64 protein-coding genes (2 of these 64 running past the window's edge) are annotated in these 53,291 nt (G+C 67.3%); 37 read left to right on the top strand and 27 right to left on the bottom strand.

The window, feature by feature from the left end; genetic code table 11:
* Together ACERIM_RS05575 and ACERIM_RS05580 are read right to left on the bottom strand one after the other, a co-directional pair.
* Positions 1–1,016, bottom strand: partial view of an acyl-CoA dehydrogenase family protein gene (locus ACERIM_RS05575; RefSeq protein ID WP_373631664.1) — the 5' portion only. It extends 154 nt beyond the left edge of the window; only the first 1,016 of its 1,170 coding nucleotides appear in the window; its start codon is at positions 1,014–1,016; its stop codon lies off the left edge, out of view.
* The gene (locus ACERIM_RS05580; protein ID WP_373631665.1) at positions 1,016–2,389 is read right to left on the bottom strand and encodes an aspartate aminotransferase family protein; all 1,374 of its coding nucleotides are present in this window, start codon (positions 2,387–2,389) and stop codon (positions 1,016–1,018) included. Before ACERIM_RS05580 ends, ACERIM_RS05575 begins: the two co-directional genes overlap by 1 nt.
* A gap of 341 nt (positions 2,390–2,730) precedes the next feature.
* Between ACERIM_RS05580 and ACERIM_RS05585 the strand changes: the two genes are divergently transcribed.
* Complete coding sequence (locus ACERIM_RS05585) at positions 2,731–4,137, top strand: APC family permease (RefSeq protein WP_373631666.1); 1,407 nt, start codon at positions 2,731–2,733, stop codon at positions 4,135–4,137.
* Positions 4,138–4,161: 24 nt separating this feature from the next.
* Here the strand turns inward: ACERIM_RS05585 and ACERIM_RS05590 are convergent, their stop codons facing one another.
* From ACERIM_RS05590 to ACERIM_RS05600, 3 genes are all read right to left on the bottom strand, one after another.
* On the bottom strand, positions 4,162–4,566 hold the full coding sequence (locus ACERIM_RS05590; protein ID WP_373631667.1) for an SHOCT domain-containing protein: 405 nt from the start codon (positions 4,564–4,566) through the stop codon (positions 4,162–4,164).
* Between the two features lie 69 nt (positions 4,567–4,635).
* Entirely contained in the window at positions 4,636–4,980 is a 345-nt protein-coding gene (locus ACERIM_RS05595; protein WP_006647868.1) for a hypothetical protein, read from the bottom strand.
* 53 nt (positions 4,981–5,033) lie between these two features.
* Positions 5,034–5,312, bottom strand: coding sequence for a hypothetical protein (locus ACERIM_RS05600; protein ID WP_006647867.1), 279 nt, complete (start codon positions 5,310–5,312; stop codon positions 5,034–5,036).
* A 492-nt stretch (positions 5,313–5,804) separates the two neighbouring features.
* Between ACERIM_RS05600 and ACERIM_RS05605 the strand changes: the two genes are divergently transcribed.
* From ACERIM_RS05605 to ACERIM_RS05620, 4 genes are all read left to right on the top strand, one after another.
* A complete protein-coding gene (locus ACERIM_RS05605) occupies positions 5,805–6,200 on the top strand; it encodes a 30S ribosomal protein S6e (protein ID WP_006647866.1) in 396 nt (131 codons plus the stop codon).
* Positions 6,201–6,221: 21 nt separating this feature from the next.
* Positions 6,222–6,659: a hypothetical protein gene (locus ACERIM_RS05610; RefSeq protein ID WP_049905343.1), complete on the top strand. Its 438-nt coding sequence runs from the start codon at positions 6,222–6,224 to the stop codon at positions 6,657–6,659.
* 95 nt (positions 6,660–6,754) lie between these two features.
* Complete coding sequence (locus ACERIM_RS05615; protein ID WP_373631668.1) at positions 6,755–7,183, top strand: DUF5807 family protein; 429 nt, start codon at positions 6,755–6,757, stop codon at positions 7,181–7,183.
* 75 nt (positions 7,184–7,258) lie between these two features.
* A complete protein-coding gene (locus ACERIM_RS05620; RefSeq protein WP_373631669.1) occupies positions 7,259–7,954 on the top strand; it encodes a hypothetical protein in 696 nt (231 codons plus the stop codon).
* A 310-nt stretch (positions 7,955–8,264) separates the two neighbouring features.
* On the opposite strand, the gene ACERIM_RS05625 is transcribed toward ACERIM_RS05620, so the two are convergent.
* Both ACERIM_RS05625 and ACERIM_RS05630 read right to left on the bottom strand, forming a co-directional pair.
* Positions 8,265–9,530: a DHH family phosphoesterase gene (locus tag ACERIM_RS05625; RefSeq protein ID WP_373631670.1), complete on the bottom strand. Its 1,266-nt coding sequence runs from the start codon at positions 9,528–9,530 to the stop codon at positions 8,265–8,267.
* Positions 9,531–9,610: 80 nt separating this feature from the next.
* Positions 9,611–10,072 (bottom strand): universal stress protein, encoded by a 462-nt coding sequence (locus ACERIM_RS05630; RefSeq protein ID WP_373631671.1) that lies wholly within the window; start codon positions 10,070–10,072, stop codon positions 9,611–9,613.
* Between the two features lie 113 nt (positions 10,073–10,185).
* Between ACERIM_RS05630 and ACERIM_RS05635 the strand changes: the two genes are divergently transcribed.
* Positions 10,186–10,644 (top strand): universal stress protein, encoded by a 459-nt coding sequence (locus ACERIM_RS05635; protein ID WP_006647860.1) that lies wholly within the window; start codon positions 10,186–10,188, stop codon positions 10,642–10,644.
* A 96-nt stretch (positions 10,645–10,740) separates the two neighbouring features.
* Here the strand turns inward: ACERIM_RS05635 and ACERIM_RS05640 are convergent, their stop codons facing one another.
* Together ACERIM_RS05640 and ACERIM_RS05645 are read right to left on the bottom strand one after the other, a co-directional pair.
* A complete protein-coding gene (locus ACERIM_RS05640; RefSeq protein ID WP_006647859.1) occupies positions 10,741–11,316 on the bottom strand; it encodes an N-acetyltransferase in 576 nt (191 codons plus the stop codon).
* Between the two features lie 2 nt (positions 11,317–11,318).
* Positions 11,319–11,690 carry a universal stress protein gene (locus ACERIM_RS05645; RefSeq protein WP_006180139.1) on the bottom strand — a complete coding sequence of 124 codons (372 nt, stop codon included), beginning with the start codon at positions 11,688–11,690 and terminating at the stop codon, positions 11,319–11,321.
* Between the two features lie 142 nt (positions 11,691–11,832).
* Here ACERIM_RS05645 and ACERIM_RS05650 point away from each other — a divergent pair, with 142 nt between their 5' ends.
* From ACERIM_RS05650 to ACERIM_RS05660, 3 genes are all read left to right on the top strand, one after another.
* Positions 11,833–13,284: an ATP-binding protein gene (locus tag ACERIM_RS05650; RefSeq protein WP_006647858.1), complete on the top strand. Its 1,452-nt coding sequence runs from the start codon at positions 11,833–11,835 to the stop codon at positions 13,282–13,284.
* 174 nt (positions 13,285–13,458) lie between these two features.
* On the top strand, positions 13,459–13,788 hold the full coding sequence (locus ACERIM_RS05655; protein ID WP_373631672.1) for a hypothetical protein: 330 nt from the start codon (positions 13,459–13,461) through the stop codon (positions 13,786–13,788).
* A gap of 69 nt (positions 13,789–13,857) precedes the next feature.
* Positions 13,858–14,682, top strand: coding sequence for an MBL fold metallo-hydrolase (locus ACERIM_RS05660; protein WP_373631673.1), 825 nt, complete (start codon positions 13,858–13,860; stop codon positions 14,680–14,682).
* Between the two features lie 49 nt (positions 14,683–14,731).
* Here the strand turns inward: ACERIM_RS05660 and ACERIM_RS05665 are convergent, their stop codons facing one another.
* Entirely contained in the window at positions 14,732–15,736 is a 1,005-nt protein-coding gene (locus tag ACERIM_RS05665) for a DUF5787 family protein (RefSeq protein ID WP_373631674.1), read from the bottom strand.
* 165 nt (positions 15,737–15,901) lie between these two features.
* Between ACERIM_RS05665 and ACERIM_RS05670 the strand changes: the two genes are divergently transcribed.
* Genes ACERIM_RS05670 through ACERIM_RS05690 form a run of 5 tightly spaced genes read left to right on the top strand, consistent with a single transcriptional unit; the run spans position 15,902 to position 18,871 of the window.
* Positions 15,902–17,134, top strand: coding sequence for a translation initiation factor IF-2 subunit gamma (locus ACERIM_RS05670; protein WP_373631675.1), 1,233 nt, complete (start codon positions 15,902–15,904; stop codon positions 17,132–17,134).
* 1 nt (position 17,135) lies between these two features.
* Positions 17,136–17,528: a PIN domain-containing protein gene (locus tag ACERIM_RS05675; RefSeq protein ID WP_006180731.1), complete on the top strand. Its 393-nt coding sequence runs from the start codon at positions 17,136–17,138 to the stop codon at positions 17,526–17,528.
* Positions 17,529–18,098, top strand: coding sequence for a DNA-directed RNA polymerase (locus tag ACERIM_RS05680; protein WP_006180732.1), 570 nt, complete (start codon positions 17,529–17,531; stop codon positions 18,096–18,098).
* Between the two features lie 2 nt (positions 18,099–18,100).
* Positions 18,101–18,298, top strand: coding sequence for a transcription elongation factor subunit Spt4 (spt4, locus tag ACERIM_RS05685; RefSeq protein ID WP_006180733.1), 198 nt, complete (start codon positions 18,101–18,103; stop codon positions 18,296–18,298).
* 3 nt (positions 18,299–18,301) lie between these two features.
* Positions 18,302–18,871 (top strand): GTP-dependent dephospho-CoA kinase family protein, encoded by a 570-nt coding sequence (locus ACERIM_RS05690; RefSeq protein ID WP_006647853.1) that lies wholly within the window; start codon positions 18,302–18,304, stop codon positions 18,869–18,871.
* A 1-nt stretch (position 18,872) separates the two neighbouring features.
* On the opposite strand, the gene ACERIM_RS05695 is transcribed toward ACERIM_RS05690, so the two are convergent.
* Entirely contained in the window at positions 18,873–20,264 is a 1,392-nt protein-coding gene (locus ACERIM_RS05695) for a deoxyribodipyrimidine photo-lyase (protein ID WP_373631676.1), read from the bottom strand.
* A gap of 110 nt (positions 20,265–20,374) precedes the next feature.
* On the opposite strand from ACERIM_RS05695, the gene ACERIM_RS05700 reads away from it, so the two are divergent.
* A complete protein-coding gene (locus tag ACERIM_RS05700; RefSeq protein ID WP_373631677.1) occupies positions 20,375–22,906 on the top strand; it encodes an RND family transporter in 2,532 nt (843 codons plus the stop codon).
* 43 nt (positions 22,907–22,949) lie between these two features.
* Positions 22,950–23,312 carry a hypothetical protein gene (locus tag ACERIM_RS05705; protein WP_006647851.1) on the top strand — a complete coding sequence of 121 codons (363 nt, stop codon included), beginning with the start codon at positions 22,950–22,952 and terminating at the stop codon, positions 23,310–23,312.
* 15 nt (positions 23,313–23,327) lie between these two features.
* Here the strand turns inward: ACERIM_RS05705 and ACERIM_RS05710 are convergent, their stop codons facing one another.
* A complete protein-coding gene (locus ACERIM_RS05710; RefSeq protein ID WP_373631678.1) occupies positions 23,328–24,314 on the bottom strand; it encodes a fumarylacetoacetate hydrolase family protein in 987 nt (328 codons plus the stop codon).
* Positions 24,311–25,162: a cyclase family protein gene (locus tag ACERIM_RS05715; protein ID WP_373631679.1), complete on the bottom strand. Its 852-nt coding sequence runs from the start codon at positions 25,160–25,162 to the stop codon at positions 24,311–24,313. The genes ACERIM_RS05710 and ACERIM_RS05715 overlap by 4 nt, the downstream gene beginning before the upstream one ends.
* 123 nt (positions 25,163–25,285) lie before the next feature.
* Here ACERIM_RS05715 and ACERIM_RS05720 point away from each other — a divergent pair, with 123 nt between their 5' ends.
* Positions 25,286–26,377, top strand: coding sequence for a geranylgeranyl reductase family protein (locus ACERIM_RS05720; RefSeq protein WP_373631680.1), 1,092 nt, complete (start codon positions 25,286–25,288; stop codon positions 26,375–26,377).
* Positions 26,378–26,466: 89 nt separating this feature from the next.
* Positions 26,467–27,903 (top strand): MATE family efflux transporter, encoded by a 1,437-nt coding sequence (locus ACERIM_RS05725; protein ID WP_373631681.1) that lies wholly within the window; start codon positions 26,467–26,469, stop codon positions 27,901–27,903.
* A 54-nt stretch (positions 27,904–27,957) separates the two neighbouring features.
* Here ACERIM_RS05725 and ACERIM_RS05730 read toward each other — a convergent pair whose 3' ends face one another.
* Both ACERIM_RS05730 and ACERIM_RS05735 read right to left on the bottom strand, forming a co-directional pair.
* Positions 27,958–29,319: a TIGR00341 family protein gene (locus ACERIM_RS05730; RefSeq protein WP_373631682.1), complete on the bottom strand. Its 1,362-nt coding sequence runs from the start codon at positions 29,317–29,319 to the stop codon at positions 27,958–27,960.
* 57 nt (positions 29,320–29,376) lie between these two features.
* A complete protein-coding gene (locus ACERIM_RS05735; protein WP_373631683.1) occupies positions 29,377–29,793 on the bottom strand; it encodes a hypothetical protein in 417 nt (138 codons plus the stop codon).
* Positions 29,794–29,960: 167 nt separating this feature from the next.
* Here ACERIM_RS05735 and ACERIM_RS05740 point away from each other — a divergent pair, with 167 nt between their 5' ends.
* From ACERIM_RS05740 to ACERIM_RS05760, 5 genes are all read left to right on the top strand, one after another.
* Positions 29,961–30,620, top strand: a complete 660-nt coding sequence (locus ACERIM_RS05740) for a helix-turn-helix domain-containing protein (protein WP_373631684.1) — start codon at positions 29,961–29,963, stop codon at positions 30,618–30,620.
* Positions 30,621–30,691: 71 nt separating this feature from the next.
* Complete coding sequence (locus tag ACERIM_RS05745) at positions 30,692–30,973, top strand: 4a-hydroxytetrahydrobiopterin dehydratase (RefSeq protein WP_373631685.1); 282 nt, start codon at positions 30,692–30,694, stop codon at positions 30,971–30,973.
* 7 nt (positions 30,974–30,980) lie between these two features.
* The gene (gene lwrS / locus ACERIM_RS05750; protein ID WP_373631686.1) at positions 30,981–31,373 is read left to right on the top strand and encodes an LWR-salt protein; all 393 of its coding nucleotides are present in this window, start codon (positions 30,981–30,983) and stop codon (positions 31,371–31,373) included.
* 294 nt (positions 31,374–31,667) lie between these two features.
* Positions 31,668–32,228 carry an HTH domain-containing protein gene (locus tag ACERIM_RS05755; RefSeq protein ID WP_373631687.1) on the top strand — a complete coding sequence of 187 codons (561 nt, stop codon included), beginning with the start codon at positions 31,668–31,670 and terminating at the stop codon, positions 32,226–32,228.
* A gap of 305 nt (positions 32,229–32,533) precedes the next feature.
* A complete protein-coding gene (locus ACERIM_RS05760) occupies positions 32,534–33,814 on the top strand; it encodes an RNA-guided endonuclease InsQ/TnpB family protein (protein ID WP_373631688.1) in 1,281 nt (426 codons plus the stop codon).
* 49 nt (positions 33,815–33,863) lie between these two features.
* Here the strand turns inward: ACERIM_RS05760 and ACERIM_RS05765 are convergent, their stop codons facing one another.
* Complete coding sequence (locus ACERIM_RS05765) at positions 33,864–34,292, bottom strand: VOC family protein (RefSeq protein ID WP_373631689.1); 429 nt, start codon at positions 34,290–34,292, stop codon at positions 33,864–33,866.
* A gap of 1 nt (position 34,293) precedes the next feature.
* Positions 34,294–34,665 (bottom strand): cupin domain-containing protein, encoded by a 372-nt coding sequence (locus ACERIM_RS05770; RefSeq protein WP_373631690.1) that lies wholly within the window; start codon positions 34,663–34,665, stop codon positions 34,294–34,296.
* An 83-nt stretch (positions 34,666–34,748) separates the two neighbouring features.
* Here ACERIM_RS05770 and ACERIM_RS05775 point away from each other — a divergent pair, with 83 nt between their 5' ends.
* The 5 genes from ACERIM_RS05775 to ACERIM_RS05795 all read left to right on the top strand — a co-directional run bounded on the left by ACERIM_RS05775 (position 34,749) and on the right by ACERIM_RS05795 (position 38,723).
* A complete protein-coding gene (locus ACERIM_RS05775) occupies positions 34,749–35,642 on the top strand; it encodes an ABC transporter substrate-binding protein (RefSeq protein ID WP_373631691.1) in 894 nt (297 codons plus the stop codon).
* A 9-nt stretch (positions 35,643–35,651) separates the two neighbouring features.
* Complete coding sequence (locus ACERIM_RS05780; RefSeq protein ID WP_373631692.1) at positions 35,652–36,671, top strand: ABC transporter substrate-binding protein; 1,020 nt, start codon at positions 35,652–35,654, stop codon at positions 36,669–36,671.
* The gene (locus tag ACERIM_RS05785; RefSeq protein ID WP_006647834.1) at positions 36,668–37,651 is read left to right on the top strand and encodes an ABC transporter substrate-binding protein; all 984 of its coding nucleotides are present in this window, start codon (positions 36,668–36,670) and stop codon (positions 37,649–37,651) included. Before ACERIM_RS05780 ends, ACERIM_RS05785 begins: the two co-directional genes overlap by 4 nt.
* A 147-nt stretch (positions 37,652–37,798) precedes the next feature.
* Positions 37,799–38,434 (top strand): HAD family hydrolase, encoded by a 636-nt coding sequence (locus tag ACERIM_RS05790; protein WP_006647833.1) that lies wholly within the window; start codon positions 37,799–37,801, stop codon positions 38,432–38,434.
* A 91-nt stretch (positions 38,435–38,525) separates the two neighbouring features.
* On the top strand, positions 38,526–38,723 hold the full coding sequence (locus ACERIM_RS05795) for a hypothetical protein (protein WP_049965823.1): 198 nt from the start codon (positions 38,526–38,528) through the stop codon (positions 38,721–38,723).
* Positions 38,724–38,745: 22 nt separating this feature from the next.
* Here the strand turns inward: ACERIM_RS05795 and ACERIM_RS05800 are convergent, their stop codons facing one another.
* The gene (locus tag ACERIM_RS05800; protein ID WP_006647831.1) at positions 38,746–39,006 is read right to left on the bottom strand and encodes a glutathione S-transferase N-terminal domain-containing protein; all 261 of its coding nucleotides are present in this window, start codon (positions 39,004–39,006) and stop codon (positions 38,746–38,748) included.
* Between the two features lie 142 nt (positions 39,007–39,148).
* Between ACERIM_RS05800 and ACERIM_RS05805 the strand changes: the two genes are divergently transcribed.
* Positions 39,149–39,478, top strand: coding sequence for a hypothetical protein (locus ACERIM_RS05805; RefSeq protein WP_006647830.1), 330 nt, complete (start codon positions 39,149–39,151; stop codon positions 39,476–39,478).
* A gap of 108 nt (positions 39,479–39,586) precedes the next feature.
* Here the strand turns inward: ACERIM_RS05805 and hemA are convergent, their stop codons facing one another.
* From hemA to ACERIM_RS05830, 5 genes are all read right to left on the bottom strand, one after another.
* Positions 39,587–40,909, bottom strand: a complete 1,323-nt coding sequence (hemA, locus tag ACERIM_RS05810) for a glutamyl-tRNA reductase (protein WP_373631693.1) — start codon at positions 40,907–40,909, stop codon at positions 39,587–39,589.
* The gene (locus tag ACERIM_RS05815; protein WP_049905338.1) at positions 40,909–41,562 is read right to left on the bottom strand and encodes a bifunctional precorrin-2 dehydrogenase/sirohydrochlorin ferrochelatase; all 654 of its coding nucleotides are present in this window, start codon (positions 41,560–41,562) and stop codon (positions 40,909–40,911) included. The genes hemA and ACERIM_RS05815 overlap by 1 nt, the downstream gene beginning before the upstream one ends.
* A 29-nt stretch (positions 41,563–41,591) precedes the next feature.
* Complete coding sequence (locus ACERIM_RS05820) at positions 41,592–42,674, bottom strand: Lrp/AsnC family transcriptional regulator (protein WP_373631694.1); 1,083 nt, start codon at positions 42,672–42,674, stop codon at positions 41,592–41,594.
* 86 nt (positions 42,675–42,760) lie between these two features.
* Positions 42,761–42,913: a hypothetical protein gene (locus ACERIM_RS05825; protein WP_373631695.1), complete on the bottom strand. Its 153-nt coding sequence runs from the start codon at positions 42,911–42,913 to the stop codon at positions 42,761–42,763.
* An 11-nt stretch (positions 42,914–42,924) separates the two neighbouring features.
* A complete protein-coding gene (locus tag ACERIM_RS05830) occupies positions 42,925–43,341 on the bottom strand; it encodes a DUF5778 family protein (protein ID WP_373631696.1) in 417 nt (138 codons plus the stop codon).
* A gap of 166 nt (positions 43,342–43,507) precedes the next feature.
* Here ACERIM_RS05830 and uppS point away from each other — a divergent pair, with 166 nt between their 5' ends.
* Both uppS and ACERIM_RS05840 read left to right on the top strand, forming a co-directional pair.
* Positions 43,508–44,440: a polyprenyl diphosphate synthase gene (uppS, locus tag ACERIM_RS05835; protein ID WP_373631697.1), complete on the top strand. Its 933-nt coding sequence runs from the start codon at positions 43,508–43,510 to the stop codon at positions 44,438–44,440.
* A gap of 84 nt (positions 44,441–44,524) precedes the next feature.
* Positions 44,525–44,899, top strand: a complete 375-nt coding sequence (locus ACERIM_RS05840; RefSeq protein WP_006647824.1) for a hypothetical protein — start codon at positions 44,525–44,527, stop codon at positions 44,897–44,899.
* Between the two features lie 7 nt (positions 44,900–44,906).
* On the opposite strand, the gene ACERIM_RS05845 is transcribed toward ACERIM_RS05840, so the two are convergent.
* Positions 44,907–45,512 carry an undecaprenyl diphosphate synthase family protein gene (locus ACERIM_RS05845; protein ID WP_006647823.1) on the bottom strand — a complete coding sequence of 202 codons (606 nt, stop codon included), beginning with the start codon at positions 45,510–45,512 and terminating at the stop codon, positions 44,907–44,909.
* Positions 45,513–45,671: 159 nt separating this feature from the next.
* Between ACERIM_RS05845 and ACERIM_RS05850 the strand changes: the two genes are divergently transcribed.
* The gene (locus ACERIM_RS05850; protein WP_049965830.1) at positions 45,672–46,997 is read left to right on the top strand and encodes a DUF92 domain-containing protein; all 1,326 of its coding nucleotides are present in this window, start codon (positions 45,672–45,674) and stop codon (positions 46,995–46,997) included.
* Positions 46,998–47,027: 30 nt separating this feature from the next.
* Here the strand turns inward: ACERIM_RS05850 and ACERIM_RS05855 are convergent, their stop codons facing one another.
* From ACERIM_RS05855 to ACERIM_RS05865, 3 genes are all read right to left on the bottom strand, one after another.
* Entirely contained in the window at positions 47,028–47,201 is a 174-nt protein-coding gene (locus ACERIM_RS05855) for a hypothetical protein (RefSeq protein WP_172704490.1), read from the bottom strand.
* 130 nt (positions 47,202–47,331) lie between these two features.
* Positions 47,332–48,768 (bottom strand): DNA primase DnaG, encoded by a 1,437-nt coding sequence (gene dnaG, locus ACERIM_RS05860; RefSeq protein ID WP_373631698.1) that lies wholly within the window; start codon positions 48,766–48,768, stop codon positions 47,332–47,334.
* 397 nt (positions 48,769–49,165) lie between these two features.
* A complete protein-coding gene (locus ACERIM_RS05865) occupies positions 49,166–49,987 on the bottom strand; it encodes an ArsR/SmtB family transcription factor (protein WP_373631699.1) in 822 nt (273 codons plus the stop codon).
* Between the two features lie 176 nt (positions 49,988–50,163).
* Between ACERIM_RS05865 and ACERIM_RS05870 the strand changes: the two genes are divergently transcribed.
* The 5 genes in view from ACERIM_RS05870 to ACERIM_RS05890 are tightly spaced (at most 50 nt apart) and all read left to right on the top strand, a layout consistent with a single transcriptional unit that may run on beyond the window.
* Entirely contained in the window at positions 50,164–50,415 is a 252-nt protein-coding gene (locus ACERIM_RS05870; protein ID WP_373631700.1) for a DUF3311 domain-containing protein, read from the top strand.
* Positions 50,412–51,890 carry a sodium:solute symporter gene (locus ACERIM_RS05875; protein WP_373631701.1) on the top strand — a complete coding sequence of 493 codons (1,479 nt, stop codon included), beginning with the start codon at positions 50,412–50,414 and terminating at the stop codon, positions 51,888–51,890. Before ACERIM_RS05870 ends, ACERIM_RS05875 begins: the two co-directional genes overlap by 4 nt.
* 47 nt (positions 51,891–51,937) lie before the next feature.
* Positions 51,938–52,576, top strand: coding sequence for a hypothetical protein (locus tag ACERIM_RS05880; protein WP_373631702.1), 639 nt, complete (start codon positions 51,938–51,940; stop codon positions 52,574–52,576).
* Between the two features lie 49 nt (positions 52,577–52,625).
* Positions 52,626–52,853, top strand: coding sequence for a hypothetical protein (locus tag ACERIM_RS05885; protein ID WP_049965836.1), 228 nt, complete (start codon positions 52,626–52,628; stop codon positions 52,851–52,853).
* 50 nt (positions 52,854–52,903) lie between these two features.
* A protein-coding gene (locus ACERIM_RS05890) for a DUF6293 family protein (protein ID WP_049965837.1) crosses the window boundary here: on the top strand, positions 52,904–53,291 show its beginning. 515 nt of this gene lie beyond the right edge of the window; only the first 388 of its 903 coding nucleotides appear in the window; it begins with the start codon at positions 52,904–52,906; its stop codon lies beyond the right edge, outside the window.

A 53,291-nucleotide genomic window follows, 5' to 3' on the forward strand; every position in this document is an offset into this window, starting at 1 on the left:
TCGCGGGCGATCCGCGACTGGTTGCGCGCCATCCGCACGTTGTTGCGTTTGGCCATCGAGACGTGCTGGGGACGCATCTCGCCGCGTGTTTTCAGCTCGGTGAGACGGGTGACGAGCAACTGGGCGAGCGTGATCTGGGTGCCCATCTCCGCGAGCTTGCGCTGCTGGAGTTGGAATCGACCGATCGGACCGCCGAACTGGTCGCGATCTTTCGCGTACGCCCGCGCTGTCTCGAAGCAGTCCCGAGCGGCACCGACGGCACCCCAGGCGATGCCGAAGCGAGCCTGTGTGAGACAGGACAGTGGCCCTTTCATTCCGGAAACGCCCGGGAGGACGTTCTCTTCGGGCACGTAGACGTCGTTCAGGCCGATCTCGCCCGTGATCGAGGCCCGCAGCGAGAGCTTGTCGTCGATCTTGTTGGTCGTGACGCCGTCGCGGTCGGTCTCGACGAGGAAGCCGCGAACGGGATTGTCCTCGGCCGCCGTGTCACGCGCCCAGACGACGGCGACATCGGCGATCGGCGAGTTCGTGATCCAGGTTTTGGAGCCGTTGAGGACGTAGCCGTCACCGTCCGCTTCGGCGCGAGTCTCCATCGCCGACGGGTTCGACCCGTGTTCGGGTTCGGTGAGGCCGAAACAGCCGACGGCCTCACCGTTGCCGAGCTTCGGCAGCCACTCCTCCTTCTGTGCGTCTGAACCGTAGGTGTGGATCGGGTACATCACGAGCGCACCCTGTACCGAGGCCATCGAGCGCAGCCCCGAGTCACAGGCCTCGAGTTCCCGCATCAACAGGCCGTAGGCCGTCTCGGAGACGTTCGGCGAGCCATAGCCCTCGAGATTGGGGGCGTAAAACCCCATCTCGCCCATCTCCGGGATCAGATCGGTGGGGAAGGTGCCGTTCTCGAAGTGGTCGCCGACGTTCGGGCGCACCCGATCGTCGACGAACTCGCGTGCGGTGTCCCGGATCAGGCGCTCTTCGTCCGTCAGTTCCGACTCGAGATCGAGGAAATCGAACATCAGTTCCGTCCCTCCGTGGTACTCGCTCGAATCGCGTTACAGAGGATGTTCATCCCGACTTCCGCCTGTTCGCGGGTGAGGACGAGCGGCGGGATCAGCCGCAAGACGTTCCCGTGTCGGCCGGCGTTCCAGACGAGGAGTCCGTTCTCGTAACAGCGGGTCTGGATCGTTTCGACGATATCGGCGCCGGGAGCGCCGTCGGCGTCGACGAACTCCGCGCCGACGAAGAGCCCCTTGCCTCGCACGTCCACCAGTTCCGGCGTCGTCTCCGCGACCTCGTCGAGCCGATCGCGGAGATACTGTCCGAGCGCCGTCGCGTGTGACAGCAGGTCGTGGGATTCGATGTACTCGATCGCTCGCAGCCCGCCGACCATCGCCGGTGCGTTGCCACGGAAGGTTCCGACGTGGCCGCCGGGCCCCCACGTATCGAAGTCCTCGTGATAGAGCATCGCCCCGATCGGCAGGCCGGTCCCGCCCAGCGCTTTCGCCATCGTGATCGCGTCGGGGGTCACGTCGAAGTGGTCGGTCGCGAACCACTCGCCGGTCCGACCCAGTCCGGTCTGGATTTCGTCGACGATCAACATCGCGTCGTTGTCGTCCGCGATGTCGCGAAGCCCCTGGAGAAAGCCCTCCGGGGGCACGACGACGCCCCCCTCGCCCTGGATCGGCTCGACCCAGATGCCGGCGGGCGTTTCGTGACCGCCGTAGGGGGCCTCGAACTTCCGTTTGACGGCATCGAGACACCGCTCACACGCGTCCCGGCCACCAGCGCCCGCGTCCCGCGTCGGATACGGGACGTGAACGGCGTCCGCCAGTAGCGGGCCGTACCCTTTTTTGTACTTCTTGCCCGCGGTGAGACTGAGCGCGCCGGCGGTCGTCCCGTGATACGCCCCCTCGAAGCCCAAAATTCCGTGGCGTCCAGTGTTGTGTTTGGCGAGTTTGATCGATCCCTCGATCGCGTCGCTCCCGCTCGGACCGCCGAACACGACGTTGCTCGAGCCGGCCAACCCGCCCGGGGCGATCGTTCGCAGTTTCTCGATGAGATCGACCCGCGCCTCGGTCGGGAAGTCGATCGTGTGTGCGATCGACTCGAGTTGCTCTTGGGTCCCCTCGAGGACGTAGGGGTTCGAGTGACCGACGTTCAGGACGCCGATCCCCGCGAAGAAATCGAGGAACGTGTTTCCGTCGGCGTCCCGAACCGTCGCTCCCCGGGCCTCCTCGAGCGCGATGGGGACGCGGCGCGGATACGCCACTGCGTTGCTATCGATCTCCCGTTGTCGTTCCAGTAGTTTCCGTGAGTTCGGTCCCGGCACCTCGTCGACCGATGGTTCGGTCGCGAAGTGAAGCTCGTCGATCGATGGGCCTACGGCCATGTGCCCTAGTCACACTCTTTGGATATATTTGGTTCAGTTCCTATCTCGGTGCAGCAGAATAGGAATATAGCCAACAAAGAATAGAATATCATATATTATCCAATTAGGTTGGAATCGTGACGTTCTGTGCGGTCCCTTCGAGTGGCTGTTCTCGAGTCCCTTTGGGCGTCCGCTCGCCGGTAATCGCCGGCCGAGCAATTCTGCTAAATATACAATATAGGATGGTGAGGTTGGATAGCTAGCAGTGCAGATCCCTGTTCCTGGTAAATATACAATACTGGCGGAAGATATAAGTGGGGGCGTATGCATGCGGTACATGTTAAGAAGTCACAAGACACACCATGTCAGAGACAACACAGAGCGGACTGGAGAAGGCGCTCGGAAGCAAAGAGATGCTGATTCTGGCGTTCGGAGCGATGATCGGGTGGGGATGGATTATCCTCGCCGGTGACTGGATCAACGATGGGGGTCCATTGGGAGCGATCGTCGCGTTTCTCGGGGGAGCCGTCGTCGTCGGTATCGTCGCGATCATTTACAGCGAACTCGCCGCTGCGATGCCGTTAGTCGGGGGCGAACACGTCTATAGCCTCCGCGCCCTCGGACCGACCGGATCGTTCGTTTGCACCTGGGCGATCGTCTTCGGATACGTTACCGTCGCTGCGTTCGAAGCGGTCGCGCTCCCGTCCGCGATGGCGTTTATCGTTCCCGGCTTCAATGCGATCCCGCTCTGGGACGTCGCCGGCGAACCGGTGTACGCGACGTGGATTCTCGTCGGCGTATTCGGCACGCTCGGTATCACGTACCTGAACTATATCGGGATCCGGGTCGCCGCGCAGTTCCAGATCATCATGACCGTCATCATCGCGCTCGCCGGCCTCATCCTGATCGGCGGGGCAGTTACCAACGGGCAACCGTCGCCCGATAGCTCGTTCGGCGCCGGGACCGCTGGCATCTTCACCGTCGTATTGATGACGCCGTTTATGTTCGTCGGCTTCGACGTTATTCCACAATCCGCCGAAGAAGCCGACATTCCGGCGCGGACGCTGGGACTGCTGATCATCCTCGCCGTCGGGTTGGCCGCCCTGTTCTACATGGCCGTCATCTGGGGCTCAAGTCGCGCGCTCTCCGGGAGTGCCCTCGTCGATAGTTCGCTCCCTGCGGCGGCGGCGATGGCCGAACTGTACGACAGTTCGACCGCCGGCCAACTCATGGCGCTTGCGGGCGTCGCGGGAATCCTCACGAGCTGGAACGCGTTCATCATCGGCGGGAGTCGAGCGCTCTTTGCACTCTCGGAGTCGGGGATGCTCCCGGAACCCCTTTCGAAAGTCCACCCGAAACACAACACTCCGAGCAACGCGATCCTGTTGGTCGGCGGCCTGTCCGCGCTCGCGCCGTTTTTCGGCGAACAGATGCTTACGTGGATCGTCAACGCGGGCGGCCTCGGCATCGTCGTCGCCTGGTTCCTCGTCGTCGTCTCGTTTCTGGTTCTGCGCTACCGTGAACCCGAGATGAATCGGCCGTACGAGGTCCCCGGTGGCCCCGTCGTCGGTATCCTCGGGTTCGTGGCAACGGCGATTTTCATCACGCTCTATCTTCCGGGCGGCCAGTCGGCGCTGGTATGGCCCTACGAGTGGGTCATCGTCCTCGGTTGGTGTGTCCTCGGACTCGTCTTATACGCGTTCTCCGGCGACAGCTCGGTCGAAACGGCCGACGAAGTGGTGAGCAGAATCGAAGCGCTGGACGAGTAACGGCCGCGCCGATCCGTGGCTCCGTCACCGCCGCTCTCTTTCTCGGTGCCGACGACGCGATCGATCGGCCTCGATGTCGTCGACACCGACCGTCTCCTCGCCGAGAACCCGCTCGAGTTCCCGTTCGAACTCCTCGTCGTCGAGGTCGCCGTCGACGTACCGGGAGCGAACGCGTTCCTCTGGATCGGGGCGGGTTTCGGCCGGCGTGTCCGAGTCGCTCCCGGCGCTCGAGTCCGCGCCGAACAACGAGAACAGACCGACGGCGGCCAGGACGACCAGCGACAGGACGGCAAGCGTCAGCACCAACGAGAGGACGGCCGCGATCACCGAGAGGGCGATGCCGACGATCGTGGCGACGACGCTCAGCACGACGACTGCGAGGACGACCGCGCCGAGCCCTTTGAGCAGGACGGAACTGAGACGTCCCATAGTCGTCGTTCGGTCGACGGGCACAAAAACACGCGGGGCCACCCCAGGCCGCCGTCGCCGGCGGGGTCGTCAGGAACTGTTCGAGCGGCGGTCGTCCGCCCCGGCCGGCGGGAGGGTGGTCCGTTCGGCCAGCCCGATGAGATAGACATCGAGCAGACAGACCAGCAGGATCGTCAGCGGGACGGCGACGTCGGTGTAACTCACGGCGTCGAACTGCAGCGCCGTCACCACGAACGGTTCCTCGAGGCTGAGCGCACCCGAGACGGTTCGCGCGCTCAGGAACACGAGCGCGAGGCCGTAACAGAGGAACCAGATCCCGCCGCGTTTCCACCGGCCGAGATAACAGTGGCCGAGGCCGGCGACGAGTATCGATAGCGGGTACGCCGGCCAGACCGGTCGCGACAGTTCGCTCATCGGGGTCCCCTACGGCCCGGAGGACAATCGGTGTTACTCTTCGTTGCGGATCGCTATTTCCGATACTGGCGGATGTCGAAGCGGCCGTAGCCGCCGTATGCAAGCTCGAGCGAGCCGATCCACCAGTTCCACCGCTCCGGTGGGGTTCCCTCGGGGGCGTCGGCCAACTCCTCGAGGACGATCTCGTTGGTCAGCGCGGTCCCGACGTCCGATTCGTATTTCCCGGCGTCCGCGAGGTCGACGGCCTGCCGGACGACGACCCGCGATTGGCCCATCGTGCCGCCGAACTCCTCGCGCAGGCGACCCTCGAGTCGCCCCGGATCGATGAACACGACTCGAGGTAGGCGTTGCAGGTACTTGACTGTTCGAGCGGAACGGGCGGGCAAAGCGTCGAAGACGGTTCGATGGCCGGGAGGACGGCTCGAGCGTTGCGAGAGCCGTCCGACCCGGGGGAGGGCAGGCCGCCCCCCGTTTATCACCGCGAGCGAGGCCGCACGCGGCGCGTAGCGCCGCGATACGTCGAATGGCCGAAGGCCGTGAGACCGGGCGAGCGAGCGGGCCGACGACCGATGTGGAGAGCGCGGAGCGCTCGGAACGGAGGGAGGAGTGCTTTTCATCCAAGTTTTGCCGAGGGTCGGCGAAGCCGGCCCGTGGTTCGAAAGACGCCAAAGGCGTCTTTCGTCATCAAGCGAAACCTTCGGTTTCGCGGACCTCGCGAATCTTCGATTCGCTCAGTCACGAGAGAGCTTTGCTCTCTCGAACGACAGCGCAAAAGTTGGGTGACGATCGATGTTCTTTTGAGCGACGGCCGTCTTCCGTCGGGCATGGCAAGTTTCACTGTCGTTGTCGGCGACCCCGATTCCGGGTCGTCCTACCAGCTCGAGGCGGAGGAACAGGACGCGAACCGCTTTATCGGCAAGTCGATCGGTGAGGAAGTCGACGGCGGTGCCGTCGGGCTCGATGGCTACACGCTCGAGATCACCGGCGGCTCCGACGAGGCCGGCCGCCCGCTCAACGACGAGGTCGCCGGTTCGAACCTGAAGGAAGTGCTGATGAACGGTCGACAGACCGGCTACAAGCCGTCCCGTGACGGCGAGCGCCGCCGGATCACCGTCCGCGGCCGCGAGGTCTCCGACGCCGTTGCCCAGATCAACGCCTCGATCTCCGAGCGCGGTAGCAGCGATGTCGACGAACTCCTCGGCGACGGCGACGACGAGTAACGCCCTCGCCATCCGTTTTCCATGTCAGATAGAATTTCGAGCGATCATCCCTCGGTGCGGACGGTCCGTGCGACGTGTACGGAGACGGCCACCGGGGTCAAACTCGAGGTGCCGGCCGACGACCGCGACGCCTTTCCGACCGACGAGGTCGTCCGGCTCGTCCTCGAGGGCGAGGAACTGTTCGCACAGATCGAGCGCGCACTGACCGGCGACGAGCTGTCGGTGCCGGGCGTCTACGAGACGCCGGACGGTGCCCGCGATCCCAGCGGCGCGACCGACCGCCTTCCCGAGTGGGTCGACGATCACGACGTTCCCCTCGGCGGCTCGGTGCTGATCGACGTCGTCGAACCCGAGTTCCTCTACGGCTGTCGCGCGCCCGGCGAGACGGTCTTTTACGACGCCCGCGAACCGCCAAGCGACAGCCTCAGCGAGATCGCGAAGGACCTCGAGGACGGGTAGCCACGCGCGATCGGCCTGCCGTGGCTGTCGCCGACCGATGGCGCGGCGAACCGCGAATACGGTCCTTTTTCCACCTCGAGCGCGAATCCGGGGCCATGACTGACCAACGCGCGGAGTTCCTCGCCGGCGATCGCCCCGAGGACGTGGCGCTGTTTCTGGCCGATTCGTTCGTCTCGGACGACCGCTTGGCGCAGTTCGGTGAGCCCGTCGCGGACGGGACGCTGATCGTCGTCGACGGCGAACGGGGCCGTAACGCGTTCCAGGCGGCGACCGGTACCGGCGCGATGGAGTTCGCCAAGTCCGCGATGAGTACCGAAGGGGAGATCGACGACGACCTCGCGGGCGCGCAGTGTCCGGACGCGGCCGACGACGGCGACCACACGATCCAGTTCGTCTTCGCTTTCGCCGAGGAACAGAACGAAGAGGTCGGCGGGATCTACGCCGACGGTGACGTGATCCACGCCTACGCCCAGTGTACCTGTGGCACGGCGTTTTCCGACCGCTGGAACGTCTCCGAGGCGTAGCTTCCGCCCACGGGCCCAACCCCGCAGTCAGCGGTAGGCCACAGGCTTTTGCGCCGCACCGGCGTTTTCACCGCCATGAGCGCGACCGGAACGCCGTCCGAGACCCGCCGCGGGTTCGGTCTCTCGAGTCGGGACGCGCGGGTGATCGGCGGTGCGAGCCTCCTGCTGGCGATCAACGTCGCGGTGATGTACGCGCTGGCGACGACGCCGCTGGCGGCGCTCAACGACGCCCTCTTTTCGTTCCCGATCGTCGGCGCGATCGCCTACGGGGCGGCGATTATGGCCGGCCAACTGGTCGCCGAGCGCGGCGTTGCCGGCGGCGATACCGGGGTCGCGGTCCTCGGGATGGTGATCCTCCAACTGGCCTTCGGGGTCTTCGGGGCCGGCGTGCTGCGGTTCGTGCCGCGGGAGTCCCAACTGACTGTCCTCGCTGTGACGGCCGTCGTCGTCGCAGTGTTGACGGCAGTCATCGCCGCCTACGTCTACGCCCGCTCGAGTGACTTCGATCACTGGGGCTCCTACGCCAACTACGCCTTCATCGGCGGACTCGTCGCCATCGCCGTCGGGACGTTCTACACGCCGGCGTTGCTCGCCGGCTTCGTCCTGATCTTCCTGGGATTCCTGCTCCGATTGGGCTGGGAGATCTGGAAGGTTCGAGACGAGCGGACGGCGTCGGTCGCGCTCCAGACGATCGGCGTCTACATCGCCGTCGCCGGCGTTTTCGTCCACGTGTTACAGCTCGTGTTGCGATACTTTGCGTCTCGAGGGTAAGCGATTTCTCGGGCCAGCAGTAGCGGAATCGTGATGTTCAAATTTTGATGGATTGGGCGTGTTCTCCGGCGGTGTTGGCGCGAGTGTCCTGCTATCGTGGCAACACGGAGGGTCCACACCCTCCCCAACCGATTCGCTCGCTCCGAGATCGCTCGCTCATCCCTCGCACGGAGTCAGGCCGCGGTTCGTCGGTGACTCACCGCGCCCCAGCGCGCGCCACCGCATACCGGTCGGTCGGCGCGAAGTAATACGTCGATTGCTCCCCTCCCGTTAGCCGGAGAAAAATCGGCACGGGCGCTTTTCGAGCCGGTCAGTTCTCGTCTTCGTCGCTACCGCTCTCGCCGTCCTCGTCCGCCTCGTCGACGACCTCGCGGAACGCGTCGAGGATGACCTGCTTGGTCACCGCACCGCGGGTCGTCCAGTGGTTCGCGTAGTCGAGCATGTCGTCGTAGATGTCGGGCTTGCAGCCGGCGGCCTTCGGGTGGCCGCCGCCGTTTACCTTCCCCGCGACCTCGTGACAGCGGTCGAACTCGTCGGTGCCCCGGATCGAGGCCGAGCCGGCGGGTTTGACGATCACCGAGGCGTCGGCACCCTGCTCGCGCATGGCTTCCGCGACCTCGTTTTGCGAACAGCGGCCGTAGGTCACGCCGACAGTGTAGCCCCCGATCTCGCGGTACTCGGCGCGTCCGACCGCGCGATCGATCAGCGCCTCCTTCTCGACGCGGCGCTCGGTGATGTAGTCCTCGGCCCACGCGGGCAGGTCAGCGCCGTACTCGCGGACGACCTCGACGTATTCGGCGGGGTCGGTCCAGTAGGCGTAGTCCGCCAGATCGTCGCTGCGGGGGTCCTCCCGTAGCCAGAGGTCGTGGTCCCGCGTGACCGCCGCGAGTTCCTCGTACATCGGGTCGAACTCGTACTCGAGCGAGCGATAGACCACGTCGGCGGAACACTCCTCGTCGGAGTCGCCGATCACGAGGTCGACGCCGGCCTCGCGGACCGCCGCCGCGACGTCATCGCCCCACTGGTGGTGGTCGTACCACGAGACCCGGTCGGCCGTCTCGAGGGCCGCGTCGAGTTCCGACTCGACGTACTCGTATTTGTCCGGCGCGAGGTCACAGACATAGAGGTCGATCCCCTCGTCGCCGTACTCGGCGACGCGGGCCAGTGCGTCCTCGACGTCGTGGGGGCTGGCGGGGATCAAGGCGACGCCGTGGGGCGTCGGCTCGGGTTCCTCGAGCGGGTCGTCGTCCTCGCCGGCCGCGACGGGGGGCGCCGCCTCGTCGACGTCGTCGGTCGCGTCGGCGACCGGTTCGGCACCGTCGTCCCCGGCCCCGGAATCCTCCGGTTCGGGTACGTTCCGGACGTCGTCGTAGGCCTCGCGAAGCAGGGCCACGCAGGCCAGTCCGTCGGCGTCCGGATCCGCAACGACCGCGACCTCGGCTCCCTCGAGGGCGGCCGCGGCCTGCTGTTCTTCGAGGTCCTCCTCGAGTTCGTCGGGCAGGAAGAAGCCGGTTCCCGGGAGGACCGATTTCCGCGAGAGCGGGAGATCGCCGCTCTCGATAAGTTCGTCGTACATGGTTCCCCGTGGGTGACCGGCGGGGAAGTAACCGCCGGTCTCGAGAGCGCCACGGGCCGGCATCGACGCGCCCGGCGGGGTCAGGCGTCGACCGCCGACTCGCCCCCGTCGTCCCCGGCCGGCTCGAGCTGGCGGACAGTCAGCACGGGCACAGGTGAGGTACGGACGACCCGCTCGGCGACGCTGCCGAGCAGGAGCCGGTTCTCGCCGTGGCGACCGCGGGTCCCGGTCGCGACGACGTCGGCGTCGACCTCGCGGGCGTACTCGCAGATCTCGGCGGCGGGCCGGCCGTCGCGGATCGCGGTCGTTACCCCCCTGTCGGCTCGGTCCTCGACGGTGGCCAGCGCCGCGTCCGAGGTCGTCTCGAGCGCGGTGCGGAGTTCGTCCCGGAGCTGCTGGGGCGAGGCGTCGACTTCGCTCGCGTCGACTACCGAGAGGGCGTGGACGTCGGCCTCGAAGCGGGCGGCGAGATCGAGCGCGACGTCGACCGCCCGTTTGACGCTGTCGGAGCCGTCGGTCGCGACCACGACGGTATCGAACATAGCGGGGGTTTCGGTCGGGAACGCTTAAACCTCCCCGTTCGACGGGGCGAACGGGCGTCCCGGTGCCGCCGCGGTGGGATGGCTTTTTCATGCCGGCCCACCCACTGCCGCGTATGGACGCCAGCGAGCCGGTTACCGTCGACACCGTCCTGGTGACGGTCGACGGGAGCGAGGAGTCAGCCACCGCCGTCGAGTACGCCGTCGCGGTCGCGGACCGCTACGACGCCAGCGTCCACGCGCTGTTCGTCCTCGGACGCGGGGTCGTCCGCGGGTTGGACGCCGGGACGGTCGACGAGACCGACGTCGCGGAGACGACACAGGAGTTCTTCGACGACGTCCGGCGGATCGCCGCCGACGCGGACGTCGACCTCGCGACCTCCGTCGACGACGGCTTCTCGCAGACGCGCAAGACCCGCCATCCGGGCAACGTCGTCCTCGACACGGCCGACGCCGTCGACGCCGACTTCGTCGTCCTCCCTCGAGAACCGGTTACTGGCACCGAGGCGGAGGTCTTGGAGCAGGCGGCCGAGTACGTCCTCTCCTACGCGAGCCAACCCGTGCTATCGGTGTAGCGACGGCGACCGTTCCATACGGGCGACTGCGAGTCATCGCCGGTGGGACCGCGATCGCCCTGCGGTTCCACCGGCAACTCGTTACAGTAGACCGTGTCAGCCCTCGGGATCGAGCAGGATCGCCATCTCCTGTTCGAAGCTCTCGGTCCCCGTCGATTCGAACCCGACCCGTTCGTAGAGGGCGATCGCCGGGTTGTTCCAGCGCTCGACGGTCAGCCAGACGCGTTCGATCCCGATCTCGGCCGCGTGGCCCAGTAGGTTCTCGAGCAACACGGTGCCGATCCCGGCCTGCTGATAGGCCTGCAGGACGAAGATCGCCAGCTCCCACTCGATCTCGGCGTTGTTCTCGATCGCCGACGGATCGTCGGTGTCGGGGACCAACATCGCGTGGCCGACGGCGTCGCCATCGTGGGAGGCGACGACGTTGACGCTGTCCTCGCCGATCGTCTCGAGCCAGTTGCGGATGCGGCTCTCGCCGGTCGGCGGGATCCCCTGTGCCCGATCGGCGGGATCGAACGCGAGGTACATCTCGACGACGTCCTCGAGCGCGCCCTCGGCGAACGAGCCGACGGCGCGGATCTCGATGGGGCGGTCCTCGCGGTCCTCGATCGTCGTCGGCGGCGCGGGAAACGGTCCGGACGGGTCGTCCGGGTACTGACGCGAACCCGACATCGTTATCGCACCAACTTGACCGTCGTGGGGGCGTTCAACAGGACGAACTCGGTGATCGGCCCGAGCTGTATCTTCCCCATCGGACTCAGCGTCCCGCCGCCGATGACCAGCTGATCGTACTCGCCCTGTTCGGCGTAATCGACGAGCGCGCTGCCCGGATCGCCCTCGAGTTTCTCGACGGGCCTGTCCTCGAGGCCAGCCTCGTCGAGGGCCTCGCGGGCCTGCTGGCACATTTCGTCTTGCGATCGCTTCGACTCGGGTTTGTCGACGATGGCGACGGTCAGGTCGTCGCCGACGTCGGTCGTTCGCTCGATGGTCCGTCGCAGCGTCTTCACCGACTCGTCGCTGCCGCCCAGACCCAGCAACACGTTCATACACGTGACTGTGAGCCGATACACGAAAACGGTTGTGCCATTTGCCCCCGAATCGCGTCGATCCGACCGTTCGCGAGCCAGCCAATCGCAGACGTTGTGCAGGACGACGCTGTTAAGAGCGTGTAGTGAATACGTTGACCGAATGAGTGATGCAGCGCTCGATGTCGTGGAGTTCCTGCTCACGACGAGCGTGTATTCGGACGACCGGACGTTAGACGAGAACGATCTCCCGCCGGCGTTTCGCCGGGTCTACTGGACCGGTGGCGTCGACGAGGACGGGGACGACGGGGGCTCGAGCCGCAAACCCGCGGGGATCGATCGCCCGCTCTCGGTCACGACCACGACCGCCCGCGAGGCGACCGATGTCGACCGGCCGTGGGAAGCCATTTCCGACCTGATGTTCACCGAGCGCGACGAGTTCTCGGGGACGATCACCCTCGCTCAACGGGACATGGCCGAGGAGTGGTTCGCCGAACGCGTCGACGCGGAGCGCCTGCTGGAGAACCCGACGCTGGCGAAACACTTCGAGCGCCACGACGACTACGATTTCGACGTTTCCCACGAGGCAGCCCGGGAGCGCAACCGGCCGATCCAGGCCGATCGGGTCTGGATCGACGGCCTCCTGAACGAGTACTTCGACGAGGAGGAAGACGAGGAAATGTTGGACCTCGTGGAAGTCCGCGCGCCCGAGGAGGTCGACATGTCGCTGGACGACCTCGTGCTGACCGACGACCAACAGAACGAACTCAACAAGATCTCGAAGGCGATCGAACACCGCGACTACCTCGCCGACATCGGCCTGCGCGAGATCGGGAAGCTACTGTTCGTTGGCCCGCCGGGCACCGGGAAGACCTCGACCGCACAGGCGCTCGCACAGGACATGGACCTGCCGTTCGTCGAGGTCAAACTCTCGATGATCACCTCGCAGTACCTCGGCGAGACGGCGAAAAACGTCGACAAGACCTTCGAGGTCGCCAAGCGACTCTCGCCGTGTATCCTCTTTATCGACGAGTTCGACTTCGTCGCCAAGACCCGCCGCAGCGACGAACACGCCGCCCTCAAACGCGCCGTCAACACTCTCCTCAAGAGCATCGACAACATCTCGCTCATCGAGGACGACGTCTTGCTCATCGGGGCGACCAACCACCCCGACCAGCTAGACGACGCCGCCTGGCGGCGCTTCGACGAGATCATCAACTTCCCCAAACCCGACCAGGGCATGCGGGCGGACATCCTCGGACTCATCACCCGGACGATGGACATCGACGAGTTCGATCCCCAACTCATCGCCGATGTCACTGAGGGACTGACCGGCAGCGACCTCCGGATGGTCCTCCGGGAGGCAGTCCTCGAGGCCCTGACCGAGGACCGAACGACGCTGACCCAGCAGGACCTCCTGAACGCCGTCGAGGAGTTCGAGGAGCGGGACACGTTAAAGAACATGGACATGATGGAGGGCGACCACGACGCCTTAGTCGCTGGCGGGGACCTCGACAAGGCCAGCGACGGCGGTGAGCCGAGCGACGCGAGGCGATCCTCGTCGGACCACGGGTCCGACGGCGGCCACTCGCACGACCACGATCACGACCACTGAGCCCTGCGGCGCCCGTCTGAGGCCGTCCCGATACGTTTTCGCAGCGGGTTCGATTCCGCCCCTCGAGCGTTGGCTTCGGGGACGGCGCGACCTGGGGTTGCGTCGCCAACGGGGGCGATGGAGCGCCCGTCCTGCGGGGAATACCCTTTATGCGACGGCTGTCAAGGGGCACCTATGAGCGATGACGCCCCAGCGGGAGACGCCGCGGCGACGTTCGCGGCCCGGGCACAGGACGACCACGGCGAGGCGATCCGCGACCTCGTCGTCTTCGGCGACGCCGTCCGGGGCGACGACCGCGGCGTCCACGCGTCGGTCGAGGTACTGCTGGTCCTCGAGGAGGCGGACCCGGAACGCGAGCGGCGACTCGAGGCCCTCGCCGAAACCGTGGGGGCCGAACACGGCGTCGTCTTCGAGGTACACGTCCTGCCGGCCGAGCGGGTCGAGGCGAATTCGGACCACCCGTTCATCCGGACGGCGATCGAGGAAGGGCGATCGTATGTGTAGGCGACGAGTCGGGAGTCGCGACCGCTTCGAGCCGGCCCGCCGACACGCCGCCGGGGGGATAAACTGACGATGCGGGTGACCCTGCTCGGGACCGGCGACACGACCGGGACGCCCACCGTCGGTTGTGACTGTGACACCTGCGTAGCGGCTCGAGAGCGCGGCGTCGAACGCACGCGCTTTTCGGTCCACGTCGAGAACGAGCGCGTCGACGAGTCGCTGCTGATCGACTTCAGCCCCGACTTCCGGTACCAGTTCCTCCGCGACGAGGTCCCCCTGCCCGACGCCGCCGTCATCACCCACATTCACTTCGACCACCTCGACGGGCTGGGCAACGTCTTCCGCGTGCTAGACTCGCTCGAGGTCTACGCGGCCGACGAGACCGACCCCGAGACGGGCAAGAGCGTCGCCGAGACGGTGGACGACGACTACCATTATCTCGATCCCGTCTCCGTGGTGCCGACGACGCCGCTCGAGACGGTCCGGATCTGCGGGCTCGACGTAACCCTGGTGCCGGTCGACCACCCGCCGCTGGTCTGTTACGGCCTCTCCGTCGAGGACCCCGTGACGGGCGCGAAGCTGTCGATCACGGGCGATACGAGCTACGACGTTCCCGAGGCGTCCCGGGACGTCCTCGCCGACGCCGACCTCCTGCTGGCCGACGGGATCGTCCCCGCGAGTCTCGCCGACTACCACCCGCTGGGCGGCCGCCACGAGGACGCCGACGGCGTCGCTCGGACGTTCGGCACGAAACACATGACTCGCGAGGGCGCGCTCGCGCTGGCCGAGGAACTGAACGCCGACCGGACGCGGCTGGTTCATCTCGCGCACTTCTACCCCGCCGAGGAGGCCTTCGCGGAGCCGCTGGCGGTCGACGGCGAGGTCTACGAACTATAGATCCGGGGGAACGTGTCCGTCCGGCGCTCGAGCGGCGGCCGCCGGGCCGTCAGCCGAACCGATCGAGTCCCGACTGTCGCCGCCGCTTGCCGTCGGGATCGGCCGTCCACGCGGTCCGGCGGTCGCGTTCGGCCTCGAGGTCGGTCGAGAGGTCGGCCGCCGACTCCGGTTCGTGGCCCGGACAGTCCGGCCCGCACTCCGTGTTGGCGTCGACGACCCGGTCCGTCCACTCGCAGTACGGTAGCGTCGCGCCGCTCGCGTCGGCCGGGCGACACGCGCCGCAGTCTGGGAACTCGTAGGTCCGCCACCCCTTGCCGTAGGCCCGTTCGGCGAGTCGGCGGCGAGCCCGTGCTTTCGCATCGGGCGAGACGACCTCGATCTCCGTTCGCCCCGGGTGGGCGGCGAGGGGCTCGATCCCGGGCACGTCGGGCACGAGCGGGGCCGGCTCGCGAATTACCTCGATCTCGAGGCCGTCGCCCGCGGCGGTCTCGTCGCGGTGGACCCGCCAGACGCCGACTTCGTCGGGGATCCGGTTCAGGTGCGCGCGCGTGACGTAGCTCTCGGTCGCGAGGATCGCCTCGTCCAGCAGGGCGAGGCTCACGTCGGTCCGCAGTTGCATCTCGAGGTCGCCCGGCCGGCCCAGATCGGGCTTGTTCTCGATCCCGACGATGCGGTCGTACCAGTCGGGGTAGCGGGCGACCTGCCGGACGTACTCGCGGTTGCTGGTCGCGCTGGCCTCGCGGTCGCGTTCGAAGAACCCGATCTCTTTGGCCCGCTCGGTGGCGTTGCGGGCGCGCTCGGGGTGGCAGTCGAAGGCGTCCTTCCAGTAGCGGGCCCGCCCGGTGCCGACCGCCGACTCGATCGCGGCGTCGGGGATCGTCTCACTGGTGAGTTCGACGCGCTCGTCGAACTCGGGGCCGGGTTCGACGCAGAGTACGTCGAGGATCCGGCCGCCGGGATCGGCGACGCTCCCCCCGAGCTGGCGGGCGACGATTCCCTCGCCGCGCTCCTCGAGGCGGGCACATAACTCGAGTTCGAACGCGAACTCGGACACGGTACGTGTGAGGGGCGGACGGGAGATAAGTCGTCGGGATCGCCGGTGTGGAACGGAAGCACGGGTGATATTCTCTCGGTTCCGTCGACCTCGAAATCGACGGGATAGCTCGCAACCTTTATCAGTCGCACAGGGGAATCACTACCCAAGATTACTCATCGTCTTATGGTAGGAAATCGACAACCGGAGGTGAACATCGGGCTCGTCGGTCACGTCGACCACGGCAAGACGACGCTGGTGCAAGCGCTCAGCGGCTCGTGGACGGACCAACACAGCGAGGAGATGAAACGCGGAATCTCGATCAGGCTCGGCTACGCCGACGCCACGTTCCGTCACTGCGACGGCCTGGATGAACCCGAGTGTTACACCGTCGAGGAGGAGTGTCCGGACGGCTCCGAGAGCGAGCCGCTGCGGACCGTCTCGTTCGTCGACGCCCCGGGGCACGAGACCCTGATGGCGACGATGCTGTCCGGCGCGTCCCTGATGGACGGCGCGGTGCTGGTCGTCAGCGCCAACGAACCCGTCCCCCAGCCCCAGACGGAGGAACACCTGATGGCGCTGGACATTATCGGAATCGACAACATCGTCATCGCCCAGAACAAGGTCGACCTCGTCGATGCGGAGACCGCCCGGAACAACTACGACCAGATCAAGGAGTTCGTCGCGGGCACCGTCGCCGAGGACGCCCCGATCGTCCCCGTCTCCGCGGGCCAGGAGGTCAACCTCGACCTGCTGATCCAGGCGATCGAGGAGGAGATCCCCACCCCCGATCGGGATCCCGACGCCGATCCCCGGATGCACGTCGCCCGCAGTTTCGACATCAACAAACCCGGTACGTCCGCGAAGGACCTCGCCGGCGGCGTCCTCGGGGGCAGCCTCGTCGAAGGCGAACTCGAGGTCGGCGACGAGATCGAGATCCGCCCCGGCCGCGAGGTTGAGGAGGGCGGCCAGACGGAGTACGTCCCCATCGAGACGACGATCCGCTCGCTGCAGGCCGGCGGCGAGACCGTCGACACCGTCACGCCGGGCGGCCTGCTCGGCGTCGGGACCGGGCTCGACCCCTCGCTGACCAAAGGCGACGCGCTGGCCGGCCGGATGGCCGGCCCGCCGGGGACGCTCCCGCCGACCTGGAACGAGTTCACGATGGAGGTCGACCTGCTCGAACGGGTCGTCGGCGCGGACCAGGGCGAGACGGTCGACGAGATCAGCACCGGCGAACCGCTGATGATGACCGTCGGCACGGCGACGACCGTCGGCTCGGTCACCAGCGCCCGCGAGGGCGAGTGCGAGGTCCGACTCAAGCGACCCGTCGCCGCCGAACCGGGGACGAAAATCGCGATCAACCGCCGCATCGGCGCGCGCTGGCGGCTGATCGGTCTCGGTACCCTGACGGACTGAGATGGGACAGTCGACGCGGGTCGCCCTCGACACGAGCGCGCTCATGATGCCGGTCGAACTCGACGTGCGGCTGTTCGAGGAACTCGAGCGGCTGTTGGACGACTACGAGGCGACGATCCCACAGGCCGTCCTCGAGGAACTCCGGCGACTTTCCGAGAAGGGCGGGCAGGAGGGAACGGCCGCGACCGTCGGCCACGACTTGGCGACCGAGCGCTGTCTCGCCGTCGACACGGAGGCATCGTACGCCGACGACGCACTGGTCGAACTCGCCCGCGAGGGCAACGTCGACTACGTCGTCACGAACGACCGCCCGCTGCGCGACCGGGTCCTCGAAGCGGGGAGACCGGTAATTGCATTACGCGGGAGAAACAAGTTAGCGATCACTCAACCATAGATGTACAAACGGGTTAGACTGAAGGACACGGTAGAAGTACCGCCGGAAGAACTCGGCGACGTTTCGCCGGATCGAGTCAAACGACTGCTCCAGGACAAACTCGAGGGGCGCATGGACGAGGAGGTGGGCAGCGTCGTCTCCGTCACGGAGGTTCACGATATCGGCGAGGGGACGGTCCTGCCCAACCGCCCCGGAGTGTACTACGAGGCCGAGTTCGACGCGGTGACGTTCGATCCACAGATGCAGGAAGTCGTCGACGGCACCGTCGTCGAAGTCGTCGAGTTCGGTGCCTTCGTCGGCATCGGCCCCGTCGACGGCCTGCTCCACGTCTCGCAGATCAGCGACGAGTATCTCGCCTTCGACGGCGAGAACCAGCGGCTCTCATCGAACGAGTCCGACCGCGCGCTCGGCGTCGACGACGCCGTCCGCGCCCGCATCGTCACCAAGAGCATCGACGAACGCAACCCCCGGGACTCGAAGATCGGGCTCACCGCGAAACAGCCCGGCCTCGGCAAACACGCCTGGCTCGAGGACGAACACGAGAAACGCGAAGCCACGGCGGGTGAATAACCATGGCATCCGATCGGCTCGTCTGTCGCGAGTGTCACCGGGTCAACGAACCCGACAACGAGACGTGTGACGCCTGCAACTCCTCCTCGCTGACCGAGGACTGGGCGGGCTACGTCATCATCGCCCACCCCGAGGACAGCGAGATCGCGACGGAGATGCAGATCACCGAACCGGGCGCGTACGCCCTGAAGGTTCGCTGACGCGTGACTCGCGACGACACAGACGACGCGTTCGCCGACGACGACCAGCTGCTGGTCCTGCCCGACGCCTTGCGCCACGAACTCAAAGAGCCGATGGGCCCGATCGAGACCGACGCCGACCGGCTCCTCGAGGGCGTCGACGGCCACCTGATCGCCGTCGGCGACGTCGTCACCTATCACCTCCTGCAGGCGGGCCGCCGGCCCGACGTGGCCCTCGTCGACGGCCGGACCAAACGCACCGAGGTCGACGCCGAAATCCGCGAGGCGGTCACCGAGGGCGCGAGTATCGAGGTCCGAAACCCCCCCGCCGAACTGGGCGTGCCGGTCATCCGGGCGCTCCGGCGCGCGCTCTCGACTGACGACCCGACCACGATTCTGGTCGACGGTGAGGAGGACCTCGTCGCGCTGCCGGCGATCGTCGCCGCGCCCGAGGGCGCAAGCGTCGTCTACGGCCAGCCCGACGAGGGGATGGTCCACGTGACCGTCACCGACGACCACCGCGCCGAGATGCGCGAGTTGCTCGAGCGCTTCGAGGGCGACACCGAACGGTTCTGGGAGTTGCTCGAGGGCTGAGTTACCCGTCGTTTCGTTTTCCGAGCGCCCGCTCGAAGACCCGCTGGGCCCGCTCGTACGCGGCCGTTCTGTCGACGATCGGTGCCGGATAGTCGGGCGCGAGTTCGGCCTGGCGATCGGCCGGCAGCGTCGGCCACTCGACGATCGCCTCGGCGGGCACGTCGGCCAGTTCGGGGACGTACTCGCGGACGAACGCCCCGGTGTCGTCGTACTTGGCGGCCTGTGCGACGGGATCGAAGATCCGAACGTCGACCGAGTCGGTCCCCGTCGAGGCGACCCACTGCCAGTTCCCGGGGTTGACCGCGGGATCGTGATCGACCAGCCGCTCCCGGAAGTGGGCCGCGCCGCGTCGCCAGTCGAGCAGGAGGTGTTTCGTCAGGAAGCTCGCGACGACCTGTCGTGGCCGGTTGTGGATGTATCCGTCCCGCTCGAGCTGGCGCATTCCGGCGTCGACGAGTGGATACCCCGTCTCGCCGCGTTTCCAGGCGCGGAAGTCGGCGTCGTCCGTTCGCCACGCGATCTCGTCCGGGAACTGCTTGTAGTTTGCCGTCGCCAGATCGGGGGTGTGGGCGAGCAGGTGGTAGTACAGTTCTCGCCACGTGAGTTCGAACGCGTACTTGTCGACGTTGCGCCGCTCGTCGCCGTCGACGGCGTCCCGGACGTTGGTGACGGTTTCCCAGACCTCGCGGATTCCGATCGCACCGGCGGCCAGATACGGCGAGAGCCGCGAGACGGCCTCGAGCGGGCGCTCGACCGCGGCCGCGAGATCGTCCCGGGTGTCGGCGTAGCGCCGCAGTCCGGCGTCGCGAAAGGACGCGAGGCGCTCGCGGGCGGCCTCGGTCCCCGCTGTTGGGAGGTCGATATCACTGTCCGCGATCGGGATCGGCTCGTCGGCAATGACGTCGGCGAGCGCGTCCGGGTCGGGCTCGGGTGCTGGGGCCGGCTTCGGCCGTTCCTGCCAGTCCGCGTAAAACTGGCTGTGGGTCGGATACGACGGCTCGAGCGTTCGCGGGTCGACCAAGACCGTATCTACGTGGGTCTCGAGGGGGACCCCGAGCGCGGCGTCGACGGCGGCCGTCCGGTCCCGCCGAACGGGATCGTAGCACTCCGTCGTGACGACGCGGTCGACGTCGTACTCCTCGCAGAGGTCGGCGAGGACCTCGGGCGCCGCTCCCGAGCGTACGAGGAGATCGCTCTCGAGGTCGCGGTACCGCTCCCGGAGCGCCCGGACGGTCCGATCGACGAACGCGCGTTTGCGCGCCCCGAGTCGGTCGGTGACCGCGGGATCGAACACGTAGACGGGGAGGACGGGCCCGTCCGCGGCGTCGACCGCGGCGGCCAGTCCCCGATCGTCGGCCGTCCGTCGATCGCGCCGGTGCCAGTACAGGAGCATGGTGGTGCTAGCGACTCGAGGGTGTAATGTCCTCCGCGTGGTGGCCGAACTTCAGAGCCGGAAACCGTGATTCTCGGTTTATATGATTCTCCCATAGAGTGGGAAACGAGATGGTACGTGACGCGCTTGACAGGTGCATCGACGCGATCACGACCCACAACCGGGTCGTGATCGTCGTATTGTTACTGCTGACCGCCGGCGCGGTCGCCGGGATCGGGAACCTCGATACGTCCAATCAGGCCGGCAGCGGCGACGTCGGCGAGACGACGCCCGCACAGAAGGCCGACTACATCGCCGAGAACTACGGCGATCCGGACGACGAGTCGAACGTCTCCGCCGCGCCGGTCTACGTCCGCCACGAGGACGGCAACGCCCTCTCGAAGGCGGCATTGATCGACTCCCTCGAGTACCAGCAAACGGTCCTCGAGAACGATTCGGTGTCGGCGGCGCTCGCCGACGACGGCGGGGTCACCGGTGTCGCAAACGTTGTCGGGGCGCGGGCCGCCGAGGATCCCAACGCGACCCGCGCGGAACAGATCGCCGCCCTCGAGTCGACCGACGACGACGAGTACGCGGCGCTGCTTTCGGAGTCGCTGACGTCGGAGTCGGGCGCGCTCTCCTTGCTGCCACAGCGCTACGAGCCCGGAAGCGCGACCGCCGAGAGCCACCGGATGGTCTTCCGGTTCGAGACCGACGGGGCGGACGGCTCGTCGGGAGTGCCAAGCGACGCACAGCGGGCCCTCTACGAGGCGGCCGACGATCGCGACGAGCCGAACTACTTCACCCTCGGCGAACACGCGGTCGCCGATCTCAACCAGCGGATGGCGTCGAACACGACGACCCTGATCCTGCCGGTCGCGCTGGCGTTGATCCTCGGGATCCTCGCGTTCACCTACCGCGACCTCGTCGACGTCGTCGTCGGGATGATCGGCGTCGTCGTCTCCATCCTATGGATGTTCGGCATCCTGGGCTGGCTCGGGATCTCGGCCGGGATGACGATGATCATCGGGCCGGTGATGATCGCCGGGCTCAGCATCGACTTCGGGTTCCACGTCTTCATGCGGTACCGGGAACAGCGGGGGAGCGACGAGGGGATCCGCCCGCCGATGACGCGGTCGGTCCGCTCGGTCGCCGTCGCGCTTGCACTGGTCACCGTGACGACCGCGATCGGCTTCCTCTCGAACGTCGTCAACCCCGTGACATCGATCCGCGATATGGCCATCGGGATCACGCTCGGGGTCGTCTCGGCGTTTTTCATCTTCGTGACGCTCGTTCCCGCGTTGAAGATCAGTATCGACGGCCTCCTCGAGCGGGTCGGCGTCGATCGGCACAAGCAACCGCTCGGCTACGGTAGCTATCTGGGCCGCGTCCTCGGCGGCAGCGTCACCCTCGCGAAACGGGCGGCCCCGGTCGTCATCGTCGTCGCGCTCGTTGCGGGGTCTGCCGGCGCGGTGGCCTGGCCCGCGCTCGAGCAGGAGAGCTTCCAGCAGCGGACCGAGTCAGTCGCCGACTGGAAGACCGAGCTGCCGGGACCGATGGCCTGGGAGGAGTCTGAGTTCGTCGAGCATCAGCTGTACGTGACCGATCAGTACCGCTCCAGCGACGACAGCGTCGGCCGCTCTGCCGTCCTCATCGAGGGGGACGTGACCGCCGACGGGACCTTGCAACGGGTCGCCGAGGGGGGCGATACCGCCCGCGAAACCGGCGTTGCCTTCGATCAGCAAGGCGTCGAGTCGGTCCGCTCGCCGCTGTCGGTCATCGAAGCGACCGCCGCGGAGAACGACTCCTTCGCCGCGACGGTCGACTCGGCCGACGCGGACAACGATGGGATGCCCGATCGGAACCTCGAGTCGGTCTACGACCACCTCTTCGAGGTCGCCCCCGCGGAGGCAGGGCAGGTGATCGAGCGTACGGACGGCGGGGAATACCGCTCGCTCCGCATGCTCGTCACCGTCGACCGCGGCGACACCTACGACGAGCGCGCCGACGACATGCAGTCGGTGGCCGCGGCGATCGAGGACGGCGACGGGGATCTGACCGCCACGGCGGCCGGCCCGGCAGCGGTCACGCAGGCCGAACTCGGCGAGGTCACTGACGGCATCCTCTACGTGTTGCTCCTCGCGCTCGGCGTAATCGCGGTCGCCCTGATCGGCATCTACCGGCTGAGCGAGGGCAGCGCGACGCTGGGGGCCGTGACGGTCGTCCCGATCGCGCTGGTCGCCGGCCTCGTCATCGGGAGCATGTCTCTCCTCGAGGTCCCCCTGACGCTGCTGACCGCGCTCCTGATGAGTCTGGTCATCGGGCTAGGGATCGACTACAACATCCACCTCAGCGATCGCTTCGCGCAGGAACTCAGGCGACACGGCGGCGTCTACGACGCGCTCGAGGCGGCCGTCGTCGGGACCGGTGGCGCCTTGCTCGGGAGCACGCTCACCTCTTCGGCGGCGTTTCTGGCGCTACTCCTGCACCCGCATCCGCAACTCCAGAGCCTCGGCCTGTTGGTCGTCCTCGCGCTCGTTACCTCGTTCCTGGTGAGCGTGTTGGTCCTCCCGAGCATGCTCGCGCTGTGGGCGCGCTACGCCGACGTGACCGGCGTCGCAGCGGGTGCGGAACCGTCGGCGGCCAGCGCCGGCGACGACTGACGGCGACGGACACGTTTTTATCAGACGAACAACAATACGAACCGTGAACAGGGCACTCCCTGCCGGGTTCGGCATCGGACTGGTCGCCGGCGGCAGTCTCCGCGTCGCGTTCGGGTCGAACTGGTTTCTGGTCCTCGCCGTCGTCACGCTTTATACCGGACTGGGATACTTCACCGTGGAGTATCGCCGACTGTTAACCCGCGAGTATCCTCCGTTCGATCGGTCGGTCGATCGATTCGGCTACGCGATCGGGCTGTTCGGTCTCAGTATCGGTCCCATCGCCGTCAGCCAGCAGTTCACGACGGCCGACGTGAGCCTCCAGCTCTTCGTCGCCTACCTCGGCGTCGTCGGCTTTCTGCTCACCTCGAGCGCCGCGGCGATTGAGAGCGAGCGCGACGCCCGGTAAGGCGCGAGCGGCGGGCTACCTGACGACCGTGTACTCGAGGGTGCCGATCCCCTCGACCTCGAGTGCGACTGTATCGCCGTCCTCGAGCCACTGGCCCAGCTCGAGGCCACAGCCCTCGCCGACGGTGCCGCTGCCGATGACGTCGCCGGGGTGGAGTGTCTCGGACTGGGAGATATGCTCGATGATCTCGGCGAAGGTGTGATACATCTCGTCGACGGTGCCCTCAGACCAGACCTCGCCGTCGATCCTGGCGGTCATCGGGGCCTCGAGGACGTCGATGTCCTCGCGCGGGACGAAGTAGGGGCCCAGCCCGTTCGCGAAGTCCTTGCCCTTCGCGGGGCCGAGCCGCCCCTCCATCTCCTCGCCCTGGATGTCGCGGGCGCTGAAGTCGTTGAAGACGGTATAGCCGGCGATGTGGTCCTCGGCGTCGGCAGCCGAGATGTTCCGGCCGCGTTTCCCGATCACAGCCGCGATCTCGAGTTCGTAGTCCATGATCTGTGAGTAGTCGGGCCACTGGATCGTCTCGCCGGGCGCGACGACGCTGTCGGTGTTGCCCTTGTAGTAGACCGGCAGCTCGTACCAGACGTCGGCGATCTCGCCGTCCATGCTGTTCTGAACGTGTTCCTCGATGGCCATGCAATCGCGCAGCGAGTTGGGACGTGGTAGCGGTGGTAGCAGCCGGTACTCGTCGGGCTCGTGCCGAAGTTTCGCACCACCGGGACCGCGCTCGGCGTCGGTCTCGGCCGCGTACTCGAGGGCCTCGCGGGCGTCCGCGATCGCCCGGTCGCCCCGCTCGAGGAAGGCGATCATCTCCGGCGGGACGTGTGCGTGGGCCAACTCCGCGGGTGCCGGTTCGCCCTCGGCCGCGAGGACGGCCCCGTAGGCCGCCGTCAGATCGACGAGCGTCGCGTCGCCGGCCGCGGTGTCTCCGGACTCGTCGACGGCACCGATGCGCTCGACCGGACCGACCGGGGTATCGACTTCGACCGTTGCGAGTTTCATGCGTTCTCACCTCCGTTCACGGCGCCCGTGTCGCCGTCGGCCGCTTCGTCCTCGAGCATCGCGACCGGTCGCACCCAGCCCGCGCTCGCGTCCTCGATTTTGATGGGGAACGCGACAAGGGGGATGTCGGTCTTGCGCGGCAGTTGATCGAGGTTGGCCATCTTCTCGATCTGGCAGTACTCGACGTCTCGCCCCGCGAAGTGGGCCGGCCACAGTTCATCCTCGTCGCCCGACTCGACGTAGCGCTCGCCCATCGCCGCGAACGGTTTGTCGAAGCCGTAGGCGTCCGTCCCAATCACCTTGATCCCTCGCTCGACGAGATACTTGGTCCCCTCGGCGCTCATTCCGGGGAATTCGGTCAGGTACTCCGGCTGGCCCCACAGCTCGTCGGCCCCGGTCTGTATCAGGACGATCTCGCCGGGCGAGAGGTCGTGATCCAAGTCCTCGAGGGCGGCCTCGAGGTCCGCGACTCCGATCTCCTCGCCGGAATCCATCGATCGGAAGTCGAGGACGACCGCGTTCCCACGGCACCACTCGAGGGGGATCTCGTCGATCGTCTTCGCGGGCTCGCCGTCGACCTCAGGGCCGTAGTGCCACGGCGCGTCGAGGTGGGTGCCGGCATGGGGGATGACCGCGAGGTCCTCCCACGCCAGCCCCATTCCGTCAGGGAAGTCCTCGGGGTCGACGTCGTAGCCCTGTTCCTGCAGGGTCTCGGCGAGTCGCTTCGCGCCCGCCTCGTGGTCGAAGGCGTCGATTGCCGGCGGCGTCGGCTCGCTCGCGACGCCGTCCTCGAGGCCGATGCTGAGGTCGATCAACGCTGCCGCGTCGCCTGTCACCAAACCACTCATAGTAGCCACGATTCGGGCGATCACCGTAAGGATACCTGTCAGGGTCGAATCGGTTCAGCGAACGGTAGCGGGTTCGCCGGAGACTCGAGAACCTATTTACCGTCCGGCGTGAACGTCCCGAGCATGTACGATTTCGTCGTCGTCGGCGTCGGCCCGCCGGGGGCGCGCTTCGCTCGCCGGGCCGCCGAGGCGGGCTACGACGTCCTCGCCCTCGAGAAAGGGACGATCGGCGAGCCGCTCGCCTGTTCGGGCCACGTGAGTACGGACATCTGGGAGTTCACCGGCGAGGGGGCCCGCGAGGACCTCTTTCAGAACGAGATCTACGGCGCTCGCTTTCACGTCGGCGGACCCGGCAGCGACGCCTACCCCTTCTACAAGGACGCGGTCGCCTCGAACGTCATCGACCGCGTCGGGCTCGACCGCCACCTCGCCGAACTGGCCCGCGAGGCGGGTGCGGACGTCCGCGAGAACCACACCGTCACCGGCGTCACCGAACGTCACGACCGGGTCGCGATCGTCGCCAGCGGCCCCGACGGCCGCCTCGAGGTCGAGGCGAAGATGGTCGCGGGCTGTGACGGCCCGCGGTCGCGGGTGCGGGACGAACTCGGTCTCCCACAGCCCGACGAGTTCCTCCACGGCGTCCTCGCCTTTTCGGAGGAGGACGATCACCAGGACTTCGTCGACGTCCATCTCACGCCGCCGACGTTCTTCGCGTGGCGGATCCCCCGCGGCGAGGCCGGCGTCGAGTACGGGCTGGCGGCCCCGCCGGGCGTGCAGGTCACCAAGCACTTCGAGGAGCTGATCGACGGCTACGAGATCGACGTCTCCCATCGCTGTTCGGGCGCGATCCCGGTCGGGCCGCCCGATCGAGTAACGTCCCGACGGGCGTTCCTCATCGGGGACGCGGCCGCCCAGACCAAGCCCTTCACCGGCGGCGGCATCCTCTATAGCATGACCAGCGCCGATCACGCCGCCCGCGAGATCGACCCCGATCGACCGACGACGCTGGCGGCCTACGAGCGCGCCTGGCGCGACGACTTAGCGCGCGAACAGCGACTCGGTCACTGGATCCGGCGCGCCTACTCGCTGCCCGAACCCGTCCAGCGGCTGGGACTGGGCGCGCTGTCGGGCGAGATCGGTGTCCACATGGACCGGCCGACCTCGCTCGTCTCGCCGACCCACCTGAAAGCGATGCTCTCGCGGCTGCGCGGGTAGGCGCTTCGCGGGCTCCACGCGGGAGGAAAAGGCCGCCTCGAGTGCCGGAGCCGACAGACCGAAGGCGTCGGTCACGCAACGGGGGAGCGATGACGGGCCAGCAGTGGCGGGCGGCCGCGATCGGGGTCGTCGCCGGGGCGCTCGAGCGGGCCGGCATCATCGACGGGGAGCGGTTTCGCCCGACGATGGAACTGGCCTGGCCCCGGATCGTCACCGGCTTCGCGATCATGTCCAAGCAGACGGCCGACCTCGCGATGGTCGGGGCCGCCGTCGGGACGGCCGGCACGGCGGGGCTGGCCTTCGCGCTCGGCTACTGGCAGATCGTCACGCTGCTGGGACTGGGAGTCGCGGGCGGGACCGTCACGCTCGTCTCGCAGAACTACGGCGGCGAGGCGACCGATCGCGCGTCGGTGGCGGTCAACCAGAGCGTCGTCCTCGCGACCGCGCTGGCAACCCCGATCGCGCTCCTCTTCCTCGCGGTCCCCGGTCCCCTAATCGCCCTGCTTGGCTCCGGGCCGGACGCGCTCATCCACGGGCGGATCTACCTCGTCTACGTCGCGCCCGCGGTGGTCTTCGAACTGCTGAACCTGATCGCGAGCCGCACCTACACCGGCGTCGGCGACACGTTCACCGAGATGGTCGCCCGTGCCGGCGGCGCGGTCCTCAACGTCGCCCTCAGCGGACTCCTGATCTTCGGCTTCGGCCTCGGTGCCGCGGGCGCGGCCATCGGGACTACTCTCGCCAGCGGGTTCGTGACGGTCGTCCTCGCGTGGGGGATGCTCGGCCGCTCCTACGGCCGGCTCGGGATGGAACCCAGCCCCGTCCCGATCACCCGGTCGGGGCCGTGGTTCGAGCCGACGCTGTTGCGCCAATTGATCGAGATTTCCTTGCCGGAGATCGGCCGCCGACTCGCGCAGGGGGCGGTCGTCTTCCCGCTGCTGTGGATCGCCGCCTCCTTCGGCCCGGTCGTCGTGACGGCGCTCGAGGTCGGCCGGCGGGTGCGGGCCCTGATAAACAGCGTCAACTGGGGGCTGTCGCTGGCCGCGAGTTCGCTGGTCGGCCAACACCTCGGCGCGGGCGAGGAGGCTGAGGCGGGAGCCTACGGCGCGGCGATCATCCGCCTCTCGACGGTGATCTACGCTGTCGCGGGGGCGCTGGTCGTGGTCTTCGCGCGGCCGATCGCGGGGCTGTTCGTGAGCGACCCCGCAGCGGTCACCCAGGCCGCGGTCTTCGTCGCCGTCGGCGCGGTCAGTTCGGTCGGCTACGGGCTCGACGGAGCGGCCGCCGGGGCCCTGCTCGGTGCCGGCGACACCCGCTGGCCGTTCGTCGCGTCGCTGCTCGGTCGGTACGCCTTCGCGCTTCCCGCGGCCGCGCTCGGACTCGTTACGCCCCTCGCCGTCGGCGGGCTCTATCTCGCGCTCTTCCTCGAGACGGCCGTCCCGGGCGGGATCAACTACTGGCTGTTCCACAGCGGGCGCTGGAAGGCAGTGAGCCGGCGGTACCGGCCGTCGTCGGACCCCGGCTGAACGGTCGGCGACGACTCGCCAATCGACCGCCCCGATACCTCCCCGGCCGCGGACTCACGGACGGCTCTCGGCGGCCGCCGTTCGCCGGCCGCGTTCGATCGTCGCTTCCTCGGTGGCGTTTTCGCCCCGTTCCTCGGCGACCACGTACTGGACTTCGACGACCAGCGGCCCGTCGCTGTGGGGTCTGATCGCCTCGTAGAGTCGATCGGCGAGCCCCGATTCCGGGCCGGGTTCGCGCTCGGAGACCGTCACGACGACCCGGTCGACCGACTGAATCGGGTAGTCGCCGTCGAGTTCGACCACCACGTCGTCGCTTTCGAGCCCGTCATAGCGGGGCTGTGCGAGGACCGCCTCGACCTCGTCCTCGGCGGCGGACTCGAGTTCCGTCGTGTGAAAGTCAAGCAGCGTGACGCTCGCCAGCGGCGCGGCGAGTACCAACAGTCCGACCCCGAAGATCGCTGCATAGGTGTAGGTCGGTGTCCGCGTCGGCGACACCTCGAACAGTCCCTGCGGACGGTAGCCGGCGATCCACAGCGTCGCCAGCGCGGCGAGGTTGATCGACAGGAGGTTGACGATCACGAGGCCGGCGGCCCCGATCGCCGCGCCGGACATCCCCCAGGCGACCGTGATCCCGACCGCGGCCGACGGCGGGATCAGCGCCGCGGCGATCATCACGCCGACGATGGCCTCCGAAAAGCCCCGCGTGAGGCTCAGGATGCCGGCGATTCCCGCACCCAGCGCGACCGCCAGCGAGAACAGGTTCGGCGCGACCCGTTCCTCGAGTTCGGTCGCGGCGACGATGTCGACCCCCGCCGGCTCGAGACCGGCCAGCCGAGCCAGCATCGCGAGGGCGACCGAAGCGACGATGACCATCGTTACGCCGGCGATCTGATAGGTGAATCCGGTCCGTTTGAGCCGGCCGTCACCGGTCACGATGCCGACGTTGGCGGCCAGCGCGGGCCCCAGAAGTGGCGCGATGACCATCGCCCCGATCACGACCGCCGGCGAATCGGCCAGCAGCCCCGCCGTGGCGACGACCGCGCTGATCAGTAGCATGACGGTGTAGATCGCGAAGGGCGGCGTGAGTTCGTCCGCCTTCGTCCGGAGTACCTGCCGCGAGGTCCGTGACCCGGTCTGACCGCCGCGGCTGTACCGCTCGCGAAGCGTCGTGAACTCCTCGGAGACGACCGTTTCGGCGTTGATGACGACGACGCTGGCATCGTCGCCGATGCCGGCCCGCTCGAGCCGATCGAGCAGCGGTTCGACGGCTTGAGTCGGGACCGGAAACCGAACGACGGCCGCCTCCCCCCGGCCGCTGGTCTCGTCGCTGACGACGTAGTCGAACCCCTCGTCCTCGAGGACGTCGAGAACGGCCCGCCGCTTCCCCTCGGGGACCGTGATCTCGAGATAGCGCATACTGTGGCCACACTGGTGTCGTGGATAGTACTCGGGTCGGCAGTGGACGGGTATCCGTCAGGCCTCGCTGTCGTCGGTCCCGACGATCCCGCAGGCGATCGCTTCGGGCTCGAGCAGGTCCGTCCCGTCGACGGCGTCGGGATGGACCACGAGGATCGTGTCGTCGGGCATCTCGCTCTCGACCCGTACGCCACAGCCCAGGACCGACTCGAGGTCGTCGACGTCGTCGATCCCGGACTCGCGGTCGAGATACAGGTCGGCGTTGGCCCGCGAGCAGACGACTACGAGCGCCCCTGGCTCGAGGTGTTCGCTCTCGGCGGCTTCGAGCAGGGTCTCGAGCGTGTCGGCGCGGACGGCCTCGAGCGAGCGGATCGTCACGCGCTCGGTGTCGGAGCCGGACGCTTGCTGGGACTGGGTGCGGACGCGAGCGGCCAGTTCCTCGAAGTCGGTCTCGGGGTCGAGATCGGCGGGCATGGGCGGTCGTCGTCGTCGGCCGGCCTTGAGAACTCGGCCGGCCAGTTCCGGCCCTCGAGGGTCGCCGCGAGGGGATTCGTCCGCGACGGAAACGACGGTATCAGCAAGGGCGACAGTCAGGTTCGTCGCGACAGCGGTTTTTACGCACTGGCGGTGTACGACGCCCGATGTCGACGATAGCCGACCTTCGGCTGCCGGCCGCGGAGACGGCGCTTGCCACCGCCTTCGAGCGCGCGCCGGCGGCCACGTTCGAACTCGAGTCCTCGGTATCGAAGACCCGGCCCTCACTGTGGGTGGCCGACGTGGACCGGGAGACGGCCGACGCCGCCTTCGACGCGGACCCGTCGGTCGAGGCCGCCGAACTGCTCGTCGAAACCGACGCCCGGCTGCTGTACGACGTGACCTTCGCCGACGAGTCGGGGACCGGCCGCCTCTGGGAGGACCTGCTGGTCGACGGGGGATCCCTGCTCGAGGCCCGGGCCAGCGACGGCTGGTGGCAGGTGACGGTCCGCTACCGGGACCGCGAGACGCTCTGTGACGCCTACGAGCGGCTGCTCGACCGCGGGATCAACGTCGAACTCCGGCGCGTGACCGACGTGACCGATACCGGCGGCCACGCGACGCGACTCACGCCCGAACAACAGGAGGCCTTGGAAGCCGCCCTCGAGTACGGCTACTTCGAGATCCCGCGCGGGGTGTCGATGGAGGAGCTGGCCGACGAGCTGGGGATCTCGCATCAGGCGCTCTCCGAGCGGTTCCGCCGGGCCTACGAGACGCTGGTCGACGCCGAACTCCAGCCGGCCGGCGAGGGGTCGCGGTTCGATTGACCGCCGACCCCGCCGCCCTCAGGTGCGAACGCGGCACAATCGTTATTTGACTGGCTTGCGTTCGGCTCCACATGGCTGATCTGCTTTCCGACGACGAGATCGAAGCGGAACTCCCCGACGGCTGGGACCACGAGGGGGACGAGATCGTTCGGATCTACGAGTTCGACGACTACCTCCGCGGGGTCAACTTCGCCCAGATGGTCGGCGAGATCGCCGAGGCCCAGTTCCACCACCCCGAAATCATCATCCGCTACGCCGAACTCGAGATCCGATTGACCTCCCACGAGGAAGGCGGCATCACCGAGGACGACATCGAGATGGCGGAACTGATCGAGGCCGAACGCGGGGACTGAACCGACCGTGGACGCCCGCTACGTCTTCCGCGTTCGAGTCCACATAGAGCCCGCTCGGGCGGTCGTCTCGCTCGAGCCCGACAGCGCCGAGACGACGGTGACGCTCTACCGGGACGCGCCGGAACCGGGCACGGAGGGGTGGCTCTTCTTCCGAAACACGCTCTGGCGCGGTGCGGTCGGCGACGACGACTACGCCCGCCGGCTCGCCGCGGAGTGGCTGGGTGTTCCCGAACGGACCGTCGACGCCGTCGATTTCCGCGAACTCCAGGCCGACGAGGCGTACCTCGACGCGCTAACGGAAGCGATCGCGGCCGATCTCGAGGCGTTCAAGGCCGACGACGTCGACGACGCGCTCTCGAAGTATCTGGGCTCGAGCATCCGCGTGACCGATGGCGACTGACGGTCGGTGGTGACGATCGTGTCACGGGAACGGGGTCTCGGGACCCGCAGATAATGGGTGTTGGTAACAACCTTCGCCTACCTTTATATACTCGCTTGTGGCCGCTGTTGGTGATGATCGCGAGCGAACACCGATCGGCGGTTCGGGAGAGACGCGGCTCACGAGGGGCGCGACGTGTCGTGTGTTCCGTCCGCGGCGGCTGGACAGGCCCCGGACGAACGCTCGGGCCGGCGGACGTTCTCGCCGTCGAAGGACGCATCGGCGCAGCAGCCGTCGGACCGACCGGAGGTGACGATGTCCGACCGTGAGCCCGCCGTGTCACTGATCGCCGACCCCGATACGGGCGGGGCGATCGGGGTCGACTGTTACGTCCGCTCGAGCGTCCCGGCCGCCGTCTCCGAACGGATCGCTGCGGTCACCGAGCGGCTTCGGACGCTTCGCGACCGGGGCTACGTCGACGAGTTGCGAATCGACCAGTGGCCGTCCCAGCACGCGACGGGACCGATGCGGACCCGCGACGAACTCGTCGCCGAGTTCGAACGCTGGGCGGACCGACACGACTACTGCCTCGAGCCGGGGTTTCGCCGCCGAACGGTCCCACGCTCGCCGTTCGGCGTCGACGTCGAATCGCACGAACGGGTCCGCGTCCCGCTGGTGGCGCTGGCGCTCTACGAGTACGCGGGCGACGGCGAGACGCTGCGGGCCGTCCTCCCGTGTACGGAACTCTCCTACACCGGCGACGAACGAACCTATACCGTCGACGAGTGGCTCACCGCGGTCGAAACGCGGGCGTTCGACGAACCGGTGCGTGCGTCCCGAATCGACGGCCCGGACGCGCTCTACGGGCGACAATAGCCGGCACCGGGTCCGGAGAACCGACCGCATCCCCCGACGCTAGCCTACCTATAGCAGCGAGAGAGTCCCCGCCGTTTACGGCGGGCGTGAATCGCGTCACTCGACTACACAAACCACCGGTTACTCCTCAGCCGGAGTCTCCTTGGCGTCGAGTCCAGCGTTCAAGAGTTGTTCGTATGCCTCGGTGAGCGTGATATCTCGTTCTTCGGCAAAGTCTTTCACACGACCATGCGTTGCGTGGGAGAGGTCTACGTTCGGACGCATAAGTCTTAATAGACGTGCAGACGTTATAGACGTTACGGCGAATGAAGCGCACCAACGAGTTCGAAGTAGTTCCGAAATCCGACGCGGACGAGGAGTTGCTTCGCCGTTTGTTGGACGCTTCGGCCGCTCTCTGGAACGAGATCAATTACCAGCGCCGAACCAACTTCGAAGATCCAGACGGCGACGTTTGGGAGATCGACGAGTACCGCGGTCGGTACGGGGGGACTCTCGGCGCTTCGACCGTTCAACAGATCGAACGCAAGAATCGCGAAGCGTGGAACTCGTTCTTCGCCAATCGAGAGAAGGGCGAACCCACCGGAAAGCCCGGCTTCTGGGGCAACCAAGACGAGGGCCGCGAACTGCGGACGTACATCCGTAATACGTCGTACTCGGTCGAGTGGGGCGAATACTCCCGACTCGAGATTCTTGTCGGTCAGGACCTGAAAGAGGAGTACGGTCTTGGATACCACGAGCGCCTTCGGCTCGAGGTTCGGGGCGATCCGAACTGGAAAGACTACGACAAGCAGGGCCGGTTGGAACTGTACTACGACGACCGTTCGGGTCAATTCAGGGCCTTTCAGCCAGTTACAATCGACAATTCTCGACTGGCACAACCACTGGCGGACGAATCCGCCGCTCTGGATATTGGCGCGAACAATATCGTTGCATGTACGGTTTCGACCGGCGAGCAGTACCTGTACGAAGGTCGCGATCTGTTCGAGCGGTTCTGGGAAACGACCCAACGAATCGCTGAGTTCCAATCGAAGTTGGACGATCAGCGCCGGACAAGCAAGCGGATCGACCGCTTGTATCGAAAGCGGACTCGACGACGCGACCACGCGATGCACGCGCTGGTCCGCGACTTGATCGAACGACTGTATGAACATGGTGTTTCGACGGTGTACGTCGGTGACTTAACCGACGCCCTCGAGACTCACTGGTCGGTTCGGACGAACGCTAAGCTGCACAACTTCTGGGCGTTCCGGCAGTTCGTCAAACGACTCGCCTGTACGGCCGAAGAGTTTGGCATCACCGTCGAAGTGCGAACGGAAGCGTGGACCTCGAAGACGTGTCCAAACTGCGGTTCGACCGAAGACACGACGCGGCATCATGACACGCTGACCTGTCACTGCGGCTTCGAGGGGCACGCAGATCTAGTCGCGAGCGAGACGTTCCTGAGACGGTACGAAACGGTAGCAGGGCTGATGGCACGGCCCGTGTGCCTCAAGTGGGACAGCCACGAATGGCTGGAGTCACCACGCTCTCCCCGTCCCAACGAGGAACACACGAACCCGCAAGTTGCCTCCGTGGACTCGGCGTAGCCGAGACTCCCAGCGCGAGGAAACCCCGGCGTGAACGCCGGGGAGGATGTCATGCCACGTCGTCGTGGGTCAACAGCGGTCGCGTTCGCTCGCCCGCGGGCGGCTCGTAGGTGATGACTTCGAGCAGGTTCCCGTCGGGATCGAGGAAGTAGAACCCCTCGAACTCGCCCCAGTCGTAGGGTCCCTGGTTCGGGAACTGGCCCTCGAGCCGGTCCAGCAACGCGTCGTAGTCCGTGCGGTCGGTCTCGAACGCCAGGTGGGCCTTGTCGAGGGGGTGATCGAGACCCCGCTGCTCCCAGTTCTCGGCACGGCCGGTCTCGACCAGCGTGACGACCGTCTCGCCGGCCCGGAACATCGCGTGATCGCCCTGAAAGTCGTCGGGCGGTCTGACTACCTCCAGACCGAGCGTCTCCCGGTAGAACTCGTAGCAGGGCTCGAGCGCGTCGACGTCGACGTTGACGTGATCGACGGCGTCCATGCTAGGACTCCGGTTCGATCCGCGATCGCGACGGGGTTCGTCGCCACTCCGGTTCCTCTCGGGGCGGCGCGAGGACCCCGATGCCGACGGCCGCCTCGTCGCTTCGGTTCTCCGCGCCGTGGCGCTCGTTCGGGTGGAACAGGTACGCGTCGCCCGCCCGAAGCGGGTACTCCTCGCCCTCGACGACGGCGACGAGTTCCCCCTCGAGGACGAACCCGATCTGTTCGTTCGCGTGCGTATGCGTGGGCAGCGTCGCCCCCGGTTCGATCCGCCAGTAGACCATGCTTGCCCGTTCGCCCGCCGGGAGGTCCGCCAGCGACACCCCGTCGGCGACCTCCTCGGACGCCGCGTCGGTCGTCGATACTCGTTCCATGGGAACAGGGACCACTCCCCACGCCGACACTGATAAACGTATCATGAAAACCCTTTAAGCCCCTCTTCGGTGTGGGGTGTCCCATGCTAGCACAGAAATCGGTCCGACTGTTCCACCTCCCGTTCTCGTTCATGCTCCCACAGAAGGTAGCCGCTGAGGCGGGATACTTCCGCGAGGAGGGGCTCGCGGTCGAACTGGTCGAACGGGACCGGCGCGACGTCTCCGTCAAGTACATCCCCGCCGAGGAAACGCTGACCGGGGCGTACGACGTGGATCTCTACCCCATCTGTAAGTGGGAGAGCATCCGCCGGACGTGGGAGATGGACGACGGCCGAATCGTCGCCAACGGAACGTTCGCGAACCTTCCCTACACCGTCGTGACCCGTCCCGACTCCGATATCGAGTCCCCGGCCGACCTCGCGACCGTCCCGGTCGGCGTCAACCTGCGAACGGGGCAAGAGTACACCGCACGGAAGGCCCTCGAGGACCACCTCGAGCCCGACGAGATCGACCTCGTCGGCTGCGGAATGCCGACCGACCGGCTACAGGCGCTTTACGAGGGACGGGTCGACGCCGTGACGCTCATCGACCCGCACACCACCCTCGCCGACCACCTCGGCTTCCAGCGGCTGCTCGAGTACGACAACCACATGGGGATCGTCGGCGACGAGAGCATCGATCGGGACGTCCTCGAGGCGTTCCTGCGGGCCTACGGCCGCGCGGTCGAGGACGTCAACGCACGCCCAGAGGCCTACCGCGAGACCTACCTCGAGTTGCTCGCGGCCGACGCCGCGGTCGCGCCCGCACTGTTCGACGACGTGGACATGGACGCGGTTCGCGAGGATCTCACCGTCCCACGCTACGAAGTACCCGACCCGGTCGACCCCGACGAACTCGACGGTCACCTCGAGTGGATGCGAGCGCGCGGCCTGATCGACGACGAGGCGGCGATCGACGACATCGTCGCGTCGCTGTGAGTTCCAGCCATGACCGACATCGACATCAGTACCCAACAGGCGGCGATCGACGAGTATCAGGGCGACCCCGGCGACCGACCCGTTCTGCGGGCCCGGTTCGAACACAACGGGAGCCCGCGGTACATGCTCTATACGATCACGCGGTTCGGCATCGATCACGACCACGGCTTCCACCTCGACCTGCAACTGGTCTCGGACGAACTGGACGAGGGCCGCGAGACCGTCGAGGCGAAACTCCAGGAGGGCGACGCCGACCTGATCGACATCGACTACGTCTCGACGGCGCGGGAGCGCGCCGCGGGCGCGCCGATCGTCGCCTTTCATCCCTACGGCCAGACGGTCGGCGGCCTCGTCGTCCCCGAAGACTCCCCGATCGACGGGCTCGAGGCCCTCTCGGGCCACCGGCTCGGCGTCGTCAGACGCCGCGACAAGAACTGGATCCTCGTCCGGGCGGCCTGCCGCGAGTTCCACGGCTTCGATCCCGACGAGACGGCCACCCCGGTCGAGGCCGGCTCGAAAGTCGAACTCACTCGGCTGCTCGAGGACGGTGAGGTCGACGGCGTCCTCCAGTTCTGGCAGATAATTCCCGAAATCGTCGAAACCGGGCCGTATCGCGAGGTCCTCCCGATGTCGCGGGTGGTCGACCGGCTCGCGGACGCCGATGCCGGCGGTGAGGATCGGCCGATTCCCGTCTCGACGTTCCTGACGAGCGAGGACTACCTCGCGGCTCACCCCGATGCAGTTCGTGGGTTCCAAGGCGCGTATCGCGACGCGGTCGACCGGTTGCAACGCGACGACGACCTCTGGGACGAGATCGGCGAGCGGCTCATGTACGAGGACGATCCCGCCGTCGTCCGTGCCGTACGGGACCGGTGGCGCGAGATGGTCGTCCGCGACTGGGACGAGGGCACCGTCGACGGGATGGAACGGCTGTTCGACCGACTGAAAGGTGTCGCCGGCGCGGACGCCCTCGGCGTCGCGGAACTCCCCGACGGGCTGTTCCGGCTCGACCTCGAGGTGAAGACATGAGCGGACCCGCTCCGCTCGCCTTCCAACTCAACTGGGAGCCCAACGGCTTCCAAGCACCGTATTTCCTCGCTCGTGAGGCGGGCCACTACGAGGACGAGGGGCTCGCCGTCGAGTTCGTCGAGGGCCACGGCTCGCCGTACGCGGCCGAACGCGCGGCCCAGGGCGACGCCGATATCGCACTGGCCGGGGCCAGCGCCGTGCTGGCGAAACGGAGCGAGGGGTTCGAGCCGCGGGCGATCGCCGCGGTGACCCAGAAGACCCCCGCGGCCGTCTACACCTTGCGCGACGTCTTCGGCGAGCCCCTCTCCGAGCCCGAACAGCTGGCCGGGCGGACCGTCGCGCCCTCCGCGACGAAGACCCGGATCCTCACCGCCCAACTGCTCGAGGACGCGGGGATTCGCGACGAGGTCGACCTGCTCGAGGTCGATCCCCACACCCACCACCGCGTCCAGCACAAGGTCATCGACGGGACCGTCGACGCGGCGGTCGGCGTCGTCACGAACGGAATCGAGATCGGCCGCGAACACGACCGGACGCCCGACGAACTGCCGATCGGCGAGTTCCTCGACATCTACGGGATGACGCTGGTCACGAGCCCCGAGTTCGCGGCCGACCACCCCGGGCGGCTCCGATCGTTCCTCCGGGCGACCGCCCGCGGCTGGGCCGACGCGACCCGCGACCCCGAGCGGGCGATCGACGTCCTCGTCGACCGGAACGCCACCCTCGAGCGCAATCGAGCGATCGAGCGGTTGAAATTCGAGACCGCCGCCAACCGGCTGCAGTTCACGCCGTTCGTCCGCGACCACGGCTGGGGGGCACAGGACCCCGACCGCTGGGATCGCCTCGGCGAGACGCTGTCCGAGACGGCGCTGCTCGAGGGGGAAATCGACCCCGACGCCGCCTGGACCGACGAGTTCCGACCGACCGACGAGCAGCTGGTGGCAGAGTACGCCGCCCGGACCCGGCCGACGGCCGACTGAGACGGTTTGTCGTACCGATTTCCCGGTGGGACCGCAGGGCGGTCGCGGTCCTCCCGGGGATGACGGACAGGAGACCGTCCGAGGCCGGGCCGGACCCGCGTTCGGGCGACAGGCATTTACTCCGGTAGCCGCTACATTTGTGTCCGAATGACCCTCGACCACGACTACGACTTCTGGTTACTCGATCTCGACGGGACCCTCGTCGACGTCGAGTGGTCCTACACGCGGGGGGTCTTCGACCGGGTCGGCGACCGGCTCGGTCGCGAGTTTTCCGATCGGCAGGCAGAGATCATCTGGAACGGCCTGACCGGCTCCCGGGACCGCCAACTCGAGGCGTGGGGGGTCGATCCCGACGCGTTCTGGACGGCCTTCCACGAGGAGGAGGACCCGATCGAGCGGGCCGAACGGACCTACCTCCACGAGGACGCCGCCGTCGTCGCCGATCTCGAGGTTCCGGTCGGGCTGGTCACGCACTGCCAGGAGTTTCTCACCGAGCCCGTCCTGGATCACCTCGATATCCACGACTGGTTCGACGCGCGACTGTGCTGTACCGAGGAGACGGGCTGGAAGCCGGATCCGGGGCCCGTCGAGCGGGTAATGAACGACCTCGGCGTCGGCCACAACGGCCATCGCGGCGTCCTCGCGGGCGATGGGGCCTGTGACGTGGGTGCGGCCTGGAACGCCGGCCTCGACGCCATCCACGTCGAGCGCGTCGGCCACGAGCAACGGGGCCGCTGCGTTCTCGGGGACCACCGGGTCACGTCCTTCGACGAACTGTACTGACCGGCCTCGTCGTTCGGCCGCTTCGAGAGCGATGGGCGACCCACCGTCTCACCGAAAGGGCTTCAGGAGTACAGTCGGATTCGGAGTCACAATGAAGTACTGTCTCGACTGCGACTGGCACGCGACCGCCGACGACGACCCCGACCAGCGCGACCGCTCTCGGGCGGCGATCGACCACTACGTCGAAACGGGCCACACGATCGACTCGAGCGAGTCGCTCGTCCGGCCGACGACGCCCGACGGACTCGGGACGGTTCTGGCTCGCGAACTGGCTCCCTCGAGCGACTGACGTATCGAACGGCCGGCCGTCGCTACCCGTAGTACTCCTCGAGATAGTCGACGATCTCGTCGCTCTCGTAGCGCTGTTCTTGTCGGTCGGTGTCGACGAGGAAGGGGATGGCGTCCGTGCCACCGAGGTCCGTCATGGCCTCGTGGGCCCATTCGTTGCAAACCTCGCCGTCGCTTCCGGGCCGACGGGGGTTGTGAATCACGTACGAGACGCCGAGTTCCGTCAACGTCTCCCGAACCGTCGCGCTATGCGGGCAGTCCTCCGCCTGATAGAGTTCGAGCATTCGTCGGTCCGACCACACGGATCGCCATCAACGTTGGCCGGGCAGCCGCCGGCGTCGACCGGTCACCTGACCGTCGTATTCACGCCATCTTACCATTATTTCGACAGGAAAGCTTATGCCGGGACCCTCGCGTTATCGAGCCATGGCACGCGACACTCCGGTACAGAACAGTACAGCCGCGGACGCCACCCAGACACTTCCGAACCTCGTCACGATCGTCGGACGGGGCGTTCCATCGAACTTCGAGATCTCGGTCGACGGCGACCTCGAGATGCTGGCCGACGACCCTGTGGCCGAGGGGACCGTCGTCTCCGGCGGCGTCGCCGAGGGCGCGATCGACGTCGGCGTCCAGCGGTTCCGGTTTTCGGGACAGATGGCGAACGTCCGACTGGTGGACTGGAACGGCAACGAGGCGGCCGACTCCGCGAGCGTCCCGACGGTCCACGTCGAGTACGGCTCGGCCGAGCGATAGGCAGTCACGGCGCTCACGGAGACGGGTAGGGGTTTTCCGGGTCACGACGCTCCCAGCGACGGCCCCGTGGCTCTCGGCGGTTGGAAAGCTCCTCGAGAACGGCACTAATCAGTCGTCGTCGGTCGCGCCGATGCCCGCCTCGCCGCTCCCGGCGGTGGGAGCGATCGAGGGGGGAGCGATCGGGCCGTCGTTCTCGCCGAACTCCGGATCGAACAGCTGGAGAGCGGTGTGGATCGTACTCCAGTCGTCCTCGGCCGCGGCCTCTCGCAGGCTCTTGGTCGGCGCGGCGAGCAGTTGGTTGATCAGCGAGTCGGCCATCGACTCGAGGACCTCGCGGTGTTGCTCCGACGGCTCCTCGAGATGCGAGAGGGCGGTCTCGACCTCTCGGTCCTTCATCCGCTCGGCGGCCTCGTACATCGCCGCGATGGCCTCGTCGGCACGGGCGCGCTTGTACTGTTCGGTCAGGAGATCGAACTCCCGATCGACGATCGCCTCGACCTCGCGAGCGGCGTCGGTGCGTTTGTCGCGCGTCTCCGCGGTAATCGACTCGAGATCGTCCAGATCGAAGACCCGAACGGACGACAGGTCGTCGGCCGCCGGGGCGACGTCTCTGGGCTGGCCCAGATCGACGACGACCTGCTCGCTTGGGCCCTCGAGGTGGCGGGGTTCGAGGACCGGCTCCTCGCTACCTGTCGCCGTGACGACGACGTCGGCGCGCGAGGCGACGGAATCGAGCGCCTCGAGCGGCGCGGCCCGGGCGTCGGTTTCGGCCTCGAGATCGGCGACCAGATGGTCGGCATGGGCGATGGTCCGGTTGGCGATGACGACTTCCGCGACGTCGGCGGCCGCGAGACTCCGCGCGGCGAGTTGTCCCATCTCGCCGGCCCCGACGACCAGCGCGGTCGCGTCCTCGAGCGCGATCTCCTCGGCGGCCCGGCGGGTCGCGGCCGAGCCAAGCGAGACGACGCCCTCGTTGATCGCGGTCTCGGTGCGGGCGCGTTCGCCGACGTGGATCGCCTTCGTGACGCCGGCCTCGAGCATCGAGCCGATGCCGCCGGCGTCGCGCGAATCCTCGTAGGCGGTCCGGACCTGCCCGATGATCTGGTCCTCGCCGAGGATCACCGACTCGAGGCCGGCGGCGACTCGCATGAGATGGCGTAAGCTCTCGTCGTGGTCGGTCACGACGACTGCCTCGTCCGCGACGCCGGCGAAGAACTCCTCGAGGGCGGCTCGACCGACGGCGTGGTCCGGCCCGACGACGTAGGCTTCGACCCGGTTGCACGTCGAGAGGACGTACGCCTCCTCGATGTCGGGAACGGCCAGCAGCTCCTCGACGGCGCTTGACTGGCCGTCGGGACTGGCAGCGGCGAGCTGGTCGACGCTACCGCTTCCGTGTGTCACTCGCGCCGCAGTGACGACTCCGGTCGACATCACGTTCGATCACCCCCTGAGCGTTCCTCGCCGAGCACGTCCTCGATCACTTGGGCACAGTTGGAAGTACCCGTACGTAAAGCTGTCCAAAGGTCCGGGGAATTGACGACGTCGGTGACGATCGCTCGGCGGCGCTCCGCCGGCACGTCGCGGGCCTTGAGTTCCGCCCGCAACTCGCCACAAACCCGCGCCATCTCGCCGGCCCCCGAAAGCGTCTCCTCGAGTTCTTCACGAAGGTACTTGCTCAGCGCGGGCGCGGTGCCGCCGGTCGCGACGGCGACGGTCACCGGATCCTCGCGGACGGTCGCGGGGACGACGACGCTGCCGACGTCGCGTTCCCCCGAGCGATCGGCACGGTTGACCAATGCCCCCCGCTCGCGGGCCGCGTCGGCGACGGCCTCGTTGACCGCCGCATCGTCGGTCGCGGCGACGACCAGAGCGGGCTCGGTCCGCTCGAGCCACGCCGGGACGTCCGCGGGGTCGGGCGCGGCTCGGACCCGTTCGGCCCCGCCGAACTCGCGATCGGCGAAGGCCGGGCTGACGACGATCACCCGCGCCTCGCGGGCGAACCGTCTGGCCTTTCGGGACCCGACGGGACCGCCGCCGAAGATCAGCACCGTCTCGTTCGTGAAATCGTGCAAAAGCGGTATCATCGTAGACGATATGTGTCAGGCGGTCGGCGCTACTGCTCTCTCGTGTTCGCATCGGCTCGTTCCGCCATTCGTATGCCGGTCTTCTTCAAGATCTGCGTCGAGTGCAAGGTATCCCAGTCGTTGGCCGTTACGTCCCAGTACTCCTCCATCCGTTCCCGAACGTGTTCGACTCGCTGCTGGCTTTCGGCCTCGCTACGGCCGTGGGTCATCGCGAAGAAGTTGTACGGCCAGACGCCCTCGTGACGCGGCCGCCGGTAACAGTGTGTCACGAACGGAAGTGCGGCGATTTCGGGGCCGACCTCGGGAACGATTTCATCGGGGACGTTCCAGACCGTCATGCCGTTTTCCGTGTACCCCAGGGCGTAGTGATTCGGCACGACGCCGATCCGGCGGATCTTGCCCTCGCGTTCGAACCGCTTGATCGTCTCGAGGACCCACTCGCGGTCCTGCCCGATCGCGTCGGCGACATCGGCGTAGGGCGTCGCCGTCAGGGGCATGCCGTCCTGGACCTCGATCACGAGGTCGCGTTCGGCCGGGGCAAGCGTCGCCGCGTCGGTCGGCTCGATCGTGGGCCCCAGATCCGAGCGGTCGATGCCGGCCGCCTCGACGTCCCCGTCGCCGTCCAGCGGGCCGTCGACGTAGAACTTGGCCTCGACGCGGAACTCCCGCTGTTTCGGCAGATTGTACGTCTCCTGTCCCGTTTCGGCCTCGATCTCGTCGAGGACCGCCGCGACGCGGTCCTCGTCCGCGACGCTCACGACGAACCAGACGTTGAGGTGGGGGTGTTCGCGCTCGTAGTTGTGGGCCACCTCGCGGTGATCGTTGACCGTCTCGACGATCTCGTCGAACCGGTCGTCGGGGGCGTGCATGGCGACCAGCGTCGCCGCGCCGCCGATCTCCTGGGCGTTGACGAGCGGCCCGAACCGCGAGAGAACGCCCCGGTCGTCGAGGTCGCGGATCGTCTCGAGCAGCTCGGTGGCCGTAATGTCGACCCCGTGGTCGCGCATGGCGGCTGCCGCCGGTTCGAACGGTCGTTCCACGACGGGGAACCCGCCCTGATAGGCGTTGACGACCGCCCGCTCGCGCTCCGTGAGATCGACGTCCGTGGTCATACGAACCCCTCGGGACTGACGGTGTATAAGCGGATTGGAACCTCGGATCCGGCCGTCCACACGGCCGGCTGTCTGCTGCCGACGGTTCACGCCAGTAGTGCGGTACCGGTCGGTATGAAGTAGGTCGTCGACTCGAAATAGCCCGTCCGATCCGCTTCGCGGGCACGACGGACGGCATCGTCCTGCCCCCCGAACACGTCGGCCGACCGACAGCGGTTCGGGCACCGGCTGTCGGTCACACGCGACGGTCTTACTCGCCTTCGACGCCGGTCACGTCGAACCCCAACTCGCGGATTCCCTCGAGGATGGCCTCGTGGTCGGCCGTGGCCCGGTAGTAGATGACGATGTCGAAGCTACCCTCTCGCAGCAGCTGCTGACACTCCCAGACGAACTCCTCGTCCTCCAGCGTCAGGCCCTGGTGTTGGTTCGAGGAGAAGTCGGGGTCGTCGTTGCCCGAGTGGACGAAACAGTCCGTCGGGTCGTAGCCCGACTGTTCGGCGATGATATCGCCGACGTCGATCGTCGCCTGCATCATCTTGACGTCCTCCTGGCCGTCGTAGTCGGTGTGGACGATCGCCCCGTTGAGGTCGATCTCGCCGGGCTCGAGCAGTGCCTTGGTCCGCTGGTAGAGGTCCTCGTCGATCGACTGTTGGTTCGCGTCTGCCATTGTCAGAACCGTGAGGGGCCGGGCCCAAAGCCGTCACGGTTCGGACGGGCCGATCGACCCGTCGTTCGGCGGGATTTTACCCGTCTCGACACACGGTATCAAACCGGTTTCGCGCTCGGAGAAAGACACGCAAGACACATAGGCGTCGGTGACCTTCCTTCGAGTAATGAAGCGGTGGCTCCGAAAACGCGTCGACGCGGCGTACGAGCGGTTGCTCGCCCGCGAAGTGTCGGGCGCGCCGACCCACGTCGCCGTCATTCAAGACGGCAACCGACGTTACGCCCGCAAGCGGGGCAGCGATGCCCACGAAGGCCACCGTGCGGGGGCCGAGACGACCGAACACGTCCTCGAGTGGTGTCAGGACATCGGCGTCGAGGAGTTGACGCTGTACACGTTCTCGACGGAGAACTTCGACCGTCCCGACGAGCAAAACGAGGCGCTGTTCGACCTGCTGTGTGAGAAACTCCACGAGTTCGCGGACGCCGACCGCGTCCACGACAACGAGGTCTGCATTCGCGTGATCGGCGAGACGGACATGCTCCCCGAGCGGGTCCAACACGCCGTCGAATACGCCGAACGCCGCACGCACGACTACGACCGGTTCACGCTCAACATCGCGCTTGCGTACGGCGGTCGCTCGCGACTGCTCGAGGCCACCCGCGGAGTCGCCGCGGACGTGGAGGCGGGCGACCTCGACCCCGAGGAGATCGACATCGAGGACATCGAACGCCGGCTATACGACCGGCCGATCCGGGACGTCGACCTGATAATTCGACCCGCCGGCGAAGAGCGTACCTCGAACTTCCTGCCCTGGCACGCCAACGGCAACGAGGCGGCCGTCTTCTTCTGTACACCCTACTGGCCGGAGTTCTCCAAGGCCGACTTCCTCCGGGGGATCCGAACCTACGAACACCGGGCGGAATCGTGGCGGCGGACCCGCGCCCGGCGCGCGCTGGCCCTGCTCGGTGCCGTCAGCGAGACCGAACTCGCCGAGGCCCGAGCGATCGTCGATCGGTTCCGCGACTCGCTGCCCTCCGCCGAACGGCCCGACGCCGACGATCTCGAGGCCAGTGACTCGGGTAGTCAGGCCGCGGACTGACCGCACCGGTTCTCGTCCCCACCGGTAACGACTACTTCAGCCACCAGAAGACATTTCACTGTCATTATGGCAGTAGTAGTCGTGATGCCGACTCCGAACACCGCCCCTCCAGTCGACGTCGAACGGTTCGTTCGGCTGACGAACGTCCCGCTCGACGAGGCATACACGCTCCTCGCGAACCCGCGGACGCGTCTCGCCTTGCACGCGCTATCGGCGGCCGAACCACCGGTTTCGGTCACCGAATTGGCCGCCGTCGTCGCCGACCGGGACGGCGCCGACGAGCGGACCGTTGAAGCGTCGCTCGTCCACGTCGTCCTCCCGAAACTCGCGGGTGCGGACGTTCTCGAGTACGACGGTGAAACCGGTCGAATCCGTCTCGAGCGCCCGGTCGTCGCGGCCGCGGATCCGTTCACGGACCCATCGCTGCCCGACCGATCGGGGCCGAACGCGTCCCCGTAACCCGCGATCAGCGGCCGAACCGCCGCGACCGGTTACAGTACTCTCGGACCGCCCGGAGGAAATCCCGCTTGCGGAAGTTCCGCCAGTTCACGTCGGTGAAGTACAGTTCCGAGTAGACCGACTGCCAGATCATGAAATCCGAGAGCCGTTCGGCTCCGGTCTTGATCACCAGATCCGGCTCCGACGGGAAGATCAGGTGGTCCTCGACGCTGTCGTCGTCGATCTCGTCGGGCGCTAACTCGCCCGCTTCGACCCGTTCGGCCAGCGTCCGGACCGCGCTGGTGAACTCGTGTTTCCCGCCGAGTCCGATCCCGATTCGGATCGGCGCGTCGGCCCGGGCCCGATCGCCCGGGCCGCGAACCGCGACCGGCCGCGGCGCATCGATCGTCTCGAGTTCCCGTTGCAGGGCCGGCACCGCGGCCTCGTCGAGGACGCTCACGTAGACCGTAATCCGCGATGCGTACTCCGTGGCCCACTCGAAGAAATCGGTCAGCGTCTCGTAGGCTCCCCGTTCTAGGAGATCGCGTTCGGTGATCACGAGCGCGACGTGATCGGGCGGGTCGCCGTCGTGACGCCGGATCCGAAAGGCGAGGTACCGTTCGTACAGTCCCACACCGGCGATTTTCTCGGCGGCTGCTATACCGGTTACGGGTTCGGACCGGTCGTTCGACGGCCGGCCGATTCGTCCGGAGTGGGGCCGCTGAGTGCGGTAATACCCGCCTCGAGCGGTTCACGAAGCTTGAAGTAACCGCCACAGAAAGGGATCGATATCGTGACAGCACCCGTTCGGCGAGCCGGCGTGTTCGCGGCGCTCTGTACGCTCTCGCTCGCCGTGCCGCTCTTCGGTCCGCAGGTAGGTGCCGCCGTCGCGGGCGTCGTCCTGCTCGGGGCCTACCTCGTCCCCGAGGGGTCGCTGTTCGACCTGCTCGCCTACCCGGGCGACTACGAGGACGCGCGGCTGTACGGCCTGATCACGTTCGTCCTCGCGGGGGTCGCCCTCGGGCTCATCGCGACCGCGGCGTCGATGCCGGTCGCCGTCTTCGTCGGGACGATCCTGCTGGTCGGCTACGGTAATCTCGGCGAGCAACTCGTCAGGCTCCGGACGGACAACGACGTCGTTCGCGTCGCCGGTTTCTGTCTCGCGGGGAGCCTGGCCGCCGTCGCCGGACTGGCGGGGACGCGGGCTCTCGCCGGCGATCCCGTCGCCGCCGCGCTGCCGGTCGTCGTCTTTCTGGCCGCGAGCGGTGCCGTTCTCGGCGCGTTGCTCCGGGACATGCTGTTGCGGTCCGACGACCCGATCGTCGTCCTCTCGGTCGGCCTCCTGCTGTGGCTGCTCGCCGAACTCGGCCCCTCAATCGGCCGCCTCGAGATCGTCGTCGCGCTCGCGGTCACGGTCGCGCTCGGCTACGCCTCCTACGCCCTCGAGACGGCCTCGATCGCCGGGATGCTCACTGGCGTCTTGCTCGTCTTGCTGACGATCGTTCTCGGGGGGTACGGCTGGGTCGCCGTCCTCGTTTCCTTCTTCGCCATCGGTGGCCTCTCGACGAAGTTCCGGTACGACCGCAAGACGGAACTCGGCGTCGCCGAGGACAACAACGGGGCCCGCGGCAGCGGCAACGTCCTGGGCAACGCCGCGGTCGCGCTCGTCGCCGTCCTCGGCTACGCGGCCAGCGACGCCGGATTGCTCCCCCACGAACCCGAACTCTTTCTCTTCGCCTTCGCCGGCTCGATCGCGACCGCAATGAGCGACACCCTCTCGAGCGAGATCGGTAGCGTCTTCGATCGCCCCCGGCTTATCACGACGCTCGAGCCGGTCGAACCAGGCACCGACGGCGGCGTCACCTGGCAGGGCGAACTCGCCGGTCTCACGGGCGCGACCGTCGTCGCCGCCATCACCGCCGGCGTCTTCCCCGAGATCGACCTCGTCGGCGGGGCGATCGTCGTCGCGGCCGGCGTCGTCGGGATGACCGTCGACAGCCTCCTCGGGGCGACCCTCGAGGGGCCGCTGCTGGGTAATCAGAGCGTGAACTTCCTCGCGACGCTGTCCGGCGCGCTCGCCAGCGCCGCGCTGGTGATGGTCGTTCCTCTCCTCGGCTGACGTTGGCGTGGACGAAAACCGGCACACGAGTCAGTCGTCCGCAGTCGAGAACGACGGCTCCTCGAGTGACTGTTCGGACTGTTCCTCGAGACCGAATCGATCGTCGGCCCGCGCTTGCCCTCTGGCGGCGGTCGTCGTCGCCCATAGGGTCACGAGAATCCAGACGCCGAGCAGCGCGAGCGCGGCGGTCGCGGGTGGTGCCATTACCGGCCGCTCGGCACTCGCCGCCTATCAACGGTTCGGACCGCTCCCGGCCGGTGAGGACGCCGTCGGAGCCACTGCCAGCACTGTCCACCCGGCCCACGACTCTCCTGCGATCAGTACGAAACCCGGTTCAGTGGCTCTTGTTCGTCTCCGGCGGTCGCTCGGCGATCTCGTCGATCGCGTGGATCCGGACGGCCGTCGGCCGTTTGGTGAACTGCCCGAGCGAGCGGGCGACGATCCGGTCGACGCCGCGGTCGGCCGCCAGATCGAGCAGCCGCTGTCCCAAGGCGTCGTCGAGGACGACCGTCGTCGGCACCGGCTCGAGGTCCTCGAGGGCGTCGTACGCGTCGCCGGTGTGGACCTCGTCGATCGTCTCCCCGTCGCCGTCGAGGAACCGAACGCGGTCGGTCTCCGCACGGACGACGGCGGCTGCGTGGCCGTAGACGGTTTCCGGTGAGCGATCGTCGTCCGATTCGGCCTCGTCAGCGGCCGTCCGGTCACCGCCGGATGCCGGGGACGACTCCGCACCGGTTCGGTTCGGTCCGGACTCGTCCGCCGATCGGGTCGTGGCCGTCCGTTCGGTCTTCGCTTTCGCCGGCTGCGTCGGGTCGGCATCGGCGGCGGTCGCCCCGTCGCCGGCACCGGTCTCGGTCGTGGCCGTCGTCTCTCGACGGTCGGTCGCGTCGGGGCCGGCGTCCGACGGCGGCGGGGACGGCGTCGCACTGCCGTCGGTCGCGGCGACCGCCTCCCGGGGTTCGTTCAGTTCGGCGACGGTGTCGTAGGGGACCTTGTTCCGGAGGGCGGCGAACAGTTCGTGGTGGTCCAGATCCTCGACGGAGCCCTCGGCCGGGGCGAAGGCCACGTAGTCGATGTCGCCGACCTGTGCGAGTTCCTCGAGGATCAGGTCGCCGCCGCGGTCGCCGTCGAGGAAGGCCGTGACGGTACGGTGTCGGGTGAGTTCGGCGACCGCGTCGGGGACGTTCGTCCCCTCGACGGCGATGGCGTTTTTGATGCCGTATTTCAACAACGTGAGGACGTCTGCCCGTCCTTCGACGACGATGATGGCGTCGCTGTCCGTCACCCGGGGACCCGCGGGCAGCCCCTCGTACTCGGTGATGTCCTCGACGCGGACCTGCTGGCGGACCTCCGCGAGGATCTCGTCGGAGGACATGATCGTGTCGTCGAAGCCGGTCCGGAGCAGTTCCTTCGCCCGGTCGACGACTTCCTTTCGCTTTGCCGCCCGGACGTCCTCGATCTCGCGGATCTCGAGGGCGGCCCGACAGGGCCCGACCCGCGAGATCGTCTCGAAGGCGGCCGCGAGGGTGGCGGTTTCGACTTTGTCGAGGCTCGTCGCGATGGTTACCTGGCCGTGTGACTGGCCGCCGGTACTCGTGATTTCGACGTCGATACGGCCGACTTTGCCGGACTGACGGAGGTCGCGAAGGTCGAGGTCGTCGCCGAGCAGGCCCTCCGTCTGGCCGAAGATGGCACCGACGACGTCGCTGCGTTCGACGACCCCGTCGGCCGTCACGTCCGCGTGAATGAGGTATTTCGAGGTGTCTTCCATGGGAGATCTGTCCCCGTGAGGGGCGGTGACGCGGGAAACGCGTACAGAGACCGATTTATATACGATTTCGTTCGTGAAAGGCAAATAGCTGTTGACCCGTGCCAGCCTTGCATCCCGGCTCCCGGTCGGACACTCCGTGACTCGTCTCGTGTGATCCCGCGAGGGCGCGGTCGTCGCTGGCTGCACTAACCGTTCGTGGTCGATCGCTCGGCCGCGAGATAGCGCCGGGGTTGCTCGAGTTGCGCCACGTGATCCAGGAGCGCGACCTCATCTCGCTCCTGACTGTAGCGGACGTGGTCCGCGTCCGCCAACTTCGGGACGTGCGTGTGGGAGAGCGAGACATAGGCCCGCTTGACTGCCTCGGCCGAAATCTCCGGCAGCGGACGGTCGTACTCCCTCAGTACGCCGGTCGGTACCAGTACCAGTAGGCCGCGACCGCGAGCAGCACGGTCAACCCGCCGAGGAAAAACAGCAGTCCCGGCGGAACGGTTCCGAAGACTGCATCCGCCACTTCCGCGCCGCCGTCGGCAACGTTGCCGACCGTCTCGTTGTCCGTGGCGTTCTCGAGCAGGTCGCCGTCGGCACCGTCTGCACCCACATCACCGTCGGCACCGTCCGCACCCGCATCGCCGGCGGTTCCGTTGCCGTTTTCGCCAACGTCTGTCGTCCCCATATCGTTCCCGTCCTCGGTCGATTTAGGGCTCGAGCCGTCGTCGGCCCCACCGTCCGCCCCGACGGGCTGTGCCCCGCTATCGTCCGTCGGCTGCCCGTCCGTGGGTCCGAGCCACCGCGTCGCCGCGTACTGGACCAGCAGGCTTCCGCCGGCCAGCACGCCGACGCCGCCAAGCAGCCGCGAGAGCGCCTCCTTGAGCCGCGTCGCGCGGGACTCGTCGCTGGTCACGATCAGGGGTCCGTCGGTCGTCGCGTAGACGCTCATCTCGTTGCCCCGCGAGGAATACCACGTATCGACGATTTCGACCAGCCCCGCGTCCTCGAGTTTCTCGAGGTGGTAGCGGACGTTCTGGATCGAGGAATCGACCGCCTCGGCGATATCGCTCGGCGTCGCCGGCTCGCCGTCTAGATGCGCGTAGATCCGCCGTGCCGTCGTCGACGAGAGCGCGGCGAAGACCGCGTCGGCGTCCTCCCCCTCGAGATCGACGATGCGGGGCGTGCCTTCCTCGGCGTTCGTTTCGGAGCGAAAGGGAAACAGACGAGCCATACAGGTGTCGATTCCTATTCGATGACAAACACATATACTCTTTTTCCTCGGTGAAAGACCGATTTCACCTACCGGAAACCGCAGGACATGGTGGGGATGGCCTATCGATGAATATATTTCTTCGATATCGGTATTCGAAGGGCAAGAACTACCCATGTCGGGACGAACGATCCGACATGCGCCGGACTGAACTGTTGCCGTGGCTCGCGGCCGCGGTCGTCCTCGCCGGACTGACCGTGCCGTGGTTCCTGTGGGGCTCCTCGACCGTCGTCGCCGGACTGCCGGTCTGGCTCTGGTGGCACGTCGGCTGGATGTGTCTCGCGTCGGTCGCCTTCTGGCTGTTCGCCCAGCGGGCCTGGGGACTCGGCATCGAAACGGCCGCTGACGGCTCGAGCGGCGGGACTGACGTCAGAGGTGACCGCCGATGAACGCCGTCACCATCCAGCTATCGATCATCGTCGGCTACCTGCTGTTGGCCCTCGCCGTCGGATTGGTCGCCTATCGGCTGACCGACCGCACCGCCGAGGACTTCTATCTGGCGAGTCGAACCCTCGGGACCGTCGTCCTGCTCTTTACGACGTTCGCGACGCTGCTGTCGGCGTTTACCTTCTTCGCCGGCCCGAACGTCGCCTACGCACAGGGCCCCGAGTGGATCCTCGTCATGGGGCTGATGGACGGGATCATCTTCGCCGTCCTCTGGTACGTGATCGGCTACAAGCAGTGGCTGCTCGGCCGGCAACACGGCTACGTCACGCTCGGCGAGATGCTCGGCGACCGCTTCGGCTCGCGGTGGCTTCGCGGGCTCGTCGCCGCCGTGAGCCTCGTGTGGCTCTTCCCGTACGTCATGCTCCAGCAGGTCGGGGCCGGCACCGCCCTCGAGGCACTCACGAACGGCGCGGTCTCCTACGCCGCGGGGGCCGGCCTGATCACCGCGTTCATGATCCTCTACGTCGTCGCCGCCGGGATGCGCGGGATCGCCTGGACCGACACGTTACAGGGCGTCTTCATGCTCGTGACCACGTGGGTCGCGCTGCTGTGGGTGCTGTCGGCCGTCGGCGGCCCCGGCGCCGCGACCGAGGCGCTGGCGTCGAACCCGGACACCGCCGGCTTCCTCTCGCTTGGCAGCGACTACTACACCGTCAAGTGGATCCTCTCGACGGCGATCACGATCGGCTTCGGCGTCGCGATGTTCCCGCAGGTCAACCAGCGCTTCTTCGCCGCGGGCTCGAAAACCGTACTCAAGCGTACCTTTGCCCTCTGGCCGATCCTGTGTGTCCTCCTGTTCGTTCCGTCGTTCATGCTCGGCGCGTGGGCCGCCGGCCTCGAGGTCGCGGTCCCCGAGGGCGCGAACGTCCTGCCACTGGTCCTCGCGGAGTACACGCCGACTTGGTTCGCCGCGCTGGTCATCGCCGGCGCGATGGCCGCGATGATGTCCTCTTCGGACTCGATGTTGCTGTCTGGTTCGTCGTACTTCACGCGGGACCTCTACCGCCCCTTCGTCGAACGGGACCTCTCCGACCGCCGGGAAGACCTGATCGCCCGCGGCGTCGTCGTCCTCTTCGCGACCGCGGCGTTTCTCGGCAGCCTGTTCCGTCCGGCCGGGCTGTTCGAACTCGGCGAGGCCGCGTTCAGCGGCTTCGCACAGCTCGCGCTGCCGGTCCTGCTCGCGCTCTACTGGCGGTCGATCACGCGGGCCGGTATCACCGCCGGCATCCTCGCCAGTCAGGGCTTTTACCTCTCGAGTCTCTTCCTCGCCGTCGTCCCCGGCTCCTACGCCGGTTGGACGGCCGGCATCGTCGGGATGGGACTGAGCCTCGTCGTCACCGTCGCCGTCTCGCTGGTCACGTCCCCGGCGGCGGCCGAACGCCGCGCGATCTACTTCGACCGACTCGGCGCGGACTGACCGTCGAACCGCCACGCTCAACGGGCCCGACCTCGTATCCGGCGTCGATGGCTATCGACCTGCCGCCCGCAGTGGCCGACGACTGGCAGCACGTCGGCGGCCGGACCGACGACCGGAGTCTCTCGCTGGCCACGATCACCGCCGAGACAGCCGTCTTCCGCCACCGGCCGACCGCCGACGCCCTCGAGCGGCTCCGCGCCGACGGCTCGGTTCCGGCCCGGTCGCTGTTCACCGTCGACCTCGCGATCAGCCCCTCCCTCTCGGCGATCGGGCTCGACCCCGGCGACGCCCTCGAGCTGGCCGCCCCGAAGGCCCGTGACGGCGTCGTCGAGACGCTCGCCGACGACGGGATCGAGGTCGGCGCGGAACGCGCAAACGAGTACATCGACCGGCCCGACGGGGCCATCGGCCACCTGACGGTCCTCGAGGCCGCGTACCCGATCGATGCGAACGCGGCGACCGACGGCGGGACGCCCGACGCCGACTCCGTGACCATCGACGCCGAGGTCCACGCCGCGGTCTGGCCCGACGGCGAGTCCTACACGCTGGCCGGCGGCCTCCTCCCGCTCGAGGCCCCCGAGTCGGACCTGCTGGCGGCCGCCCTCGACGTCGATCCGGCCCGCGATCGCGAGGCGATCGTGGACCTCTTCCGGGGGCTCGACCTCGAGGCCTCCGACGGCGACTGACCGTCGCTCTGTCGTAATAATTAGGTGATCGGGGCGTGATCACTCAACCATGGCACACTACGGCGGTCGGAACTATTCGAAACTGACGAAGACCGGCTTTTTTGTCGGCCTCGCGCTCTTCGTCGTCGGAACGGGGACCGAACTGGTCGGTCACGCCCTCTTCGGCTCGCTCCCGCAGTGGGAGAACACGCTGCTGTTCGCGATGGCACTCGTCGGCTTTGCGATCGGATTCGCATCGCCGTTCGTGTTCGGGATCGTCATGCCGCTGACCGAGTGACGCGGCCGAGATTCGAGGGGTTTTGTATCGGCCCCGTCTAATCCCCAGCCATGCAAACCCACATCGTCCCGGTCGGCTTCGACTACGACCGGCTGATCGCGCCGCTGGTCCGCGATCAGATCGACGTCGACAGCGTCATTCTGCTCGAGGGCGCGGTCGGGAGCGAGGCCAACGTCGAGTACTCCCGCCACCTCTCTCAGAAACTCGAGACCGATTTCAAGAACCTGCTGGGGGCCGACACCGATCGGTTCGTCCTCGAGGACGTCTACGACTACGACGACGCCTTCGAGCAGGCCTACGAACTCATTACTGCGGAACTGGACGCCGGCAACGAGGTCTGGGTCAACGTCGCCGCGATGCCCCGGACGGTGAGTTTCGCCTTCGCCAACGCCGCCCACTCGCTGATGGTCGAGCGCCAGGAGGACCGCGAGGGGATCC

Source organism: Natrinema sp. H-ect1 (genome assembly GCF_041821105.1).
GTDB lineage: Archaea > Halobacteriota > Halobacteria > Halobacteriales > Natrialbaceae > Natrinema > Natrinema thermotolerans.

Bases quoted from the DNA above. Each gene is read 5' to 3' on its own strand.
- ACERIM_RS05725 (WP_373631681.1), top strand. From the start codon at position 26,467: ATGACGGGCCAGCAGTGGCGGGCGGCCGCGATCGGGGTCGTCGCCGGG.
- ACERIM_RS05865 (WP_373631699.1), bottom strand. From the start codon at position 49,987: ATGGCTCGTCTGTTTCCCTTTCGCTCCGAAACGAACGCCGAGGAAGGC.
- ACERIM_RS05855 (WP_172704490.1), bottom strand. From the start codon at position 47,201: ATGGCACCACCCGCGACCGCCGCGCTCGCGCTGCTCGGCGTCTGGATT.
- ACERIM_RS05770 (WP_373631690.1), bottom strand. From the start codon at position 34,665: ATGGAACGAGTATCGACGACCGACGCGGCGTCCGAGGAGGTCGCCGAC.
- ACERIM_RS05780 (WP_373631692.1), top strand. From the start codon at position 35,652: ATGACCGACATCGACATCAGTACCCAACAGGCGGCGATCGACGAGTAT.
- ACERIM_RS05710 (WP_373631678.1), bottom strand. From the start codon at position 24,314: ATGAAACTCGCAACGGTCGAAGTCGATACCCCGGTCGGTCCGGTCGAG.
- uppS (WP_373631697.1), top strand. From the start codon at position 43,508: ATGAAGCGGTGGCTCCGAAAACGCGTCGACGCGGCGTACGAGCGGTTG.
- ACERIM_RS05730 (WP_373631682.1), bottom strand. From the start codon at position 29,319: ATGCGCTATCTCGAGATCACGGTCCCCGAGGGGAAGCGGCGGGCCGTT.
- hemA (WP_373631693.1), bottom strand. From the start codon at position 40,909: ATGTCGACCGGAGTCGTCACTGCGGCGCGAGTGACACACGGAAGCGGT.
- ACERIM_RS05675 (WP_006180731.1), top strand. From the start codon at position 17,136: ATGGGACAGTCGACGCGGGTCGCCCTCGACACGAGCGCGCTCATGATG.
- ACERIM_RS05815 (WP_049905338.1), bottom strand. From the start codon at position 41,562: ATGATACCGCTTTTGCACGATTTCACGAACGAGACGGTGCTGATCTTC.
- ACERIM_RS05625 (WP_373631670.1), bottom strand. From the start codon at position 9,530: ATGTACGACGAACTTATCGAGAGCGGCGATCTCCCGCTCTCGCGGAAA.
- ACERIM_RS05870 (WP_373631700.1), top strand. From the start codon at position 50,164: ATGCGCCGGACTGAACTGTTGCCGTGGCTCGCGGCCGCGGTCGTCCTC.
- dnaG (WP_373631698.1), bottom strand. From the start codon at position 48,768: ATGGAAGACACCTCGAAATACCTCATTCACGCGGACGTGACGGCCGAC.
- ACERIM_RS05715 (WP_373631679.1), bottom strand. From the start codon at position 25,162: ATGAGTGGTTTGGTGACAGGCGACGCGGCAGCGTTGATCGACCTCAGC.
- ACERIM_RS05580 (WP_373631665.1), bottom strand. From the start codon at position 2,389: ATGGCCGTAGGCCCATCGATCGACGAGCTTCACTTCGCGACCGAACCA.
- ACERIM_RS05790 (WP_006647833.1), top strand. From the start codon at position 37,799: ATGACCCTCGACCACGACTACGACTTCTGGTTACTCGATCTCGACGGG.
- ACERIM_RS05880 (WP_373631702.1), top strand. From the start codon at position 51,938: ATGGCTATCGACCTGCCGCCCGCAGTGGCCGACGACTGGCAGCACGTC.
- ACERIM_RS05720 (WP_373631680.1), top strand. From the start codon at position 25,286: ATGTACGATTTCGTCGTCGTCGGCGTCGGCCCGCCGGGGGCGCGCTTC.
- ACERIM_RS05615 (WP_373631668.1), top strand. From the start codon at position 6,755: ATGACTGACCAACGCGCGGAGTTCCTCGCCGGCGATCGCCCCGAGGAC.
- ACERIM_RS05670 (WP_373631675.1), top strand. From the start codon at position 15,902: ATGGTAGGAAATCGACAACCGGAGGTGAACATCGGGCTCGTCGGTCAC.
- ACERIM_RS05700 (WP_373631677.1), top strand. From the start codon at position 20,375: ATGGTACGTGACGCGCTTGACAGGTGCATCGACGCGATCACGACCCAC.
- ACERIM_RS05655 (WP_373631672.1), top strand. From the start codon at position 13,459: ATGAGCGATGACGCCCCAGCGGGAGACGCCGCGGCGACGTTCGCGGCC.
- ACERIM_RS05885 (WP_049965836.1), top strand. From the start codon at position 52,626: ATGGCACACTACGGCGGTCGGAACTATTCGAAACTGACGAAGACCGGC.
- ACERIM_RS05785 (WP_006647834.1), top strand. From the start codon at position 36,668: ATGAGCGGACCCGCTCCGCTCGCCTTCCAACTCAACTGGGAGCCCAAC.
- ACERIM_RS05695 (WP_373631676.1), bottom strand. From the start codon at position 20,264: ATGCTCCTGTACTGGCACCGGCGCGATCGACGGACGGCCGACGATCGG.
- ACERIM_RS05645 (WP_006180139.1), bottom strand. From the start codon at position 11,690: ATGAACGTGTTGCTGGGTCTGGGCGGCAGCGACGAGTCGGTGAAGACG.
- ACERIM_RS05735 (WP_373631683.1), bottom strand. From the start codon at position 29,793: ATGCCCGCCGATCTCGACCCCGAGACCGACTTCGAGGAACTGGCCGCT.
- ACERIM_RS05775 (WP_373631691.1), top strand. From the start codon at position 34,749: ATGCTAGCACAGAAATCGGTCCGACTGTTCCACCTCCCGTTCTCGTTC.
- ACERIM_RS05745 (WP_373631685.1), top strand. From the start codon at position 30,692: ATGGCTGATCTGCTTTCCGACGACGAGATCGAAGCGGAACTCCCCGAC.
- ACERIM_RS05660 (WP_373631673.1), top strand. From the start codon at position 13,858: ATGCGGGTGACCCTGCTCGGGACCGGCGACACGACCGGGACGCCCACC.
- ACERIM_RS05630 (WP_373631671.1), bottom strand. From the start codon at position 10,072: ATGTTCGATACCGTCGTGGTCGCGACCGACGGCTCCGACAGCGTCAAA.
- ACERIM_RS05650 (WP_006647858.1), top strand. From the start codon at position 11,833: ATGAGTGATGCAGCGCTCGATGTCGTGGAGTTCCTGCTCACGACGAGC.
- ACERIM_RS05740 (WP_373631684.1), top strand. From the start codon at position 29,961: ATGTCGACGATAGCCGACCTTCGGCTGCCGGCCGCGGAGACGGCGCTT.
- spt4 (WP_006180733.1), top strand. From the start codon at position 18,101: ATGGCATCCGATCGGCTCGTCTGTCGCGAGTGTCACCGGGTCAACGAA.
- ACERIM_RS05795 (WP_049965823.1), top strand. From the start codon at position 38,526: ATGAAGTACTGTCTCGACTGCGACTGGCACGCGACCGCCGACGACGAC.
- ACERIM_RS05830 (WP_373631696.1), bottom strand. From the start codon at position 43,341: ATGGCAGACGCGAACCAACAGTCGATCGACGAGGACCTCTACCAGCGG.
- ACERIM_RS05595 (WP_006647868.1), bottom strand. From the start codon at position 4,980: ATGAGCGAACTGTCGCGACCGGTCTGGCCGGCGTACCCGCTATCGATA.
- ACERIM_RS05800 (WP_006647831.1), bottom strand. From the start codon at position 39,006: ATGCTCGAACTCTATCAGGCGGAGGACTGCCCGCATAGCGCGACGGTT.
- ACERIM_RS05820 (WP_373631694.1), bottom strand. From the start codon at position 42,674: ATGACCACGGACGTCGATCTCACGGAGCGCGAGCGGGCGGTCGTCAAC.
- ACERIM_RS05640 (WP_006647859.1), bottom strand. From the start codon at position 11,316: ATGTCGGGTTCGCGTCAGTACCCGGACGACCCGTCCGGACCGTTTCCC.
- ACERIM_RS05840 (WP_006647824.1), top strand. From the start codon at position 44,525: ATGCCGACTCCGAACACCGCCCCTCCAGTCGACGTCGAACGGTTCGTT.
- ACERIM_RS05610 (WP_049905343.1), top strand. From the start codon at position 6,222: ATGTCAGATAGAATTTCGAGCGATCATCCCTCGGTGCGGACGGTCCGT.
- ACERIM_RS05605 (WP_006647866.1), top strand. From the start codon at position 5,805: ATGGCAAGTTTCACTGTCGTTGTCGGCGACCCCGATTCCGGGTCGTCC.
- ACERIM_RS05755 (WP_373631687.1), top strand. From the start codon at position 31,668: ATGTCCGACCGTGAGCCCGCCGTGTCACTGATCGCCGACCCCGATACG.
- ACERIM_RS05585 (WP_373631666.1), top strand. From the start codon at position 2,731: ATGTCAGAGACAACACAGAGCGGACTGGAGAAGGCGCTCGGAAGCAAA.
- ACERIM_RS05590 (WP_373631667.1), bottom strand. From the start codon at position 4,566: ATGGGACGTCTCAGTTCCGTCCTGCTCAAAGGGCTCGGCGCGGTCGTC.
- ACERIM_RS05805 (WP_006647830.1), top strand. From the start codon at position 39,149: ATGGCACGCGACACTCCGGTACAGAACAGTACAGCCGCGGACGCCACC.
- ACERIM_RS05620 (WP_373631669.1), top strand. From the start codon at position 7,259: ATGAGCGCGACCGGAACGCCGTCCGAGACCCGCCGCGGGTTCGGTCTC.
- ACERIM_RS05635 (WP_006647860.1), top strand. From the start codon at position 10,186: ATGGACGCCAGCGAGCCGGTTACCGTCGACACCGTCCTGGTGACGGTC.
- ACERIM_RS05760 (WP_373631688.1), top strand. From the start codon at position 32,534: ATGAAGCGCACCAACGAGTTCGAAGTAGTTCCGAAATCCGACGCGGAC.
- ACERIM_RS05680 (WP_006180732.1), top strand. From the start codon at position 17,529: ATGTACAAACGGGTTAGACTGAAGGACACGGTAGAAGTACCGCCGGAA.
- ACERIM_RS05875 (WP_373631701.1), top strand. From the start codon at position 50,412: ATGAACGCCGTCACCATCCAGCTATCGATCATCGTCGGCTACCTGCTG.
- ACERIM_RS05765 (WP_373631689.1), bottom strand. From the start codon at position 34,292: ATGGACGCCGTCGATCACGTCAACGTCGACGTCGACGCGCTCGAGCCC.